39 protein-coding genes and 1 pseudogene (1 of these 40 running past the window's edge) are annotated in these 57,671 nt (G+C 71.8%); 22 read left to right on the top strand and 18 right to left on the bottom strand.

Going from position 1 to position 57,671, the window contains the following annotated elements; all coding sequences use genetic code 11:
- Nucleotides 1-781: 781 nt before the first annotated feature.
- A complete protein-coding gene (locus tag AB0H37_RS16770; RefSeq protein ID WP_360613505.1) occupies nucleotides 782-2,167 on the bottom strand; it encodes a pyridoxal-dependent decarboxylase in 1,386 nt (461 codons plus the stop codon).
- An 86-nt stretch (nucleotides 2,168-2,253) separates the two neighbouring features.
- On the opposite strand from AB0H37_RS16770, the gene AB0H37_RS16775 reads away from it, so the two are divergent.
- Nucleotides 2,254-3,648, top strand: coding sequence for a PLP-dependent aminotransferase family protein (locus AB0H37_RS16775; protein WP_360613507.1), 1,395 nt, complete (start codon nucleotides 2,254-2,256; stop codon nucleotides 3,646-3,648).
- 126 nt (nucleotides 3,649-3,774) lie between these two features.
- Here AB0H37_RS16775 and AB0H37_RS16780 read toward each other — a convergent pair whose 3' ends face one another.
- A complete protein-coding gene (locus AB0H37_RS16780) occupies nucleotides 3,775-4,404 on the bottom strand; it encodes a class I SAM-dependent methyltransferase (RefSeq protein WP_360613508.1) in 630 nt (209 codons plus the stop codon).
- A 181-nt stretch (nucleotides 4,405-4,585) separates the two neighbouring features.
- Entirely contained in the window at nucleotides 4,586-5,554 is a 969-nt protein-coding gene (locus AB0H37_RS16785; RefSeq protein ID WP_360613760.1) for an NAD(P)-dependent oxidoreductase, read from the bottom strand.
- 73 nt (nucleotides 5,555-5,627) lie between these two features.
- On the opposite strand from AB0H37_RS16785, the gene AB0H37_RS16790 reads away from it, so the two are divergent.
- Both AB0H37_RS16790 and AB0H37_RS16795 read left to right on the top strand, forming a co-directional pair.
- Nucleotides 5,628-6,074, top strand: coding sequence for a MarR family transcriptional regulator (locus tag AB0H37_RS16790; protein WP_360613509.1), 447 nt, complete (start codon nucleotides 5,628-5,630; stop codon nucleotides 6,072-6,074).
- A 59-nt stretch (nucleotides 6,075-6,133) separates the two neighbouring features.
- Nucleotides 6,134-6,271 (top strand): annotated as a pseudogene (locus AB0H37_RS16795) (alcohol dehydrogenase catalytic domain-containing protein); the annotation flags it as partial.
- A gap of 120 nt (nucleotides 6,272-6,391) precedes the next feature.
- Here the strand turns inward: AB0H37_RS16795 and AB0H37_RS16800 are convergent.
- Genes AB0H37_RS16800 through AB0H37_RS16825 form a run of 6 tightly spaced genes read right to left on the bottom strand, consistent with a single transcriptional unit; the run spans nucleotide 6,392 to nucleotide 12,377 of the window.
- On the bottom strand, nucleotides 6,392-7,330 hold the full coding sequence (locus tag AB0H37_RS16800; protein WP_360613511.1) for a fumarylacetoacetate hydrolase family protein: 939 nt from the start codon (nucleotides 7,328-7,330) through the stop codon (nucleotides 6,392-6,394).
- A 15-nt stretch (nucleotides 7,331-7,345) separates the two neighbouring features.
- Nucleotides 7,346-8,284: a VOC family protein gene (locus tag AB0H37_RS16805; RefSeq protein ID WP_360613513.1), complete on the bottom strand. Its 939-nt coding sequence runs from the start codon at nucleotides 8,282-8,284 to the stop codon at nucleotides 7,346-7,348.
- Nucleotides 8,284-9,285 carry an amidohydrolase family protein gene (locus AB0H37_RS16810; RefSeq protein ID WP_360613515.1) on the bottom strand — a complete coding sequence of 334 codons (1,002 nt, stop codon included), beginning with the start codon at nucleotides 9,283-9,285 and terminating at the stop codon, nucleotides 8,284-8,286. The genes AB0H37_RS16805 and AB0H37_RS16810 overlap by 1 nt, the downstream gene beginning before the upstream one ends.
- Nucleotides 9,282-10,409 (bottom strand): FAD-dependent oxidoreductase, encoded by a 1,128-nt coding sequence (locus AB0H37_RS16815; RefSeq protein WP_329089393.1) that lies wholly within the window; start codon nucleotides 10,407-10,409, stop codon nucleotides 9,282-9,284. The genes AB0H37_RS16810 and AB0H37_RS16815 overlap by 4 nt, the downstream gene beginning before the upstream one ends.
- A 7-nt stretch (nucleotides 10,410-10,416) precedes the next feature.
- Complete coding sequence (locus tag AB0H37_RS16820; RefSeq protein WP_360613517.1) at nucleotides 10,417-11,379, bottom strand: cyclase family protein; 963 nt, start codon at nucleotides 11,377-11,379, stop codon at nucleotides 10,417-10,419.
- Nucleotides 11,376-12,377, bottom strand: coding sequence for a fumarylacetoacetate hydrolase family protein (locus tag AB0H37_RS16825; RefSeq protein WP_360613518.1), 1,002 nt, complete (start codon nucleotides 12,375-12,377; stop codon nucleotides 11,376-11,378). The genes AB0H37_RS16820 and AB0H37_RS16825 overlap by 4 nt, the downstream gene beginning before the upstream one ends.
- A 101-nt stretch (nucleotides 12,378-12,478) precedes the next feature.
- Between AB0H37_RS16825 and AB0H37_RS16830 the strand changes: the two genes are divergently transcribed.
- The 4 genes from AB0H37_RS16830 to AB0H37_RS16845 all read left to right on the top strand — a co-directional run bounded on the left by AB0H37_RS16830 (nucleotide 12,479) and on the right by AB0H37_RS16845 (nucleotide 16,385).
- Nucleotides 12,479-13,438, top strand: a complete 960-nt coding sequence (locus tag AB0H37_RS16830) for a LysR family transcriptional regulator (protein ID WP_360613520.1) — start codon at nucleotides 12,479-12,481, stop codon at nucleotides 13,436-13,438.
- A gap of 181 nt (nucleotides 13,439-13,619) precedes the next feature.
- Nucleotides 13,620-14,267, top strand: a complete 648-nt coding sequence (locus AB0H37_RS16835) for a TetR/AcrR family transcriptional regulator (protein WP_329089401.1) — start codon at nucleotides 13,620-13,622, stop codon at nucleotides 14,265-14,267.
- Nucleotides 14,268-14,786: 519 nt separating this feature from the next.
- The gene (locus AB0H37_RS16840; protein ID WP_360613522.1) at nucleotides 14,787-15,398 is read left to right on the top strand and encodes a hypothetical protein; all 612 of its coding nucleotides are present in this window, start codon (nucleotides 14,787-14,789) and stop codon (nucleotides 15,396-15,398) included.
- Nucleotides 15,399-16,205: 807 nt separating this feature from the next.
- Complete coding sequence (locus AB0H37_RS16845) at nucleotides 16,206-16,385, top strand: hypothetical protein (protein ID WP_329089406.1); 180 nt, start codon at nucleotides 16,206-16,208, stop codon at nucleotides 16,383-16,385.
- Nucleotides 16,386-16,611: 226 nt separating this feature from the next.
- Here AB0H37_RS16845 and AB0H37_RS16850 read toward each other — a convergent pair whose 3' ends face one another.
- Nucleotides 16,612-17,736 carry a hypothetical protein gene (locus AB0H37_RS16850; RefSeq protein WP_360613524.1) on the bottom strand — a complete coding sequence of 375 codons (1,125 nt, stop codon included), beginning with the start codon at nucleotides 17,734-17,736 and terminating at the stop codon, nucleotides 16,612-16,614.
- 995 nt (nucleotides 17,737-18,731) lie between these two features.
- Here AB0H37_RS16850 and AB0H37_RS16855 point away from each other — a divergent pair.
- Nucleotides 18,732-19,700 (top strand): RNA-binding protein, encoded by a 969-nt coding sequence (locus tag AB0H37_RS16855; protein ID WP_360613526.1) that lies wholly within the window; start codon nucleotides 18,732-18,734, stop codon nucleotides 19,698-19,700.
- Nucleotides 19,701-20,014: 314 nt separating this feature from the next.
- Here the strand turns inward: AB0H37_RS16855 and AB0H37_RS16860 are convergent, their stop codons facing one another.
- The 6 genes from AB0H37_RS16860 to AB0H37_RS16885 all read right to left on the bottom strand — a co-directional run bounded on the left by AB0H37_RS16860 (nucleotide 20,015) and on the right by AB0H37_RS16885 (nucleotide 26,659).
- Entirely contained in the window at nucleotides 20,015-20,479 is a 465-nt protein-coding gene (locus tag AB0H37_RS16860) for a hypothetical protein (RefSeq protein ID WP_360613528.1), read from the bottom strand.
- Nucleotides 20,480-21,082: 603 nt separating this feature from the next.
- Nucleotides 21,083-22,015, bottom strand: coding sequence for a tryptophan synthase subunit alpha (trpA, locus tag AB0H37_RS16865; RefSeq protein ID WP_360613530.1), 933 nt, complete (start codon nucleotides 22,013-22,015; stop codon nucleotides 21,083-21,085).
- Nucleotides 22,016-22,363: 348 nt separating this feature from the next.
- On the bottom strand, nucleotides 22,364-23,761 hold the full coding sequence (locus AB0H37_RS16870) for a tetratricopeptide repeat protein (protein WP_360613531.1): 1,398 nt from the start codon (nucleotides 23,759-23,761) through the stop codon (nucleotides 22,364-22,366).
- Between the two features lie 5 nt (nucleotides 23,762-23,766).
- Nucleotides 23,767-24,219: a cupin domain-containing protein gene (locus AB0H37_RS16875; RefSeq protein ID WP_360613533.1), complete on the bottom strand. Its 453-nt coding sequence runs from the start codon at nucleotides 24,217-24,219 to the stop codon at nucleotides 23,767-23,769.
- A gap of 407 nt (nucleotides 24,220-24,626) precedes the next feature.
- Nucleotides 24,627-25,649, bottom strand: a complete 1,023-nt coding sequence (locus AB0H37_RS16880; protein WP_360613762.1) for an LLM class flavin-dependent oxidoreductase — start codon at nucleotides 25,647-25,649, stop codon at nucleotides 24,627-24,629.
- A gap of 311 nt (nucleotides 25,650-25,960) precedes the next feature.
- Nucleotides 25,961-26,659: a TetR/AcrR family transcriptional regulator gene (locus AB0H37_RS16885; RefSeq protein ID WP_360613535.1), complete on the bottom strand. Its 699-nt coding sequence runs from the start codon at nucleotides 26,657-26,659 to the stop codon at nucleotides 25,961-25,963.
- Between the two features lie 184 nt (nucleotides 26,660-26,843).
- Here AB0H37_RS16885 and AB0H37_RS16890 point away from each other — a divergent pair, with 184 nt between their 5' ends.
- The 7 genes from AB0H37_RS16890 (at nucleotide 26,844) to AB0H37_RS16920 (ending at nucleotide 36,205) form a co-directional block, all read left to right on the top strand.
- Nucleotides 26,844-27,962 carry a serine hydrolase domain-containing protein gene (locus tag AB0H37_RS16890; RefSeq protein ID WP_360613536.1) on the top strand — a complete coding sequence of 373 codons (1,119 nt, stop codon included), beginning with the start codon at nucleotides 26,844-26,846 and terminating at the stop codon, nucleotides 27,960-27,962.
- A 110-nt stretch (nucleotides 27,963-28,072) separates the two neighbouring features.
- Nucleotides 28,073-29,860 (top strand): ABC transporter ATP-binding protein, encoded by a 1,788-nt coding sequence (locus AB0H37_RS16895; RefSeq protein ID WP_360613538.1) that lies wholly within the window; start codon nucleotides 28,073-28,075, stop codon nucleotides 29,858-29,860.
- The gene (locus AB0H37_RS16900) at nucleotides 29,857-31,572 is read left to right on the top strand and encodes an ABC transporter ATP-binding protein (protein ID WP_360613540.1); all 1,716 of its coding nucleotides are present in this window, start codon (nucleotides 29,857-29,859) and stop codon (nucleotides 31,570-31,572) included. Before AB0H37_RS16895 ends, AB0H37_RS16900 begins: the two co-directional genes overlap by 4 nt.
- 654 nt (nucleotides 31,573-32,226) lie before the next feature.
- Nucleotides 32,227-32,961 carry a haloacid dehalogenase type II gene (locus AB0H37_RS16905; RefSeq protein ID WP_329089428.1) on the top strand — a complete coding sequence of 245 codons (735 nt, stop codon included), beginning with the start codon at nucleotides 32,227-32,229 and terminating at the stop codon, nucleotides 32,959-32,961.
- A 175-nt stretch (nucleotides 32,962-33,136) separates the two neighbouring features.
- Nucleotides 33,137-33,961: a hypothetical protein gene (locus tag AB0H37_RS16910; RefSeq protein WP_360613542.1), complete on the top strand. Its 825-nt coding sequence runs from the start codon at nucleotides 33,137-33,139 to the stop codon at nucleotides 33,959-33,961.
- Nucleotides 33,962-34,713: 752 nt separating this feature from the next.
- Nucleotides 34,714-35,526: a hypothetical protein gene (locus AB0H37_RS16915; protein WP_329089432.1), complete on the top strand. Its 813-nt coding sequence runs from the start codon at nucleotides 34,714-34,716 to the stop codon at nucleotides 35,524-35,526.
- Between the two features lie 151 nt (nucleotides 35,527-35,677).
- The gene (locus tag AB0H37_RS16920; protein WP_360613544.1) at nucleotides 35,678-36,205 is read left to right on the top strand and encodes a GNAT family N-acetyltransferase; all 528 of its coding nucleotides are present in this window, start codon (nucleotides 35,678-35,680) and stop codon (nucleotides 36,203-36,205) included.
- 182 nt (nucleotides 36,206-36,387) lie between these two features.
- On the opposite strand, the gene AB0H37_RS16925 is transcribed toward AB0H37_RS16920, so the two are convergent.
- Nucleotides 36,388-36,981, bottom strand: a complete 594-nt coding sequence (locus tag AB0H37_RS16925) for a TetR family transcriptional regulator (RefSeq protein ID WP_360613546.1) — start codon at nucleotides 36,979-36,981, stop codon at nucleotides 36,388-36,390.
- A gap of 103 nt (nucleotides 36,982-37,084) precedes the next feature.
- On the opposite strand from AB0H37_RS16925, the gene AB0H37_RS16930 reads away from it, so the two are divergent.
- Nucleotides 37,085-37,333, top strand: coding sequence for a hypothetical protein (locus AB0H37_RS16930; RefSeq protein ID WP_329089436.1), 249 nt, complete (start codon nucleotides 37,085-37,087; stop codon nucleotides 37,331-37,333).
- 97 nt (nucleotides 37,334-37,430) lie between these two features.
- Here the strand turns inward: AB0H37_RS16930 and AB0H37_RS16935 are convergent, their stop codons facing one another.
- Nucleotides 37,431-37,973 (bottom strand): ATP-binding protein, encoded by a 543-nt coding sequence (locus AB0H37_RS16935; protein ID WP_360613548.1) that lies wholly within the window; start codon nucleotides 37,971-37,973, stop codon nucleotides 37,431-37,433.
- A gap of 568 nt (nucleotides 37,974-38,541) precedes the next feature.
- Between AB0H37_RS16935 and AB0H37_RS16940 the strand changes: the two genes are divergently transcribed.
- The 6 genes from AB0H37_RS16940 to AB0H37_RS16965 form a co-directional block, all read left to right on the top strand.
- Nucleotides 38,542-40,086, top strand: coding sequence for a serine/threonine-protein kinase (locus AB0H37_RS16940; protein WP_360613550.1), 1,545 nt, complete (start codon nucleotides 38,542-38,544; stop codon nucleotides 40,084-40,086).
- 545 nt (nucleotides 40,087-40,631) lie between these two features.
- Complete coding sequence (locus AB0H37_RS16945; protein WP_360613552.1) at nucleotides 40,632-42,944, top strand: hypothetical protein; 2,313 nt, start codon at nucleotides 40,632-40,634, stop codon at nucleotides 42,942-42,944.
- The gene (locus AB0H37_RS16950) at nucleotides 42,941-52,348 is read left to right on the top strand and encodes a DUF6603 domain-containing protein (protein ID WP_360613554.1); all 9,408 of its coding nucleotides are present in this window, start codon (nucleotides 42,941-42,943) and stop codon (nucleotides 52,346-52,348) included. Before AB0H37_RS16945 ends, AB0H37_RS16950 begins: the two co-directional genes overlap by 4 nt.
- Complete coding sequence (locus AB0H37_RS16955) at nucleotides 52,345-53,562, top strand: hypothetical protein (RefSeq protein WP_360613556.1); 1,218 nt, start codon at nucleotides 52,345-52,347, stop codon at nucleotides 53,560-53,562. The genes AB0H37_RS16950 and AB0H37_RS16955 overlap by 4 nt, the downstream gene beginning before the upstream one ends.
- Nucleotides 53,559-54,323, top strand: coding sequence for a hypothetical protein (locus AB0H37_RS16960; protein ID WP_360613557.1), 765 nt, complete (start codon nucleotides 53,559-53,561; stop codon nucleotides 54,321-54,323). The genes AB0H37_RS16955 and AB0H37_RS16960 overlap by 4 nt, the downstream gene beginning before the upstream one ends.
- A protein-coding gene (locus AB0H37_RS16965) for an RICIN domain-containing protein (RefSeq protein WP_360613559.1) crosses the window boundary here: on the top strand, nucleotides 54,320-57,671 show its 5' portion. The gene runs 1,922 nt beyond the window's last position; only the first 3,352 of its 5,274 coding nucleotides appear in the window; it begins with the start codon at nucleotides 54,320-54,322; its stop codon lies off the right edge, out of view. The genes AB0H37_RS16960 and AB0H37_RS16965 overlap by 4 nt, the downstream gene beginning before the upstream one ends.

The following is a 57,671-nucleotide window of genomic DNA, read 5'->3' on the forward strand; positions in this document are numbered from 1 at the left end:
GGCTGGGCGGAATGCGGGTCGTGGTGCGCTGGGTGGGTGCCGGATCGAACCGGCTGAGGTGCTCTCACAAAACCTTCCGTACTGTCGCTGGGGTGCAGGTGCAGGATGCGCTCAGGGAAAACGACGGGCCCCGGCGCCAAAGGGCGGCGCCGGGGCCATGAGGTACAACACCATCTATCCGGCGCTGTGGCCGGTCCTTGTCCACGCCGACCGCCAGAGGCGGGGGCGCGGGGATCGCGGATGCGTGACCGTAGACCACCGTCCAATCTGTGGGGCTGCGGTACCCGCGCGACGTGACTGGAGCCGCTGGCGGGCGATCCCGATGGTGCCGAGACCCTCCTTCCGTGTCTTCCCTGCCTGCACTACTTGTGTTGTTGACACTTGCGTTCGTACTGCCGGCGGCCCGTTGGCCGCCTCCTGCGTGGCCGGCTGCCGGAGTCCCTTCCACTGCTGTGACCCCGGCACGCCCGGCCCGCGTCATCCATCTGTACGGGCAGTTCGTCCTCTGCCGCGTCTGCTGGACTTGTTCCTCGTCGATGACAGGAACAGTACCCCAACCCGCCGCGAAAATCTATCTCGACTGGCAGAGATTTTCGGAGGTCAGCTGATGCGATTGTCTGCCGGGCGGACGTGCGCCAGGGGACCGCGTGCAGCGGCGCTGGCGCTGAGACTGACCGAGCCCCGCGTCGGAGCCCGCCGCCCTGTGCTTCTCACCTGCACGGACGTAATTTTTCGGCAGGCACAATGATGCGGGGCCGGCTCGGCCCGTCGTGCGCGGCTCCTATGACGGACTGTCGAGGCAGCGCTTCAGGGCCTCGGTGATCCGGTCGACGTCGGTTCGGGTTGTGCGCCAATTGCTGAAGGCGGCTCGAAGTGCGGGGACCCCCGCGTAGGTGGTCGGGGTGAGGAAGGCCTCCTTCGCCAGTTCAGCGGCGAGATCGGCGAGTCGCTCGGCGGTGGGGTCCGCGGCCAGGGTGAAGCAGACGACGTTCAGGCGAACCGGTGCCAGCAGGCGCAGTCCGGGGATCGTCTTGATCGCCTGGCCCAGGGCGCGTGCGCAGGTGATGTTCTGCTGGACGATCTGGCGGTGCCCGTCCCGTCCGTAGGCGCGCAGTGTGAACCAGGCGGCGAGGGCACGCAGGCGCCGAGAATTCTCCGGCGTGAGGTGGACGTGGTCGGGCGTGTCGCCGAGCGGACCGAGATAGGCGGCGGCGTTCTGAAACACCCGCACCTGGAGATCCGGGCGGCGGGTGAACTGCACGGCGCTGTCGTAGGGGACGTTCAGCCATTTGTGAAGGTCGATGCAGATGGAGTCGGCGGCGTCGAGTCCGGCGACCAGGGCCGCGTGGTCCGGCGACAGCGCCGCGAAGCCTCCGAAGGCGGCGTCGACGTGCAGCCAGAAGTCGTGGCGCTCCCGCAACGCGGTGATGGCGCGGAGATCGTCGAAGTCCACGGTGTTGACCGTGCCCGCGTTGGCGACCACGACGCAGGGGCCGTCCACCTGCGTCAATGCCTGCTCCAAGGCTACGAGGTCGACCGCCTCTCGGCCCTGGACGACCGGCACGGGGACCAGCGCGCTGCGGCCCAGGCCGAGCATGGACAGGCCCTTGGCGATGCTCGAATGCGGGCTGCCCGACAGGACGGTGACTCGCCCCAATGCCGCGGCGCCCTCTTCTGCCACGCTGACGCCCGCGCGATCGCCGAGCCACTCGCGGGCGATGGCCAGGCCCACCGTGTTGGACATGGTCGCACCGCTGACGAACGTCCCCTGATGTGCGGCGCCGAGGCCGAACAGGTCGCGCAGCCAGTCGACCGTCCGGCGTTCGAGTTCGGGTGCCGCGCCATCGAGCGCCGAGGCGGGGTTCTGGTCGGCGGCCGCGGTCAACCAGTCGCCCGCCAACGCGGCCGGCGTGACGCCACCGGTGACGAAGCCCAGGTAGCGGGGACCCGGGCTCGCCGAGAACAGCGGGGCCCACGTGCGGGTGAACTCCGCAAGCGCCCCTGCCAGCCCGGCTCCCTCCTCGGGGAGCGGTTCCGGGGCGGGCAAGCGCAGCGGCGGGACGACCGGCTGCTCGTCAAGACGACCGAGTATCTCGGTCGCCTGCAGGCGAGTCGCCTCCAGCAGTGCCGGCAGTTCTGCGAGATCGGCGGCGAGGCGTGGATGCATGGGAGGGCTCCGATTTCCGTGGTTCCAGGTGGACGGTATCCAGAGCAGGACGCAGAAGACTGGTCCAATACCGGCAAACTGGACTAGTGCACATCACGGACAAGCAGTTGGCCGCCGCGCTGGGCGCATGGCGCAGACCGGATGCCGGCCTGGCGCGAGCGCTGGCCGACGCGATCGGCGACGCGACTCTGGACGGACGGTTGCGGGTCGGCTCCCGGCTGCCCGCCGAACGGCGTGCCGCCGCGGCACTCGGCGTCAGCCGCGGCACGGTGATCGCGGCGCTGGGCATCCTGCGTGACGAGGGATGGGTCGACACCCGCCGCGGCAGCGCGAGCACGTTGCGGCTTCCGCCGGAGGCCACGGCCCGCATCGCGCCGTCCTCGGCCCTTGGCGAGGACGGCGCCATCGACCTCCGCAGGGCGGTTCCGGCGGCACCGCACGCGCTCTATCAGCGGGCCGTGCTGAGAGCGGCCGAGCGTTCCGGACCGGTCCTGGCCGAAAGCGGGGAGACCGGTCCGGGGCTACCTGAGCTGCGATCACTGATCGCGGACCGCTACACGCGGGAGCGGCTCGCCACGCGTCCCGAACAGATACTGATCACCTCGGGTACGCGCTCGGCTCTGGCGCTGCTGTCGACGCATCTGCGTCCCCGGGCCGTGGCCGTGGAGATCCCCACCTATTTCGATCTGCTGGCCGGCTTCCGGACCATCGGCACGCGCCTGGTCGGCTGCCGGGTGACCGCGGACGGCTGGGACCTTGACCAGCTCGACGACGCATTGCGGACCGCCACAGGCGGGATGGCCTACCTCGTCCCCGATTTCCAGAACCCGACCGGCGCGCTCATGCCGAAAGCCGCCCGGCGGACCGTGGCCCGGCTGGCCGAACGGCATCGCGTGACCGTGGTGGTCGACGAGACCATGCGCGACCTCGACCTGCGCGACACCCCCGCACCGGTTCAGCGGATACCCGGCTCCATCCTCATCGGGTCGGCGGCCAAAACGATCTGGGCCGGCCTGCGGGTCGGCTGGATCCGCGGGCCCGCCGCGCTCGTCGGCGTGCTGGCTCACCATCCCCTGTGCGAACCGCTGTCGGCGGCGCCGACCCAGCAACTGGTCGCCATCGAACTCCTGCGCGACCTGGAACCGCTGCTGCGCGACCGGCGGGCCGTCCTGCGACGGCAGCGCGACCACCTGAGCGGGCTGCTGGCCGGAGACGACCGCTGGCGGTTCACGGTTCCTCCCGGAGGGCTCGCGCTCTGGTTGCGCCTGACCACCATGCGGGCCGATCTCGTCACGACGCGCGCCCGCGCCCACGGACTCGAACTCTCCCCGGGGCCGTCATTCGCGGCCGACGCGACCCACTCCCACCACCTGCGCCTGCCCTACACCCCACCGATGAGCACGCTGGACCGCATCGCCACCGTTCTGGATCTCGCATGCCCCACTACTGGACGAACGTCCGCACGGCCGGCACGGCGATGAGCGTTCATGCCGGTAGGTGTGTTCAGGGGGTGGCCGGTTTGCGGGCGGTGAGCAGGCGGGTCGGGACCCACGGACTGCCCCACCACGCGCGCCAGCCGAGGCCGCGCACGCGGATGTCCTGGGCGTTCAGCCCGGCCAGCACCGCAGCGTACTCGCGGGGGTCCGCGCCAGGTCGGCGATCAGCAGGCGGCCGCCCGGCCGCAGCACCCGGTACGCCTCGCCGACCGCTTGGGCGCGGGCGTCCGCGCCGAAGATGGTGTGCACCGTCAGGCTGGACACGACCAGGTCGAAGCTTGCCTCCGCGTACGGGAGTCTGCGCAGGTCACCCCCTTGCACGTGGACGCGGTCGGCGACGCCTTCGGCGCGGGCGTTGCGCAGGGTCGCCGCCGGGGTGTTGCCGGACTGGTCCCGTCCGCGCCACAGGTCCACGCCGACCGCCCGGCCCTGTGGGAGGTGCCGGGCGGCGGCCAACAGGACGGCGCCGCGTCCGCAGCCGAGGTCGAGCAGCCGTTCGTCGCCACGCAGGTCCAGTTCGTCCAGCACGTCCCGCCAGACCAGGAACTTGCCGCGCAGCGTGGCGTGCAGGCTCAGGGCCAGGCATCCCGCCAGCAGGGTGCCGGAGACCAGCGCGGGCAGCGCGGCAGCCAGATCGGCGGTGACCGCCATCACCAGCCCGGTCACCCAGAACCCCAGCACGACCAAGCCCACGAAGCCGAACCCGTAGGGCGCATCCATCCCATACCGCGCGCCAGACATCCCGCCACTTTGCCACGAACCGGCCACTCCGGGGGCTGACTACGACGCACTGGTCCACCGCCGACCAGCTCGCCGCCGAGTACCCGAAAACGTGGTGACACCGACCCGGTCTTCGCGGTCTTCTGCCGCGATTCGGCGGACCGCTGTGGCCATTGCGCACACCACGGCGCCCGGATGCTGCTCAGTGCTCGTTGCCCGCGCGCAGCCAGGCGATGTAGTCGGCGACCGCGCGTTCGGTGTCGTATTCGGGCTTGTAGCCGGTGTCGTCTTGGAGCCGGGTGATGTCGAGGTAGTTCTGGCGGGCGTCCCCTCCGGTGGGCAGCTCGACCCGGGCGTCCGGCACCACCTGCTTGATCGCGGCGATGATCTCGGCGTTGGTGGTCGCGCGTCCGGACGCGACGTTGTAGGTGCGGTGGTCGAGCCGGTCCGCGAGCTGGAGGAGCGCGATCGCCCGGGCGGTGTCCTTCACGTAGCACAGGTCGATCGAATCTTCCGCGTGCGCGGGCCCGGCGAGCGTGGACAGATCCGGCTCGGTTCCGCGGACGGCGGCATGGACGAGCTCGGGAGCCGCGAAGAACAACGCGCCATGGGGGTCTCGCGGACCCCAGGTGCCGGAGATGCGGTAGTTGACGACATCGATGGCGGCGGCGTCGGCCAGGTGAGCGTTGAGCAGCTCACCGATTTTCTTGAAGGTTGGGATCAGGTGGGCTGAGGTCATCGACAACGGCATGTCCTCACTGAGCGGGCCCTCGCCGGCCCCGAGCGGCCCCTCGGCGGCGACACCGCCGTAGACACCGATCGTGCTCGCGACGCCCACCCGGTCCACACCCCAGTCCTGGGCCGCCTGCAGGACGTTGAAAAGACCGTCCAGGGCCTTTCGCGCCGCCTCAACGGGCTGCTCGGAATCAGGCGGCCAGGGCATCGAGCCCGCGAGGTGCACGATGCCGGTGATGTCGTGACGCTCGCCGACGTCGAGCAATGCGCTCAGGTCGGTGATGTCGGCCTGTTCCGCAAGCGACCGCCCGCCTGCGAGATCCGCCGGAAGCTCGCCCGTCCGGCGCTGGACCAGCACGCAGCTCTCGCCGAGGTCGAGCAGCGCCCGCACGGTGTGTGAGCCGATGAATCCCATACCTCCGGTGACCAGGATCATTGTCCTCACCGCTTCCTGTCGTCTTGCTGATTATCAGTGTTACTGACGATCAGGTTATCGATAGAATCTCTCCGTGTCTAGCAGTGATGGGCCGGGCCCCGAGCTGAGCAGGAACCTCGTCTACCTGCTCAAGCATGCGCATCTTCGGATGGCCGAGCTGACCGCGAACGCGGTGAAGCCGTTCGGCATCGACGGGCGCGAACTGGGCGTCCTGCTCACCCTCGCGGGCCGTGAACCGGCGTCCCAGCAACAGGCGGCGCACCGGCTCGGCATCGACCGCACCACGATGGTCGCGATGCTGGACGCCCTGGAGGGCAAGGGCCTGGTGTCACGTCACCCGCACGCGGAAGACCGCCGCCGCAACGTAGTCGAACTGACCGACGCCGGCCGCGCCACCCTTCGCCTGGCCATCGACGCAAACGACAAAGCCGAGCGCGAGTTCCTGGAACCTCTCACCCCGAAGACCGCCGAGCACCTACGAAACTCCTTGCAGAAGCTCGTACTCCCCTCGGACGACTAGACCTCCCAAAGCCTCTCGATCACACCCAAGGGGGATGTCGCGGACCAGGCCGGTCGAACCGCGAGGGCGGGATCAACGACGAGTTCCCGTTCCTGCTCGGGCACGAGGCCGCCGGGGTCGTGGAGTCGGTGGGCGATGGTGTGACCGAGGTGGCGCCGGGCGACTTCGTGGTCCTGAACTGGCGTGCGGTGTGCGGGCGCGCGTGGGTTCAACGGCGGACCGGGTGCGACCGGCCGGTCGTTCTCCGACTTCCCGACGATCATCGCCTTGGCCCCGCGCGGCGCCGGTGACCACGACGACCTTGCCGGCGACCCGCTTCACGGACGTTCCCGCGTGCGTTTGCGGGCGCGCGGGATCGGCACCGGAGCGACTCCCGGGACGATCGTGTTGGAGACGGTGCCGATCCCTTCGACGGTCAGCGTGACGGTGTCGCCGGGCGTGAGCGGCGGCGGGGTCTGCCCAGCGGCAAGGCCCCATAGTTCGGCGAGGCAGCCGCCGTTGCCGCAGGTCCCCGAGCCGAGGACGTCGCCGGGCCGCAGCCGGGCGCCGCGTGAGGCGTAGGCGACGAGGTCCTCGAACGGCCAGCCCATGTTCGACAGCAGGTCCCGCCCGACGACCTTGCCGTTGACCTCGGCGGTCAGCACGAGCCGCAGGAAGCCGTCCGCGTCGCGGTAGGGCTCCAACTCGTCGGCGGTGACGAGCCAGGGCCCGAGCGTTGTGGCGAAGTCCTTGCCCTTGCACGGGCCGAGGCCGACCCGCATCTCCCGTGACTGCAGGTCGCGCGCCGACCAGTCGTTGAAGATCGTGTAGCCGAAGATGTGGGCGCGGGCCTGCTCGGGGGACAGGTCGGCGCCCGCACGCCCGATGACCGCGGCGACCTCCAGCTCGAAGTCGAGGTCGTGGCACCCGGGCGGCAGCGGCACCTCGTCGTGCGCGCCGACCATGGCGTGCGGGTTGGAGAAGTAGAAGGTCGGCGCGTCGTACCAGGCGTCCGGGACGCCGGACAGACCGTCCACGGCCTTCCGGACGCCTTCGACGTGCTCCTCGAACGCGACGAAGTCCCGCACGGACGGCGGTTCGAGCGGCGGCAGGAGCCGCACGTCCGCGAGCGGGATCGCCGGGCCGGTCTCCGGCACTGAACCGGAGGCGACGACGTCGAGAAGGGCGGTACCGTCCGGGAACGGCAGGATCCGGTCGTCGCCCTCGACGGTGCCGCAGCGGCGGGCGCCCCGGTGCAGGTACGTGGCGAGACGCATGGGGCTCCTTGCGGATCAGACGGGCGGGGCGACGAAGACGCCGCGGTCGGGGTCGTTGAACGACTCCTTGGCGACCAGCTCGTTCATCGGGTTCGCGGTGCCCCACTGATCGGTGACGTCGGGGTCGGAGAAGTCGTACAGGTGCGGATGCCAGGCGTCCTCGTCCAGGCTCTCCAGCTCGGTGGTGTACTCGATGGTGTTGCCGTGCGGGTCCAGGAAGTAGGAGAACGTGTTGTCGCCGGCCTTGTGACGTCCCGGTCCCCAGATCATGCGGACACCCGCGCGCAGCAGCCGGCCGGTGCCGAACATGTACTCGTCCAGACCCCGCATCTCGAACGACACGTGGTGCAGCGACGTGTGCGGTCCTTTCGCGATCGCCATGCTGTGGTGCTGCGGGTTGCAGCGCATGAAGTGCATCACCTTGCCCATGTGCGGGGAGGTCAGGGTGTCGCTGAGCGCGAAGTCCAGGTGCGTCTCGTACCAGGCGCGGGTGGCGTCCAGGTCGGGGGCGTTGAGCACGACGTGCGACAGCCGGACGGGGACCGCCTCCCGCTCCTCCAGCCTGCGGTGCTCGCGGACGGCGACGGCCGCCGATACCTCGACGGTTCGGCCGTCGAGGTCGAAGAACCGGACCCCGTAGCCGCCGCCGGGTGTGGCCAGCCTGCCGGGCTCCGCGACGATCGTGACGCCGGCCGTGCCGAGCCGTTCGGTGAGCGCGTCGACGTCGGCTGGGGACGCGGCGCCGAACGACACCAGGTCGAGACGCTTCTCGTCCGCCCTGCGCAGCCGGACGACGTACTGCTCGGGCGAACCCTCCGCCGCCAGGAAGGAGATGCCGGTGTCGCCGGCGACCTCGGTGAGGCCCCAGACACCGGCGTAGAACTCGCGCTGCCGGTCGTAGTCGGGGACGGCGAGGTCCACATGGCGCAGATGGGTGATGAGACGGTCGGGCATCACTGCTCCTTGAGGTCGAAGAGGGTGGCGGCGTTGCCGCCGCGCACGGCGTCCAGTTCGTCGCCGGGCGGCAGGGCGGCGCGCAGCCGGTCGAGCGGGTCGTCCACGCCCATGTCGAAGGGGTGGTCCGAGCCCAGGACGATCTGGGACGCGCCCGCCGCGCTGATCAGCCCGCGTAGCGCGCCCGGGTCGTAGACGAGGGAGTCGAACCAGATCCGCCGCATGTAGCGGCTCGGCGGTTCTGCGCAGGTGCGGGACTCGGAGCGCACCTGCCAGCCGTGGTCGGCGCGGCCGAGGCAGGTCGGCAGGTAGCCACCGCCGTGCGCCGCGACGATCTTCAGGCCGGGGTGCCGGTCCAGGACGCCGGAGAAGATCAGGTGGGAGAGCGCGACGGCGTTCTCGGCCGGCTGCCCGACGATGTTGGACAGGTAGTACCGGTCGAGCCGCTCGTCCAGCGTGCAGCCGAACGGGTGCAGGAACACCACCGCGCCGGACGCGGCGGCCCGCGCCCACAGCGGCTCCAGTTCCGGGTCCGAGAGCTCGCGGCCGGGTGCGTGGGAGGAGATCTCGACGCCCTTCAGCCCGAGCGACAGCGCGTGGTCGAGAGCCTCGACGGCGAGGTCCGGATGCTGGAGTGGGACGAGCCCGAGCCCGTGCAGCCGGCCCGGGGCCTTGGCGCAGTGCTCGGCGGTGGCCTCGCCGGCCATCCGGTAGACGGTCCGTGCCAGGTCGGGTGCAGCCCAGTAGTGGTAGTGCGAGGGCGACGGGCTGACGATCTGTACGTCCACCCCGGCGGCGTCCATGTCCGCAAGGCGTGCCTCGACCCGCGTCAGCCGCTCGATCCGCTCACCGATCATCTTGCCGCTGGCCTGCACCGACGCCGGGCCGTTGCGGCGGGCGTCCAGCTCTCGGTGCTCGGCGTTGCCGGGTGCGCCGACGACGGTCTCCTCGATCTGTGGCAGCAGCACGTGCGCGTGCACGTCGACGGTGGGGGTGCTCACGGCCGCTCCGTCACGATCGCGCTGATACGGCCCATCAGGCCGCGGACATCGGCGTCGGGGGACGGGTTCAGCTGCCATGCGCCGAGCTGCACCGACGCCTCGACGACCGCCTTCGCGCGCTCGTACCGCCGGTCCATGAACGCGTCGAACAGCGATTGGTCCAGCCGGTCGGCGCCCAGGAGCAGTTCGGCGAGGACGGCGGCGTCCTCAAGGCACTGCGCCGCGCCTTGCGCGAGCGTCGGCGGGCATGCGTGCGCGGCATCCCCTATCAGGACGGTCCGGCCTCGGTTCCACGGCCGGTCGACCAGCAGCGACTCGAACCAGGTGTAGTTGATCCGGTCCGGGTCGGTGATGTCGGCGCGGACCTCGTCCCAGGCGCCGCCGTACCCCTCGGCGAGCGCGCGCATGTGCGACGGCTTGTCGGCGTCCGCGACCGACTCGCGGGGCCGCGCCTTCTCCACCAGGTAGGCGTACATCGTGTCGGGGCCGGTCGGGCAGTACCCGGCGATGAAGCACGGCCCACCGTAGATCAGGTCGGTGCGCTCGACGTCCCTGGGACGGCGCGTATGGATCCGCCAGATGCCCATCCCCGTCGGCACCGGCGACGCGTCGATCCCGATCAGCCTCCGCACCGCGGATCGGATGCCGTCCGCGCCCACGACCAGGTCGTACGTGCTGGTCGATCCGTCGGACAGGTGCGCGGTGACCCGGTCGCCGGAGTCGTCGAGCTCGGTGACGGTCAGTCCGAACCGAGCGGTCGCGCCCGCGTCCCGCACCGCCTCCGCGAGCACCGCGGCCAGCTCGGGCCGGTTCATGCCGAGTGTCGCCGGCAGGTCCGGGCCACCGGTTCGCGTATCGGGGATCTCCGCGATCAGCGTCCCGTCTGACGCTCGCAGCCCCAGCACGTCGAATGCGTACCCGGACGCGCTGACCCGCTCCCACACGCCGAGGTCGCGCAGGACCCGCAGCGCGTTGCCCTGCAGCGTGATCCCCGAGCCGAGCGCGGTGGCGTCCGGCATGATCTCCGCGATGTCCACCGCGACGCCGCCCCGCGCCAGGAGGATCGCCAGCGCCGACCCGGCCGTGCCGCCCCCGACGATCAGGACGTTGCCTACAGCTGCCATGCCGACCTCACTTCACCGCGATGGGATTGACGGGGGCGCCGACCGCGCCGGTGACCGGGATCGGCCCGGCCGTCAGCCAGAACTCATGAACGCCGTCGGCCTCGCAGTGAACGGCGAGGGCGTCCAGGTCCCACAGCTCGCCGATGAGCAGGCCCATGTTGGGGATCGCGACCTGGTGCAGCGGCTGGAACGCGTCGTCGAACTCGTTCGGCCGCACCTCGAACCCCCACGTGTCGGTGGCGATGGCGGCGATCTCGGTGCGGTGCAGCCAGCCGGCCGTGGTGAACGACAGGCCCGGCGCGGGACCGCCCGCGTAGTCTCCCCACCCGTTCCGGCGAGCCCGTGTCAACTGCCCGGTGCGGACGCACACGATGTCGCCGCGTCCGACCGTCACGCCGTGCGCGTCGATGGCCGCTTGGAGATGTTCCTCGGTGATGGCGAAGCCATCGCGCAGCTCGCCGTCCTCACCCGCGACGCGCCCCACATCCAGAAGGACGCCGCGCCCGGCGACCGGCGCCGCCATGTGCTCGATTCCGGTGACCAGGTCGCCCTCGGACGTGACGACCTTCTCCGCCGAACGCCCGTTCCACGCCATACCGTGGTCGAAGATGTGGCCGAGGCCGTCCCACTGCGTGGAGCACTGCAGGGGCATCGCGACGACGTCGTCCGCGCCGCCGATGCCATGCGGGAAGCCCTGGTTGCCGAGCGCCGCGTCCACCCCGGTGTCGAGCATGGTGTGCACCGGGTTGGTACGGCGGCGCCAGCCCTTCTGCGGGCCGTCCATGTCGAAGCGCTGCGATAGCGAGAACGACACGCCGCGCCGAACGAGCGCAGCGCCTTCGCGCCGCTTCGCCTCGTCGATGAAGTTCACCGTGCCAAGGACGTCGTCGTCGCCCCAGCGCCCCCAGTTGGAGTACCTGGCTGCGGCCTCGGCGATGGCACCCTCCGGGTCCGTGCGATCGAGCATCATGCGCCCTCCGCCACGCACTGGTTGCGCTGGACGCCCAGCCCCGTGATCGCGCCCTCCATGACGTCGCCGGGCCGCAGCAGCCGCCCCCAGTGCATGCCGTTGCCGGCCGGGCTGCCGGTCAGTACCAGGTCGCCGGGCAGCAACCGCACGGTCTGCGACGCGTACGCCACCAGCCGCGCCACATCGAAGATCATGTCCTTGGTGGACTCGTCCTGCATGACCTCGCCGTTGAGCTGCAGCGTGATCCGCAGGTCGCCGGGGTCACCCACGAACGCCGAGGGAACGAGGTATGGGCCGAGCGGGGTGAACGTCGGCGGGTTCTTCGCCCGCAGCCAGTCGGTGCCGATCTCCGGCATGTCCCGGCGGAACACCGCTTCGCGAGCCGTCAGATCGTTGGCGATCGTGTAGGCCGCCACGTGCTCCAGCGCCCGGTCCGCAGGCACCCTGTGGGCGGGGCGCCCGATCACCGCGGCCAGCTCCAGCTCCCAGTCCGGCTTGGCGCACCAGTTGGGGATCACCACATCGTCATAGGGACCGGTGATCGAGGACGGCAGGCCGATGAACATGTACGGCAGATCCTCGGCGGCGCGGCGGTCCATCATCGCGGCCGTCTCCGCCCGTACCCGCTCGGCGGGCCGTCCATCCGCCGGCTCGTGCGCCAGCGCCAAGTCGATGACGTGGGTGCGGTAGTTGGCGCCGGACTGGAGGATCTGCCGAGGTTCGACGGGGGCGTGGACGCGTAGCGCGGGCAGGGAGAGCCGCTCGCCGTGTTCATCGTTCAGGGAATCGGCGGCAGCGTGGAGCAGCGGCAGCGCGGTGTCCCAGCGCCCCAGCAGCGCACGGGTCGTCGGCTCCTCGCCCGGCCGGGCCCACAGCTCTGGGACGGTGCGCAGATCCAGGACCCGATCGTCCCTGACGAGACCGGGGAACGCCGGACCGTCTCCGGCGGAGAACATGCCGACCGCGAACGGCCCGGCATGGGGCGGTTGTGTTTCCACGGGGGTTTCCTCTCGGAGTCTGCCCTAACCTTGTGGCAGAGCGCCGAATTTGGGAAATAGATTCGTTAGATGGTTACCATCGATGCAGTGGATGGGGAGTCATGGATCTCGCCAGCCTCGACCTGAATCTCCTGGTCGCGCTGCGGGCGTTGCTGGAGGAACGCAACGTCACACGGGCCGGGCAGCGGATCGGCCTCAGCCAGCCGGCCGCCAGCGCCGCGCTCGCCAGGCTGCGTCGGCACTTCGGCGACGACCTGCTCGTCAGGACGGGAAACGCCTACGACCTGACCCCCCTCGGGACCGCGCTGGTAGTGCCCTGCACGACCGCGTGCGCCCTGCTGGAGCGGCTGTTCACCAGCCGCGCGGAGTTCGACCCCCGCACCGAACGGCGTGAGTTCCGGATCATCGCCTCGGACTACGCGATCGCGGTGTTCGGCGCCGAGCTCGCTCGCGTGCTGCACGCCGAGGCGCCCGCGTCCCGGTTGGTGTTCGAGCAGGTCGGGCAAGAGATCACCGGGGAGACCGACGCCGTACTCAGTGGCGTGGACGGGCTGCTCATGCCGCACGGCATCGTCAGCGGCTTCCCCACCGTCGAGCTGTACCAGGACGAATGGGTCTGCCTGGTCGCCGCCGACCATCCGGACATCGGCGACGCTCTCACCATGGACGACCTGGCTCGACAGCCCTGGGTCGTTTACCAGCGCCCCTACGACGCGCCCGCCGCCCGTCAGCTCAGCATGCTGGGCCTGGAACCCCGCATGGAGGTGTCGGTCCAGAACTTCCAACTCCTGCCGAGCCTCGTCGCAGGAACCCGACGGGTCGCGCTGATTCAGCGCCGCCTGGCCCGGCTCATGAGCCCGGTCGCACAGGTGCGGACTCTGCCGTGCCCGTTCGAGGCCGTGCCCGTCAAGGAGGCGCTGTGGTGGCACCCCGTCCACACCCAGGATGCGGCGCACATCTGGCTTCGTGAGACCGCCGCTCGTGTGGCAGCGACCCTGCCTCCCATCGATCTTCTGGACGACCGTTCTCCGGAAGACACCGATGCGGCCCACCTGACATAGGGGCGTGTTGATCGCTGGATCACACATCTTCCGGGCCCGTCTGGCGCAACCCTGGCCATGCGATGGCCAACGTCCTCACACGTTTGCGTTACGGAAGCCTCCACGTCGACTTTGCCCTCTCGTGCCGGGCTCTTGCCCTGGCACAGGCTCTGCCTCACCGAGCAATGCGTAGCGTGAAACTGTGTCGGATGAGATCGCGCGCTCACACGTCCTTGAGGTCGCCAGCCGCCTGTTCGGGCAACTCGGCTATGACGGGACCTCATTGCAGCTGATCAGTGACGCCCTCGGCGTCGGTTCCGCAGTTGTCGCCGAGGTTGCCGGAGACAAGCGCGCTCTCTACCAGGAGGTCATGCGGCAGGCATTCGAAGCGGAACGGGAAATGCTGGAAGCGGCCGTGTCCCGGTCGGATTCCGCGCGGTCAGCGGTGCACGAGATTGTCGACGCCTATCTCGATTTTCACGTGGCGAACCCGCAGAACCGCGCACTGTGGGCACATCGTTGGGTGGCCGACGCCGCCGACTTCTCCACCATGGAGGATCAGTACGCCCGGCCGCTGATCCAACTCGCCGCCCGCAGGATAAGGGACGCGGTCCCGCCGGACGTCAACACCTACTACCTTCTCGGCACCATGGTCTGGTGCGTGCACGGCTTCCTGGGCTCGGGAATTCTCAACCACGATCAGGGGATGAAGGACGCGGCTCAGCCGGGGGTCGTCGAGTCATTCCGCGCGCACCTTCACGTCCTTATGGACCGGCTGCTCGCCCCGTGGTACCCGGCCCCCGACGACACGGGTCCACCGACCAGGCTGTCCGCCCCTCTTTCGGAGTAGCCGACCGGGTTGGCGCACTCACCGGCTCACCGGGCCGGCGCGGTTCGCAGCGCATCCCTGACTACGGGGCACAGCCATGGACGGCGCACAGGCCGATCAGGTCTGACCGCCCCGGGAAGGCCCGCTGGTACGGCGCAGCTGCTCTGAACCGCGCCGCGAGGGTCTGGCTCTGAACAACCTCGGGAGCGTCCTCAACAGGACCGGGCGGCTGGACGAATCCGGTCGTTCACGAGGACGCCGGGGCGCGATCGATGATCAGCACCGCGTCCGGGGCACGAAGCTCGTCGACCACATAGCCGCGCAGGTCATCACGCACCGCATCGGCGGAGGCCAGCGGCCGCCGCATGGTTTCCGCTTGTCCTCACGAACAGTGCATGATCACGCGGCGGCAGTCCTGGCACCTGCAGGCACGCCGACCAGCCCCTCGTCCCGCGATCGCCACGGATCAACCGACATAGTGATCCCAATCTGCCGGAATAGCGTGATCATCGTGAACCTCACGTTCTCACAGGAGGTTCGATGAGTCTGAAGGCGATCGCGGCGGACGTAGCGTTGATCCAGGGTCTGCTCGAGCTCGGCGCGGCGCTCCCCTACGCCGATGAACTGGAGGAGGCGCTGCGCAACCTGGGCTGGCCCGGTTGGCAGGACCACGAGAATTGTTGGCCGCACGGTGACCACAAGAGATCCCACAGGGTTCCCCTCGATCTGGGCGGCGGTCGCATTCTGCATACGAGCATCCAGGACGACCAGGTCACCGACCTCTGCCTGATATTCGCGGTGTTCTGGCCACCGTTCGGCCGAGAACACCACGAACCCGCCCCGGCCGATGGGACCGCAGACCCCCACGACGACTACTTTGGTCCCGCCTTTGTGCGCCACCCTCGGGCCCGGCGGGCAGCGTTCAACATGACCTTCGAGCGATTCTCACAGCTGATCGGCATGGAGATCGGCACACCCCTGGCCGAGAGGCCCTCGCTCTACGACTGGCGGAGGCTGGCATGGACGCACCACTCCTGCCTCATCAGCCTGATCCAGTGTGACGACAACCTGACCCTGGGCGAATACGACAGCGCCCAGATATCCATCGTCCCCTGGGCACCCGGAGATCCGATCGAACCGATCGAACCGTGATCACCCACGGGGACGCCAGCCCGCGCCCGACAGAGCCACTACCAGCGACGAGGCCACCCCGACCAACAACTGGCGTCTACATGACGATCCCGGGCTGCCGTACTAGACCCGTGGGCAAGCCAGGAGTGTTAATCGTGGGAGATCGCAACAGACTCGATCTTCCTTCAAGTGCACTGTGCTGGCGATTGGGATTGGGATTGGGCTTCGGCGATACGAGAAGACCGCATATCTTTGGCGTGATCGATCGTGTTCCTCAGGTAGGCGTTCACCAGGTCCGCGACAGGTTCGCGTCCGCCATATCCATGTGGATGAGATCTAGGGCGCCCAGGCGGGCGTGGCGGAGATAGAGGCCACTGAGGTCCACTTGGCGGCGTTCTGGGTGGTGAGGGCGGCTTGGACGTCGGAGCCGGGCGCGTAGGGGAGCGGGGGCGCCGGCTCAGGGTTGGCTCACTGACCAGCCGAAATCCGCTGGCCCCAGGCAACTCCCTCCTGGAAGATCAACTCATGGAAGCAGTCGTTCAATGGGTCCGGACCTCGTGGACAAAGCAGTCTCGCGGCGAGCCCCGCGCCACAAGCCGCAACGCCGCACCGACCGCGTTTCCGCTACCGCCCATGCAACCGCCGTTCGTCCACCAGGTCCTCATGAACGAACACGATGACTTCCAGCCTCACGCCTCGGCCCACAAAGGCCTGCCCGACACCAGCTCAGACTCCGGCGTGCTCCTTCGCGAGGACAACGGCCTGCTCCGCGTCCAACTCGCCGTGACGCCCTTTGGCATGCCACGCAGGTGGCGTCGGCCTCCGGCAGTGCGCCTTACACCTGGAGACTGGCTCCGCTGGCAGATCAACTACCGGTTCGCCGGAACACACGGCGGCGAGTGGACCTACCGGCTCGACACCCTGAACATCGCGAATGGCCCAGGACCCACCAACCTCTTCCTGGGCGCCCCCGACCACTACGTCACCGAACTCGCCGCACTGCGCTGACCCCGAGGACCACGACAGCACGATGCAGCGATCTCATCCACGATCTGACCTGCATGAACTCAGACATCACCAGGTCAAACCGTGGATAACGGACTGCGGCCGCCACCTCTGCCACGCCGCGCCCGAGGACGCGGTGATCGGGTCGACGTCCGGCGGCAGGACTACCGTCGGCGAGGGCGTTCACACCCGCGGGCCCGGCGCCGGCGGCATCCTCGGCGGCGCGGCGTCACTGCGGGACAGGACCGTTGACCTCGACCAGTGGTGGTGCGACGAAGCAGATGCAGGGCGAGGTCGTCCCGACAGCCCAGATCGAGGTGCCCACGCGGGTGAGTCCCTCGACGGTCCCCTCGGTCTCCTCGCTGGTCCCGGTGGTCCAGGCGGTGCCGTTCCAGTGCAGGAACAGCGGTCTGCTCGTCACCCCGCCGTCCGTCATGCGGTAACCGCCGACCCAGACCCCGCCTCTGCCGTCCGGAGCGGCGGCGCTCAACCACGACTCGGTCAGCGCGGGCTCCGGGAGGACGCGCCAGCGAGTGCCGTTCCAGTGCATCACCAGCGGCCTGCCCTCATGGCTGCCGACCGCCCACACATTCTTGGCGGACACGGCGGTGACGCTCTGCAGTTCAGTGTTGCCCGACGGGAGGGTCACCGGGCTCCTGGTCCAGGCGCGGCCGTCCCAGTGCAGGACGAGTGCGACATTGTTGCCCGCGTCGCTGAGGTACCACCCGACCGCCCACGCGTTCGTCGCCGAGAGGGAGGCGACGCCTTGAAGGGTGTTGCTGAGACGACCCGGGTTCGGGGAGGTCACCCGCGACCACTTCGTCCCGTCCCAGCGTTCGACCAGGGTGACCGGACCGGGGGTGTTCCGGTCGGAGAAGGAGCCGACCGCCCATGCCAGCGTCTTGGAGACCGCCGCTATGTCGTTGAGCCGGTCGGCCCCGACATGCGCGCCGTCGGGCGGCGCGGCGGGCTGGACCGCCGTCCACACGGCACCGTCCCAGTGCCGGATCACCGGTCCGAGGCCGGTGCTGTCGCCGACGGCCCAGACATCGTTGGACGCCACGGCGCTGACACCGTCGAGGCTGCCCGCGCCCGTCGGCGTGTCGGGAACCGGCACCTCCTTCCAGGACATGCCGTCCCAGTGCTCGGCGACCGTATCGGCGGACTCGTACGGCGGTTGCTTCTCCCCGACCGCCCACGCGTCGCTTCCGCCGAGCACGGCGACGTCCTTGAGGGTGCCCTCCGCGCTGGAGTGCGGCACCTTCCGCCAGTCCGCCTCCGCTCCTAGGACGGGCGGCGCTCCGGCGAGCACCACCCCTGCCACCGCCGCCATGGGAATCGCGAAACGCCTCACGAACCGCACATGAACTCCTCCGCGTTTCCGGCTTTGCAGTGAGGACGCCCCGGCGATCACCTCGGTTGCCGTGATCGACCAACCATCCCGACCGAAACCGGCCTCCGCACCGCGCATGCCGTTTGGTGTCCCGGGGGGGCGAAGCGGGAGAGAGAAGGACGCGGGCTCGGTTGGGGGCAAGAGAGGGTGGGGGTGGAGGGTCCTGCATCCTCCGACCGGAAGCGGTGAGCTATCGCGGGTGCACGGCCACTGTCCAGCCCAGCGCGCGCGGCGGGCTCCTGCGCGCCAGGATCCCTCCTCGAACCAGGTCAGTCCGACCCGACCCCGTCAGCCGCCCCACCGCTCGCGCGAGGCGCCGGGATCGTCGCATCGCCTGCGCGATCAGTGGCCGGGCGCCTTGAATGGCGGGAGCGGCAAGACCACGACGACGGCGGGCCTGACTCCGGCGGTGGTCGGCGACCACGCGGCTCAGAGGTCGACTCCAGCATCCACTCGGGCTGGTAACCAAGCACGGAAGACTTCCTGCGGTTGGTGACCGACCTACCGCGGCCTGCCAGGCGCTGTCGGAAGGAGAACTGGAGCGGCTCGGCCTGAGACGGCTTCTTGGCGAGGTCCCGGGCTCGCAGCGGCTGCCGGCCGCGCTCGCCACGGTCATGCGGGTACACATCGACTTCGACCTCCTGCACACCGCCGTGCGCGCCGGCTTCCGCCGCGAGGCTGAACTCGCCGCTGACCAGTGACGGCCGCGGTGGCCTACCGGGCCCGGCGAACCATCAGTCAACACGTAGCCGACCGGGTTGTTCGGAGCCTACGGATTCTCCAGTATCGTCCGCATGCGCAGAAGAGCAACGTGGTCACCGTCCCCGAGAGCTCGCTACTCGGTGCTTACATGATCCGTCGAGCGAGCAAGTCACAGGGGTGGTTGGTGACCATGCGAACGGCTGAGCTCACCGTCCTGTCGCCGTCCTTTCGTCCCGCGATGGGGTGGTGGTGAGGTGCTGCCGCATGTCTACCGGGTTACGAAGTACGACCCTGCCGCCCGCGATGAGCGTGGTCACTATGTCGGCGGCGAGGACTCGATGAGCGATCATGGGCCGGTCGAGGCCGCCTATCTGGCGGCCGTGGCCGCCTTCGCGCACGACACCGGAGTCGAGCGTCTTGACATCCGCGAACCGGAGGTGGCCGGCCTGGCGAATTTTGGGCTTGAGGCTCCGGTCGACGGATACGGATTGGCTGGGCTGTTCCCGCCTGACCTATCGGGATATCACGACGGCGCGCAGGTGCCGGTGACCGTCGGGCTGGAACTGGTCCGGGCCATGCTGCGCGACAACGGCGCCTGGTCTCGGCTGGAGGTCGAAGACCGGTTCTTCGTCCACGTCGGGTACGACCAGTACGTGTATGTGGGGAGTGTCGTGCCGTGTGAACGGGCGCAGGCTCTCGCCCGTGAACTGGGACTGTTCCCTGAACGGATCGACGCATCTCCCTACGAACTGGAAACAGAGTCCGGCGAACAGCGCCTCGCTGACGATGACTTCTGGGCCGCCGTGTCTCTGAAGATTTTCCGGGAAGGGGCGCTGCTCCTGCAGGAGTGCTACGTCGGCAACGCCTCCCGGTGGCATCGCCTCACCTGCGCCGACATCGACCGAGTACGTGCCCGGCTTACCCCGCGCGCCCGGCTGACCGTGTGGCCGGACCTGTCCACCGACCTAGAGGCGGTTGTGGCCGCGTTCCCCGAGGACGGTTTGGTCGAACTCCTCTGGCAGGACCCCGCAGGACACATCACCAGCCGAATCGGTGACGAGGAACAGTTCGCCGAGCTGGTCGCGCTACTGGTCCATGCGCGCGCCGCGGCGGTGATTCCCCTGACCGTGGATGACCGTCACCCGCTGTTTGCCGCGGTGCTGCCCGACAGCGACGGGGTGCTGCGTGCCCGCTGGCGAACCGAGCCGACATCGAGCGAGTGAGTCGGCAACCCGCAAACCGAGAGCCCCGCTCACGCCCGGTCGGCCGCTGCGCCCCCTTCGAGGTGCTCGGGCCGGGGCCATCGGGCGGTCCGGGCGGCCGATCCAGCGTCTTCGAGGTCGGCCGCAGCGTCGGGTTCCCTGACGGGCCTCGTTCTCTAGCGCGCTACGCCTGGTGAGGTGGGCGGCCACCGCCCGGCAAAAAGCGGCCGGATGCCGGGCGGTGGCCACCGGGCGCGGCAGGCGGGAGGCTCGGCATCCCGGTGACCGGGCCCTCGCAGGAGAAGCCTGGGGAAGTCGCCTGCGTTCTGCGGAACTCAGCAGGTGGCGAGCATGTTCTGCAGTGCGGCCTGGTCGACGCTGAGCTGGAACCGGTACTTCACGTCGGTCCAGGAGCAGGCGTAGGTGCAGTGGAAGGAGACCAGCGGCGGCTTCCGCAGGCCGGGGTCCTTGTCGCCCTTGGCCTGGTTGACGTTGTCGGTGACCGTCCACAGCTGCGGGCTCTCCAGGTCGTTGGCGAACTGGCGGCGGCGGGCGGTGGTCCAGGCGTTGGTACCTGAGCGCCAGGCTTGGGCGAGCGGGACCATGCGGTCGATGTCCAGATCGTCGCGCTGGGTCCAGGTCGCCCCGTCATAGGGACTGGTCCAGGTGCCGGAGACAGCCTGGCACTGCCTGTTGGTCTGGACGTTGTCGCCGTCGCGCTTCAGTACGGTCTCGCGGGTGTTGCACGCTCCGGAGATAGTGATCCAGTGCGGGAACCGGGCCCGGCTGTAGCCGTCCATGGATCCCTCGGGGCCACGGTCAGCTCGGCCAGATGGGCGCGGGCGGCGTCGGCGCCGGGAGGCGGCGGGACGGCGGGAGCCGTCGGCGCGGCCGGTGCCGCCGAGGCGGGCACGGCGAGGGCGATCGGCGTCGCGGCGGCGACGGCCAGGCCGCGGAAGCGGGGACGACAATGACGGCGGGAGCAGAGCGCATCGGGGCCTCTTCCGGGGGGAGCCAGCGGGGGGGGGACATCCACACAACGAGGCGGGCACCCCCACGGCCCAGGAGAAAAGTGACAGCAGCGCACCGCGGCGGCCACCGCCCTGTGACTCGCGCGGTCTGGGCCCGGCTCAGGCGGCTGCGCGCTGTGCGGCGATCCGGCTCAGGGCACCTGGACGCGTTCGGTCTCAGAACTTCGCCGATCAGTGGTGGGGAAATCTGGACCGGACCCACCACGGGGTAATCGTTGAACCGGGATTCAGTTGCCGCCAAGAAGCCGAGTTGATCTCGGTCCCGACTACGCAAACAGCAGATCATCCGGCAGATGAAGCGAGATAAAGCGTTCTGGCGGGATTTCCTCGTGGCACGCCTCAGCTCCGAACCGACGATCGTCGTGCGGGACATTAGACACTCCCGGTGAGTCCGCCAGTGCTGGTGATGGTGTCGGGGGCTCCACCGTGGCTGAAGGCGCGGATGCTGCCATCGCGGGCGGCCGGGACGCAGGCGGTGGTCCGAAGGGGGCGGGCCGGGGTGTGGAGGGAGGCGGCGAGGGAGCCGATCAGGGTGGTCAGGCGGGTGAGCCCGGCCTCGAACGACGAGGCGGCCAGGCACTCGACGAGGGCGGTGCCGACGATGACGCCGTCGGCGGAGGTCGCGACTCCGGCGGCGTGGGCCGGGGTGGAGATGCCGAAGCCCACGCAGACAGAGGTGGTCGTGACCCGGCGCACCCGGTCGACGAGGTTCTTCGCCTGGGCGACGTCCACCTCGCCGGAGCCGGTGAGACCGAGACGGCCCGCCGCGTAGACGAAGCCGGTGCAGGCCGAGGCGATGCGGGAGATCTGCTCGTCGGAAGCGTCCGGGGGGACGACGAGGATCCGGGCGAGCCCGTGCGCGTCGGTGCTCGCCGTCCATTCCGGCGCCCTGCCGCCGGGCAGGTCCGGGACGATCACCCCGCAGCCTCCCGCGATGGCGAGGTCGCGCGCGAACCGCTCGGCCCCGTACCGCTCCACGGGGTCCCAGTACGTCATGCAGACCACGGGGACCGCCGCGGAGGCGAGGGCCGCCACGGCGGTGAACAGGTCGGCGATCCGGGTCCCGCCCCGCAGCGCGTTTTCGGTGGCCTGCCTGATCACCGGTCCGTCCATGACCGGATCATGGTGGGGGAGGCCGATCTCGACGATGTCGACACCGGCCTCGACCATGGCGAACATGGCCTCGATCGAGCCCGGCACGCTGGGATGGCCGATCGGCAGATAGCCGATCAACGCCGGCCGGCCCCGCTGTCGCTTGGCGGCGAGAACGTCCTCCAGCCATGCGCGACCGTCCCGCTCGCTCATCCGCTACCCCTTCCGGCGCCCGGCTCACCCGTAGTCGATCTTGGACATACTGTGGGATCCGAACCACTTTCGGGAAGGGGTTTAGCGTTAACAATTGTTGCGTTCGGTGAACCTTCCCCTCCGACTCGTGGTCGCCGGGGTTGGTCCGACGGGTTCCTGGCGGAACATCCAGGCGGGCTCCTTGCTGCTCGGCAGCCGCCGGATGGTCGAGGTAGGGCGGGCTTTATCGTCGTGCCGGCGGTACTGCTGCTGGCGACGGGCCCGGGTCCGGCCTGGAGGATGGTGGGGTCGCCGACCTTGGCCGCCGTTACCTGGCCACCACGCCAACACATCCATGCTTTCGGATGCTCAGGGCCGGCGCAGCTTGGCCGCGTGCGATCGGGCGGTGGTCGCGGTGGCCGTGTCGCCGAGGGCTTCGGCCACGTCGGCGTGCTTGAGCCAGTTGAACGGGCTGGAGGGTCGTACGCTGATCCGCTCGCTGACCAGGACGCGGGCCAGGTCGAGGCGGCCGGAGCGGAGGGCGGCCTCCAGCAGGGTCTTCTGCATCGCGTCGCGCTGCGCGTGGCTGCCGCCGAATTCGTTGACGTGGTGCCTGATGGGGGCGAGGAGGTCGACGGCGGTGGTGTGGTCGCCGCGGCCGAAGGCCACCAGAGCGCGGCAGACCGGAAGGCCGACGCGTGCGGTCATCGCCTGGTTGGTGACGTCGGGCAGGGGAGCGGCCAGGTAAGCCTCGCGGTCGGCGATCAGCCGGTCGGCGTCGCTGAAGCGGCCGGCGCCCACGAAGGACATCACCGCGTGCATGTCATTGAACGCGTAGAAAGGCTCCCGGGCTTTGGACGCCCAGGCGTCGGCCAAGGCGTTCCACCTCGCGGTCTGGTCATCGCCTTCGAGAAACAGGCGCCAGAGCAGGGCGGCGGCGTCCAGCAGTTCCATCGCGGTGCCAGTCGAGTCCGGGCCGTGGAGTACGGCGTCGTAGATCTCCAGTGCCCGGGCCGTGTCTCCGGCCTCCAGTGCGTAGAGCGCGTAGTGCCACCATGCGTGCACGTTGAAGAACGTGCCGGTCGACCAGTCGGTCAGACGTTCGTCCATGTAGGCGATTCCTCGCCGGAATCGGCCTTGCATCTCGTAGGTGTGGACGACCGCGTGGATGGCCCACACGTCCTTGGGGTCGAGCTCGACCGCGCGCTGGCCGACCTCTTCCGATCGGTCGTAGTGCCCCGCCTCCTCCAACCCGAAGGCGTACATGCCGAGCAGGGGACCGAAATGCCGGTCGGTCTCGCTCCATGCCGTCAGCGCACCGCCGACCCGGTCGCGCAACGCGCGGGCGTCCCCGGTGAAGTAGTCGATCTGATGGCCGACGAACAGCGCGAGGACGTCGCGCGGGTACTCTTCGCTGATCTTGCCGAGCAAGCGGCCGCAGCCGGGGAAGTCGCCCTCCAGCAGGCGTTCGAGCGCCGCGACGTGTGCCCGCTCCCGGGGGAGGAGCCCGGAGCCGTCCACGCGCGACCGGAAGCGCCGGAACCGCTCCGCCGCGGCCCGCGCGTTGTCGGGCTCGGTGCTCAGCAGTTCGAGGTACGCCGACAGGACGTTGCCCAGCAGGAAGTCGGGATCCGCTTCGAGTGCCCGCTTCGCTTCGGCGTCGACCTCCGGGCGGAAGTGCAGCAGTTCATGGATGGCGTTGTCGTAGTGTTCGAGTGCGGTGCGGCTGCACGCCCGAATGGCCAGCCCGTGCTCGTCGGTCTTCATGGCTGTCAGGGGTCCGTGGGACGCTCGACGTCCGCCCAAAGGCTGGGAAGGTTGACCACGATTCCCTCCTGCGTACTGCGGGCGATGACCACGACTGCCTCCTCGTCGGGGGAGGGGTTCTCCTCACGATGCGGGACATAGGGCGGGACGAAGATGTAGTCGCCAGGCTCGGTTTCGACGCGGACCTCCTCGGCGTCTTCGGCGAAGACGAAGACCGGGCGGCCGGAGACGATGTAGATCGCCGTTTCCGCCTCGCCGTGGTGGTGGTCGCCTGAGCTGGTCGCGGGCCCGACGTGGGTACGGCCCATCCAGAGCCGTTCCGAGCCCACGCTCCTGCCCGAGATCGCCTCGTACCTTCGCATTCCCGAGGTCTGTGCGGTGTCGGGATCCAGGCCGGCGCCGCGGACATGCTCGATGCGGCCGTGCCAGGCGGCCGTCCCCCGTGCGCGATCAGTCACTTGTGTCCCTTTTGTTGGCCGTTTCAGTACGGAGGCACCCCGGCGCGCCCCGGTTCCTCGAGGCGTGCTCGTGGTCGTCGCCGTCCAGTCCGAAAGGGCGCGGGGTGGAGGCGGAAGAGATTCTTGTGAGGACGATTCAGCCTTGCATGCGGTACTCCGTCCGGGCAACGGGCCCCGCTGGGTGGCCTGCCTGAATGGACGCACGGCCTGGTCCAGGGCCAGGTCTGCGGATCCGTCTTGGGAGTAACGGCTCAGTTCGGTGGCCCTAACCGGCTCGCGGTGTGAAGTGACGGGGTGAAGCAGCAGCGCAAGCGGCGGTCCGCGGAGCGTGGGGTGCTGGTATCCGCAGAATCCGAGCCGTTCTTCCGCATGCCCGGCGGCCGCGATGGACGGGGCCGGCTGTGCCCTCAGCGCCAGCCGAGTTCGGGTGCCACGTGAGTCAGGATGTTCTCCAGGACGTGTGCGTTGTAGTCCACACCGAGCTGGTTGGGGACTGTGAGCAGCAGCGTGTCCGCGGCCTGGACGGCCTCGTCGTTGGCGAGTTGCTTGACCAGCACGTCCGGTTCGGCCGCGTACGAGCGCCCGAAGATGGCCCTGGTGTTCTCGTCGATCATTCCGATGTGGTCGCCCGAGTCGGCGTTCCGGCCGAAGTAGGCGCGGTCCAGATCGCTGGTCAGCGCGAAGATGCTGCGACTGACCGACACGCGCGGCCGGCGTTGGTGTCCGGCGTCCTTCCACGCCTGCCGGTAGGCCTCGATCTGCTTGCGCTGCTGGACGTGCAGCGGCTCGCCGGTCTCATCGTCCTTGAGCGTCGAGCTTTGCAGGTTCATTCCAAGCTCGGCCGCCCACACACTGGTGGCGTTGGAGCCCGAGCCCCACCAGATGCGGTCGCGCAGCCCCTCGGAATGCGGCTCGATACGCAACAGCCCGGGTGGGTTGGGGAACATCGGCCGCGGATTCGGCTGGGCGAAGCCTCTGCCCTGCAGCACGGTGAGCAGTACCTCGGTGTGCTTGCGTGCCATGTCGGCATCGGTGTCGCCATCGGACGGTTCGTACCCGAAGTACCGCCACCCGTCGATGACCTGTTCCGGTGATCCCCTGCTGATGCCGAGTTGCAGCCGCCCACCGGAGATCAGGTCGGCGGCCCCGGCGTTCTCGGCGAAGTACATCGGGTTCTCGTAACGCATGTCGATCACCCCGGTACCGATCTCGATACGCGAGGTCTTCGCGCCGATCGCGGACAGCAGCGGAAGGGGAGAGGCCAGCTGCTGAGCGAAGTGGTGCACTCGGAAGTAGGCGCCGTCGGCACCCAGTTCCTCCGCCGCCACGGCGAGGTCGATCGACTGCAGCAGTGCGTCCGCCGCCGACCGGGTCCGCGAGCCCGCGCCGTCACTCCAGTGGCCGAACGAGAGAAAGCCGATCTTCTTCACACTCACTCCAACCATCTCAGCGCCTACGAGATTCCAGCACGGCTGACCACACGCGCCACCCACGGTCCTCGACCGTCACACACCAGACCAGCGGGAGCTTTCTGTGATCACCGGATCGTGCTGTGCAGGGCGTCGGCCGCTTGTGCGGGCACCTTGAGAGTGCGTCGTCGACGAGGATTTATCTTGACGTGAGCCCGCATACAAGTGTGGCGCGCGGGAGTGATCTCCGTGCGGCCCACGGTCGCCTGGCGGACTCAAGGGGTGACTTCACCGCCCGGGATCTGGCCGCCTGATGCCGCCGGGACATGTTGTCAATCGCGATCGTTTGCCGACGCTTCCGAGCCGGTCGGCTGGTTCGGGCAGATCGCGGCCTCTATGTGGGCGAGTTGGACGGCGAGGATCTCTTCGAATGCCGCGTGGCGGTCCACCCCGAGAGGGCGGATGTCGCGGGCGAAGTGAGCCAGAGCCGGGAAGCGTTCGGGGTCGGCGCCGAGCACCGTGACGCGGAACAGCTCCATGCCCTGTTCGTACTCTTCGGGGGTGAGGGCGCTGACCCCGGCCTCGGAGGTGATCAACGCGGCGACGAGGACCGCGATCCGGTGGCAGCTCGCCGGGATCTCCTCGTCGGGCAGTCCCGACGCGCGCAGAGCCTGCAGCATCTCTTCCGTGATCATCCGGGAACCGGTGCCGCCTGAGGCGTAGCGTCCCCAGACCGCGGCGAGCTGGGGGTGCCGGCCGAAGGCCTCTCTCACGCGCAGGGCCAGGGTCAGGATGCGTTGCTTCCAGTCGCCTTCGGGCCGGTAGCCGTCCATGGCGGTCAGGAGGAACCGGTCGGCGACCGCGCGCAGCAGTTCGGTCTTGCTGCGGAAGTGCCGGTAGAGGCTGGAGGAATCGGTGCCGAGCACCGCGGCGAGCTTGCGCACGCTGAACGACTCGGCGTCGCTCGTGCGCAGCAGTTCCGCCGCCGCGTCCAGGATCTCCTCGGTCGACCAGCGCCTTCGACCTGCCATCTTGCTCCTCTCGCCAGGCCCCAGCCTAGCCTATGCACTTGCTGTTGCACTTGCCGTTGCACGCACCGCGTGCATAATGAGTGCATGAGCGTCCCGGACGGCCGGGCAGCGGTCGGCTGACGTGTTCCGCGAGCGGTCAGACCGATGCGGAGCTCATTCAGAAGAAGGCGAAAGGGCGTATGTCGTGAGGAACCCGCTGGATCCCGCAAGGCTGAGCACCGCCATCGAGAACGTCCACCGCGCCGGGATGCCGGGCCTGTTCGCCGAGGTGCGCGACGGCGAGCAGGTCTGGCGCGGCGCCGCCGGGGCCGCCGACCTCGCGACCGGCCGCCCCGTCACCGCCGACATGCGGCACCGGATCGGCAGCATCACCAAGACCTTCACCGCCGCCGCGGTCCTGCAACAGGTCGACAGCGGCCAGATCGGGCTCGACGCGCCGATCGGCCGCTACCTGCCGAAACTGGTTCCCGGAGAACGCGGTGACGCGATCACAGTCCGGATGCTGATCAACCACACCAGCGGCCTGGCGGAGTACCTCCCCTACGCCTACCCCTCCCTCAAGGCGTTCCCCGATCTCGCAGAGTGCAGGCCGCGGAGCCTGGACGACCACCGGCTCACCCGGTTCGACTCCACCGAACTGATCGAGATGGGGGTCACCGCACCCGCGGCCGGCGCCCCTGGCGGCACTCCGGGGCTGTATTCCAACACCAACTACCTGCTCCTCGGTCAACTTCTGGAACAGGTGACCGGTGTTGCGGCCGAGAAGTACATCACCCAGAACGTCATCGAGCGCGCCGGGCTCCAAGGCACCGAATTCCCCGACGGGCCGCAGATCAACGGACCGCACTCGCAGGCCTACGAGGCGTTCTTCGGCATGATCGACCCGCCGCGCGACTACAGCGTCTTCGACATGTCCTACGCGGGGCCGTCGGCCTCGCTGATCTCGACCGTGGCCGATCTCAACCGCTTCTTCGGCCTGCTGCTCGCCGGCGAGATCGTCAACCCGTCGTCGCTGGCGCAGATGCAACGCACCGTCCCGGTCATCTCCCAGGAGGGCAAGGAGATCGAGTACGGCCTCGGCCTGTACCCGATGGAGGTGACCGGCGGCGGCACCTTCTGGGGGCACGGCGGCACGACCTGGGGGTCTGGAGCGCTGTCCATGATCAGTGGGGACGGCGGGCGGCAGATGTCGGTCGCGGTGAACCTGCAGAGGTGGAACGGGCTCGACTCCTCGGGCAGGCCGCAGCCCCACCCCATCGACGACGCGCTCACGGCCTTCTACCGCGTGGCGATGTTCGGCTGATCGGGCCGGGGAGAGTCCCTTTCGCCGAGCCGACGAGCATGCCGGGACGGGAGGGGCGGGCCGGCGATGTCGTCGTCCGGCTGACGAGGGTTCACCAAGACAGGAGAGCGATGACCACGACCGACTTGGCGCCGACGAGGGAGCAGCCCCCACCCCCACCGGACGCCGATGACACGGTGGGACGGTCCGTGGCGGGGCTGCTGCGCCCCTACCGATGGAGCTTCGCCGCCGTTGTCGTCCTGCAGGTGATCGGCGCCGTCGCGGGCCTGGCACCGCTGCTGGCGGTCGCCGAACTGGGGCGCAGCCTGCTGGCGCCCGGCCCGATCGATCACGACCATGCCTGGTTCGTCGCGATCGCCGGTGCGGCCGGTCTGTTCGTCCGGCTGCTGTTCACGGCCGCATCATCTGGGATCGGACACCTCCTTGACGGCCGGGTCCAACTGGCCCTTCGCCGGCGACTGGCCGCGCGGCTGGGACGCGTGCCGATCGGCTGGTTCTCCCGGCGCCGGACCGGCGAGCTGACCAAGGTGGTGGGCGAGGACGTCAGCGCCGTGCACCCGTTCATCGCCCACGCCCCCGGCGAGCTCATCGCCGCGTTCGTGGTGCCACTGATCTCGCTGGTCTACCTGTTCACCATCGACTGGCGGCTCACGTTGATCACGCTGATCCCGGTGACGCTGGCAGTGGCGCACGTCCCGCTGATGATGACCCCGGCCCGGCTGCGCGAGGAGAAGCAGTTCGATGCGGCCATGGCGCAGATCGCCAGTTCCGCCGTCGAGTTCGTCCAGGGCATCTCGGTGGTCAAGGCGTTCGGCGCCGCCGGGCGCGCCCACCGCAGGTTCCGCACGGCCACCGACGATTTCGTCGGCGTCTTCTACCGCTTCGTGCGCGGCCTCTCCGTGATCGCCGCCGGAATGCAAACGGTGCTGTCTCCGCCGTTCGTGCTGCTGGTCGTCCTGATCGGCGGCACCGCCCTGATCACGACCGGTGGCCTGCCCCCGGCCGACCTGCTGCCCTTCCTGCTGCTGGGACTGGGCCTGACCGCTCCGGTGGAAGCCCTCATCGCCCACAGCTTCGACGACCTGCAGACCGCCAGGCGCGCGATCGGCAGGATCCGGGACGTGCTCGAGGTGGCGCCGCTGCCGGAGCCCGCGCACCCGATCCCGCCGCAGGGCCACCGGCTGGAACTGCGTGGCGTCCGCTTCGGCTACCAAGACGATCACGAGGTACTGCGCGGGATCGACCTGGTCCTCGAACCGGGCACGGTCACCGCGATCGTAGGGCCCTCGGGCAGCGGCAAGTCCACGCTGGTCCAGTTGCTGCCGCGCTTCTTCGACCCGACTCACGGTTCGGTCACCCTGGGCGGCGTCGATCTGCGCGAGCTCAGCAGTCATGACCTCTACCGGATGGTCTCCTTCGTCTTCCAGGACGTGCGCCTACTGCGCGCTTCGGTTGCGGACAACATCGCGCTGGCCGTACCGCATGCCGACCTCGACGAGGTGATGCGCGCAGCCCGAATGGCGAACATCCACGATCGGATTCTCGAACTACCGCACGGCTACGACACGGTGCTCGGGCAGGAGGCCGGGCTGTCGGGCGGCGAGACGCAGCGGATCGCACTCGCCCGCGCCCTGCTCGCCGACACGCCCGTCCTGGTACTGGACGAGGCGACCGCCTTCGCCGACCCGCAGACCGAGCAGGCGGTACGGCAGGCATTGGCGGCGCTGGAGGGCGATCGCACGATCCTGGTCATCGCCCACCGCCTGGAGACGGTCGCCGGCGCCGACACCGCCGTGCTGCTGGACCACGGGTCGATCGTCGAACAGGGCAGGCCCGCCGACCTTCTGGCGGAGAGCGGAAAGTTCGCCGCCTTCTGGCAATCCAAGGAGTACCGATGATCCGCATGCTGCTGCGCGTCCTGGGCCACGATCACGCCCGGCCAGTGCGTCGCACCGTGGCCTTGATGACGATCACCGCGATCGTCGAGGGTTTGTCCTACGCCTTGCTGGTTCCCGTGCTGCGGGCCCTGTTCGGCAGCGACCCCGAAGACGCGCTGCCCTGGCTGATCGCGTTCGGAGGCGCGGTCACGGTCTACGCGGTGCTGCGCTATGTCAGTGACCTGTTCGGCTTCCGCGCCGGAACCACGCTGTTGCGCGGCATGTACCACCGTCTCGGCGACCACCTGGCCCGGCTGCCCCTCGGCTGGTACAGCACCGGCCGAGTCGGAGAGGTGTCCGTCCTGGCCGGCCAGGGCGTGCTGCAGACGATGGGCGTGATCGCTCATCTGCTGGGACCCTACATCTCCGCCCTCGCCACCCCCGCGACGATCGTCGTCGTGATGCTCGCCTTCAATTGGCAGCTGGGGCTGGCCGCGCTGGTCGCCGTACCGCTCGTGGCGGCGATCCAGATCTGGACCGGCCGTTCGATGGCCGCGGGCGACGCCGACCGCCACGAACGTGACACCGAGGCCACCGGGCGGGTCATCGAATACCTCCAGGCTCAACCGGTGCTGCGCGCGGGCGGCCGGAGCGCCCAACGCTTCGCGTTGCTCGACAACTCGCTTCGGGAACTTCAGCGCGCGTCCCGCCGTACCGTGCTGTCGGTGTTGCCCGGCATGATCGGCTTGACGCTCGTGGTGCAGGCGATGTTCACCGTGCTGCTGGTGCTGGGCACTTACCTCGCGCTCGGCGGGGCCATCGGCGCGGCAGAGGTGCTGGCGATCCTGGTGCTGGCCGCCCGCTGCGCCGATCCCCTGCTGTCGCTGGCCGACATCGGCGGCAAACTCCGAAGCGCGCGCTCCGAACTGGCCAGACTCGACGCGGTCCTGCACACCGAACCGCTGCCGGAAGCACCGGAACCGATCCAGCCGGTGGGCCATGGCATGGAACTGGAGGCCGTCGCCTTCCAGCATGGCGACCGCACGGTGTTCGACGATCTGTCGTTGTCCGTGCCCGAGGGACACCGGCTCGCCGTGGTCGGCCCCTCAGGCGCGGGCAAAAGCACCCTGCTGCAGCTGCTCGCGCGGTTCTACGACGTGGACGCGGGCGCGGTGCGCGTGGGCGGCGTGGACGTGCGCGCCATCGGCACCGAGGCGTTGATGGCGCAGATCTCCATCGTCTTCCAGGACGTCTTCCTCTTCGACGGCACGATCGAGGAGAACGTGCGGCTCGGCCGCCCCGACGCCTCCGAAGCCGAGGTACGGGCGGCGGCGAGCGCCGCGCGGCTGGACGAGGTGATCGAGCGGCTGCCCGGCGGCTGGGCGGCACATGTCGGCGAGGGCGGCACGCTGCTGTCCGGCGGTGAACGCCAGCGCGTCTCGATCGCGCGGGCCCTGCTGAAGAACGCGCCCATCGTGCTCCTGGACGAGGTCACCTCCGCACTGGACCCGGTGAACGAGGCTGCTGTCCACGACGGCATCGAACGCCTGATGGCCGACCGGACGGTCGTGATGGTCGCGCACCGGATGCGAACCGTCCAACGCGCCGACCGCATCGCCTTTCTCGACGGCGGCCGGATCGTGGAAGAAGGACGCCACGACGAGCTCCTCCGCCGCGCCGGCCGCTACGCCGATTTCTGGAACGCTTCACTAACACCGGCAGCACATGACTGAACCGGTAATCGCCGCCCTGCCGGTAGTGGTGGGTGGCTGTCGTCAGCCATGCGGACCTCGGTAGGCCACCCGGCGCGGCTACTGCAACGACCTGTTGGCGGACTGGGTGCGGGGACCGCGAGCTCGGCAACAACCTTTTTCGTCGGCTGCCTTGAGTCGGACTACATCTGGGGCCGCTCGCGGATGAGCGGGGCCGCCGACGACCGAGGGTCCGCCCGTCCCGCGCCAAAGCTCGCGCGTCCGCGTCCTGGCGGTGCTCGTGCTTGCTCGCCGGCCGGGACGGTGCCGTCGTGGAGCCTGGTGTTCAGCCCGCAGGAGGCGAAGCCCATCCGCAGGTAGGCGCTGATCGCGGGGGCGTTGATGTTGCTGACCTCAAGCCCACTCCGGCGGCTCGACCTCGCCGGCGTCGTCCGCGAGCGCGCCGCCTGACGAGCATGGTTCTTCGGATCGTGCTCGCCGGGTGCGTTTGGCTCAGGTGTTCGGGTCGCTGTCGTGGATCGACGCCATGGCCGGGAAGTCTCTGTGAATCTGGGCTGAGTTGCCTTTTCGCGCAGGGGCTCAGTTCTACTTCTGGTAGAAGCCTGCCGTCCAGGACAGGCGTGTTAGGACTGAGGTGGGGCACCGACCGGGCGCTCCTGGGCGAAGGAGGTACCAGTGGGCTTCGACGTTGGAGCGATCCGGGTAGTGGCCTGCGACATCTTCGGGACGACCGTTGACTGGCGGACGGGGGTCGCCAGGCAGGTGGCGGCGATCGCTGCGGAGCGCGGTGTCGCGTTGGAGGGCGGGGCCTTCGCCGACGATTGGCGCGAGCGGTACCTGCCGTCGATGCAGCGGGTCAGCGGAGGTGAGCGGGAGTGGGTGTACCTCGACACGCTGCACCGGGAGTCGCTCGACGAGCTGCTGGAGCTGCGCGGTGTCGCGGACGCTTTCGACGAGGACGCGCGGCGGCGGCTCGTCCGGGCCTGGCATCGCCTGCCCGCGTGGGACGACTCGGTGGACGGCCTGGCCGGGCTGCGGGAGAGGTACGTGGTGGCGGCGCTGTCCAACGGCGGGTTCGCCCTGCTGACGAACCTGGTCAAGGGGGCGGGGCTGCCGTTCGACTGCATCTTGTCGGCAGAGCTCGCCCGCACGTACAAGCCCGAGCCGGAGGCGTACCTGACCGCTGTGCGGCTGCTGGACGTCGACCCGGCGGAGGTGCTGATGGTCGCCGCGCACAAGTGGGACATCGACGGCGCCAGGGAGGCCGGGCTCGCCACCGCGTTCCTGGAGCGTCCGCTCGAGAAGGGGCCCTCTGTCACCGCCGACCGAGCGGACGACGTGGAAAGTGACCTGGTCGTGCGCGGGTTCGGTGAGCTCGCCGTTCTGCTGGAGGCCGGTCCGCGGACCTGAGGTACGGGGCGGCCGCGCGGGCAGTACGACATCGACATCGACACCGCCGGCTGCCGTCCTCGGTGCTGGGTGGCGGGTGAGGGGATGGCGATGTCGGATCAGGGCGGCGTTGTTCGTAGCAAGAGTGAAGGGCCGCCCACACGGGCGCCGTCACGATCACGGGAGATGCTGACCGATGTCGCACCCACTGGCCAAGGTCCACCGGATGTCCGAGCTCGTCGAGCCGATCGGCGCCATCACCTTCTCCGAGGTGCCGAACGAGGAGTTCCTGGCCCTCGGCATGCGCAGCTACTGGGATGGATACTTCGCAGGCCGGGCCGCGCCGCTGGGCCTGGCACCGGCCGAGGTGGTGCACGCGGTCTTCTACAACTTCGCCGACGGCGAGGTGGCGCGGCACATCCCGTGGGTCTGGGGGAAGATCACCCCGCAGGAGGCGCTCGCCGTGCGCGAGCGGGGCAGCGCCGCCGCGCTGCGGCTGAGGATCGGGGAGCTCGCCGACTCCACCAGTCTGGTGCGGGTCGCCGATCTGGCCACCCGAGCCGCGGTCAGCGCGCCGACCGAGGGCCGGGCGCTGTACGCCGGGCTCCGAGCGCTTGAGGTGCCCGAGGAGCCGGTGGCCAGGCTCTGGCATGCGGCGACGCTGCTGCGCGAGCACCGCGGGGACGGCCACAACGTCGCCCTCGTCGCCCACGGCATCGGCGGCACCGAAGCCCACGTCCTCATGGCTCTCTCCCTCGGCATGAGGGCGGAGGAGTTCGGCCGGATCCACCATCTGCCCAAGGCGCAGTTGGCTGCCGTCGTCGACGGGCTGCGCGGCCGTGGACTCGTGGACGCAGCCGGCGGGTTCACCGACGCCGGCCGAGAGATCAAGGAGCGGATCGAGGCCCTCACCGACGAGCTGGCGGTGCAGGCGTACGACGTGCTCAGCGTCGACGAACTCGACGAGCTGATCGCGGGGCTCGAGCCGATCGCCGTCGCCGTACAGGCAACGGCTTCGTAGCGGGAACCACCGTCCTCATGGCCGACGGATCGGCCGAGCCGATCGACAAGATCAAGGCCGGAGACCCAGTACCGGCCACCGACCCGACCACCGGCAGGGGCTCAGCGCCATCCGGCCCGCGGCGGTGTCGAGATAAGGCTTGCTCTGAGCACCACGTAGGCGTGCAGTGGGGACGACTCGGCCTTCCAGGACGGCGGTGGCCTGGGCGAGCTGAGTGCCTTGCTCGGCCGCCCGGCCCTCCCTTGAGGGCGTCGTGACGAGCTTTTGGGCGTCACGTCCCTTGAGCCCTTGGACAACCATTCCTCGCCCGCGTCCCCAAGTCACTGAACTCGGTACCGGAGTGGGTGTGCAGCCGAGCTCGTGCGGAGCGGGCGATCGAGACGGCGTGCTGGCCGTCCTACAGCCAGTGGTTCACCGGAGGCGTCAGCATGCTCTGGTCCGTCGTCGGCCATTTCGGCGGGTGTCAGGGGTGGGGGCGCCAGAATCGCGACCCGTGCGCCGACCAGGGCTTTCATCTCCAATCTCCTAACCGTAATTGATTAATGGACCAGGGCTTCCGGGGACTCGATCAAGATCATTGTCTGGCGCCCTCCCGGCGGCGCTTGCGCCTCGTCCTGAACGGCGGACGGTTTCAGTCGTGGCGAAGCAGAGAAGGGTTGCCGCGAAGCAAACAAGAATGGGGAAAAACCATGGATTCGGCATGCGAGAACTCGCGCATCCGACAATATGTTCCTCTCTACACGGGAGGAGACGTGCGTTCCGTCATCCGGACGGATGAGGGACGGGAAGGCTGGGACGCTCTCATGGAGTGCCCCGAGCGTGCCGTCCTGCTGTGGGACCTCAACGGGGCGGCCCAGGAGCTCTCCCCGCTCAATGGAATGCCGCAGCTCGACTCCGACGTTCGTCGGGAGCTCCCCCGAATGGGGGAACGGTACGCCGTCAATGGGGTTCTGACGGGATGGCCGTGCTACCAGGTCAGTGAGATCGGCCTGGCCGTCCCCGGCTGCCATGTCTGGGGGCAGCTCGCCTGCGAGCACTGGGACTGGCAGAAGCAGACCCACCGCGAGCTGGTGCCGCCCTCGTCCGGGCTGAGCATGGTCTACGCCAAGGTGCACGAGCTGGTGACGGAACTCCGTCTGAACCCCGAGTGCATCTACGCCAGGTCTCATTCGCTCGTCCTCCGCTATCCGGTGGGCACCGATCGGGAGGTGGTCGAGCGGCTGGTCGGCGAGCTCACCGATGTCACCGCGGCCGCCGGGGATCTGAAGCTGATGCAGGACCGCGGCGTGGTCAAGGTCGCGCCCGCGGAACTCGACAAGAGGGTCGCGCTCCGGCGGATCCTCAAGGAGTGCGTTCCGTTCGAGCCCTCCGTGATCATGGATGCGGGCGACGCGCCCGACAGGGTGATCATGGGCGAGCTCGACCGGATGCGCCGCGAGGAGGGCATCCCGACCTTCAAGGTGGGTGTTCGCAACCTGCGGGAGGGGGTCGACCTGTTCGTCCCCAGCCCGCCGCGGGGCGTTCTTCCGCTCATCCGGGCGTTGGGGGACGCACCCGTCCGATAGCGCCGGCTCCGTAGTCGATCCGACTGCCAGGCCGTCGCCGTTCCACCTGTGGCCCCCGGGACTTCCCGGGGGCCACTTCCCTGTGCCTCGCGGCGCTGCGGACGCCGTCACCCGATGGTGCGGCGCGGCTCTGGCGGTCGAGAATCACCGGATGCATGAGGTGAAACTGTCCGACGGGATCGTCACTCTGTCCCCCCTGTGCCTGGACGATGCGGAGGCGCACCTCGCGGGGGAGGACGAGTTGCTCGTTCGTTGGCTCAACGGCGGTCCTGGCACGCGGGAGGGCATCAGAGCGTACTTCCGGCACTGCCGGGAGCAGTGGGACACCTCCGGGCCACTGCGCGCGTTCGGCATCCGGATGGGGGCTGACGAGGCGCTCGCGGGCACGATCGACTTGCGGTTCTCAGGAGAAGGTCTGGCGCCCGGCCAGGTGAATGTCGCCTACGGCCTCTATCCGCTCTGGCGAGGGCGTGGTCTGGCTACCCGCGCGGTCCTGTTGGCGTCCCAGTACGCGGCGAGTGAGGGCGGGACGGAAGCGGTAATCCAAGTGGAGCCGGAGAATCCCGCATCCGCCGCGGTCGCGCGGCGGGCAGGGTTCACCCCCAGCAAGCCGACGCACGGCAAGGACGGCACACGCTTCGACTGGTACATCCGGGACCTGCAGACCGCCGCCCGGTGACGACCAACAGTTACGGGACAGCCCTCAGGCTGGCCACGAGGTCTCCGGTTTCAGGTTCTTGATTACTGCGACGCGTGGGCTGGAGAGCGTCGGGATCCTCGGAGCGCGCGCAACTGCGTGTCATCGCCTGCCGGGCCGGCAGCCTGGTCGTTCCCGGCGCCTGACCACCGCCCCGGTGGGCGTCAGTTCGCGTCGCCGCTGAGATGGCGGACGAGGCGGACGAGCGCGGCGCGCTGGCCGTCGGGGTCGTTGTCGAGGTCGGGCATCAGCATCCGTCGGAGCTGCGGGGTGGCGAACCACCAGCCGGCCAGGACGATGACGGAGTACAGCAGTTCCCGCGGTGCGAGCCGGGTGTCCAGGCGCCCCGATTCCTGAGTCCTGGCCAGTGCTGCGATCTTCTCGGCGTAGTGCGCGGTCCGCTCCTCCTCGGCCACCACCGGCTCGCCTTCGGTGGTGTGCAGGCCCTCCCAGTGCAGCAGCCGGACGAAGTGCGGATGCGCGCGGTGGTAGTCGAAGACCTGCCCGGCGTACTCGCCCAGGTCGCCGGCCGCCTTCTCGTCCAGCGGCACGGCCTTGGCCAGGCGTTGCAGTTCCGTGGTCAGCACGATCGCGAACATCTGTCGTTTGTTGCCGAAGTAGGAGTAGATCCGTTCCTTGTTCACCCCGGCCGTGGCGGCGATCCGGTCCATGCGGGCCGCCTCGGGCCCGTAGGCGGCGAACTCGCTGACCGCGGCGTCGAGTATGAGCCGCTTGGTCTTCGCGGTGTCCCAGGCCATGACCTGAGCGTACATCAGATCCCAACTAGCGAGTTGGAACTTCTGCTCTCCTGTGGCAAACTCCAACTCGCGAGTTGGCTTTACCGAGCAACCAGGAGACGCCATGCCATCTGTCCGCCCCCCGTGCCCCTCCGTCGCGGCACCATCGATCCACCTGCGCGCCGTCTTCACCTGGCTGGCCGTCTACCTCATGATCATGACCACGCAGCTGCTGTTGGGTCCCCTGCTGGGCTCACTTTCACTGCCGATTCGAACGCTCGTGGTGACCGGCGTGGTCGTACCCACGGTCGTGTACGCGCTCGTCCCCGCGATCCTGCGGACCTACTGCGCCCTGCGTCGCCATGCCCGATGACGTCGAGGGCGCGAACCCCCGGCCGCGCGGCCGGATCTGCCCGAAGGAAGCGCAGGGGGCTGTGAGATCCGAGAGCCCACACGTCCTGCGGCCGGTGTCAGGCGAAGGAGAAGAGCGCGGCGGCCTGAACGGGCGTGCTCCCTTGGCGACGTCCGGGAACATCGTGGACGGTGGTTGCGCCTTCGGAGCGGAGCTGGTCGGCCCCGGCGTCTTGGGCCATGACGGCGGCGTAGGCGCGCACCTGCGCGGTGGTGAGGTCCGTGCGGCCTCGCTCGGTGTACTGCTGGAGGAGTTCGGTGACGTCCGGGTCGAATCGCAGTACGGTCACCGGGGCGTTGAAACGCGTGGCCAAGGCGATGAGCCGCAAGCGTGCCTGCGATGTGACGTTCGTCGACTCGGCGACTGCGGTGCGGCCCGTGGCGAGTCTGGCGGCGATCCTGCGGTCACGTTCCGCGAAGATCGCTGCGTCCGCCGCGTCGGATTCCGTTTTCGCAGGCGAGCTACCGAAAAGTTCCGCGCGGATCTCGTCGCTGGACACCACGGCTTCCGCATCGATCTGCCGGCGCTCGATCAGCGCCCGGACGAAGCTGGTCTTGCCCGAGGCTGGTGCGCCGACGAGGACGACAAGTCCTGCCGGCACCTGGATGACCGGACTGAGAGGGGTGTGAGGTGAAGGCTCCTGCGCGGTCGAGGGCTTCGTGTCGGGAGTCGACGGGCAGTCCGCGGGGCAGGTGCTCCTCGCCGGGCAACCCGGCTGCCATGCAGGCGGATCCTGTGCGGAAATGAACCGTGAACAGCCAGCGCTCGGCTTCGTCGCCGCCTCCTCTGCGATGCTCTCCTGGCGGACGTGCGGCTTCTTACGCCGGTCCCGCAGCGGCCACACCGGCCGGCCACCGAGGGCCAACCCTACTAATGATCAATGTGAGATCGGCGCGGCGCGAGCTGGCCGGCCTGCTCGCGCCGGTCTTGATGGTGAGCCTGGCGGCGATGTCGGGGCGGAGACGCCTTTGTCGCGGAGGGCCAGGGGGAGGGTGAGCAGGTCGTCAAGCGCACAGCTTCCTCCGCGTCAGACGCCTCGTGCCGTGGCCACCAGGTGTTCCAGTTCTCGACGCGCCTTTCGATCGCCGGTTCGAGGAAACGGGGATGACATGGGAACGACGGGACTGCGATCATGCGCGCCATGATCTTGTTGTTCTCGGGGGTGCGCCGTGCAGCCGCTGCGTCCGGCTGATCCGGCCTCGATCGGCGGCTATCCGCTGCTGGGCCGGTTGGGCGAGGGCGGGATGGGGCTGGTCTACCTGGCGCTGGCCGGAGGGGGCCGGCACATCGCGTTGAAGGTCGTGCGCGAGGGGTTGGACGATCCGCAGGTGCTGGCGCGGTTCCGGCGGGAGGCGCAGACCGTGGCGCGGGTGCGCAGCAGGTATGCGGCGGGGATGGTCGCCTCCGGCCTCAACGAGGAGCCGTACTGGCTGGCCACCGAGTATGTGCCCGGCCCGACGCTGCGCCAGGCCGTGCAGCGGTTCGGTCCGCCTCCCGCCGGCACCTGTGTGCGGCTGCTGGCCGCGCTGGCCACGGGCCTGGCCGAGGTGCACGCCCAGGGCGTGGAGCACCGCGACGTCAAACCCTCCAATGTGGTGCTGGCCCCCGATGCCCCCAGACTGATCGACTTCGGGATCGCGCGGGGCGAGGACCAGACGCAGATCACCCGCACCGGGGGCTGGAACGGCACCCCCGGCTATGTCGCGCCCGAGGTGCTGCGCCAGCAGGTGTTCGGGCCGCCCGCCGATGTGTTCTCCCTCGGGGTGACGATCGCCTACGCCGCCACCGGCCGTCCGCCGTTCGGGGCAGGTCCGGTCGAGGCGGTGCTGCTGCGCACCATCAACGAGGAACCCGACCTGGCCGGGCTGCCCGCCGAGCTGGCGGCACCGCTGGCGGCGGCGATGGCCAAGGACCCCGCTGATCGGCCCACCTCACAAGAACTGGCCGCGGCATGCGGGGCGCCTGCGCGAACATCCAAAGCCGATACCAGCGACCGTCCCGCCGCCCCACGCGGCCTGCAGGACGGGTTCGCCAGTGACTCCGCCTACCAGCACATCACCGCGCTGGCGGCGCAGCCGGTTCCGTCGGACGTGGCAACAGCGGTGCGGCAGGGACTGGTACCGGACGGCCACGGGAGGACGGGACCGCTGCGCCGCGCAGGCGTCATCGCCGGTGCCTCGGCCACCGTCCTGGTCATCCTGGGATCAGCGGTCGCCTTCCGCTACCTCGGCGGCGGGGACGGCGACAACGGCGACCGGCCGCCCACCGGCCGCCCCGCCGCCGGCGCGACGGTGACCGCCGCCTCCCGGCCGTCGTTCGAGGGGTCGGTCTCCGATCTGAGCGAGGGCAGCTCCGGCTTCGGCTCGTTCCTGAAGAACAACATCGGCCGCAAGGTGCGGCTCAAGGTCGGCCTCAACATGAACCTCAAGATCACCGACGGGAAGGGCGCCGCCATCGACACGAGCGGCGCCGAACACGACAACGTCATCTTCGAGGTCTGGTCCGCCTGCGAGGGCGGCCTTCCCAAGAACGAGAAGCCAGAAATCGGACGTTGCACGGCCTACCACGTGAACATCGGCAATGACGAGCGCCCCTGGAACGGGCTCAATTTCGTGCACGGCGAGTTCACCTTCCAAGGCAACTTCGAGGTGTCCGGCGGAGCGGACTACCAGGGCCTGGCCCTCTACGCCCTGCTCCCCGTGGCCGCCGACTGACCCCGCCGCCCAGGCCGCCACTGGTGCGAATTCCAGGACGTTCCCGCGATCGCCGAGGGTCTGACCCGAGAGCCCTTTCTCTCCTAATAGCCTGCCGCCGAAGAACGATTGTTCACCGGGCATCCCCGAGGCGGGAATGTCCGGGGAGCGACGGAAATCAAAACCCGTCCCGCCGCCCTGCGGCGCACCGCAGGCGGGCCTGGAGGGGTGTCCCGGGCCAGGTGTCCCGGGCGTTCTGGGGCCGGTGTCCCGCGTGTCCTGGGCCTATTGCCGGGTACGGGACGATATTGGCCGTACCTGGTCGGAGAATGACGTGTCAGTGCGTGTCCCGGCCGCTCTTGATGCTGGTCCCGGGATGTCCCTGAATCGGGACATCTAAGGACTGGTTGTACAAAGCGGAGAGCTATGTTTTGATCAACCCGCTCGGCCCGCCGATGGGATCACGGGGTCCTTCGGTCAGCCATGTGGGGGAAACACATGATCGGACTTGCTCTGCGTAAGCCTGCCCGGAATCGCTTCGTGCGCACCTTCGCGCGGGAGGCGGCGTGACCGCCGCGGCCGCCGCGAAACCGGCCCTGAGCAGCGTGAAGAAGGCCGTGGCGGCCAAGCCGCCGGCCCCGCCCGCGCCGCCGCCTCCGCCCAGCAAGGTGGAGTCCAACGTGACGCTGTGGAATTTCACCCAGCCCAACGGCGGGAAGCTCGCCGAGGCCGCGTGGCCCGCGGTGGTCAACGGCACGCTGGCGGTGACCACCGGCGACCCGGCGGCGGAGGCCACCGGGCCCCGTCGGCTGTCGGCCTTCCTCGGCCTGGGCGCCGACCTGCGCGGGCTCGCGGCGGCGATCGAGCCGATCGTCAACAAGGGCGCGCTGGACCCAAAGGACGCGCCCAAGGACGCCACCGACCTCAAGCTCACCCAGAACGAGCTGGAGAAGGCCCTGGCGGTCTATCTCGGCCTGAACATCCCCCCGCTCCGCCCGACCGAGTGGAAGGTCGGCCGACGGGTGATCCTGCCGATCGAGGTGGAGATCGTCCCGCCCGCGGTCCCGCGCTGGAAGGTCGGGCGCGCGCAGATGCGCGAATGGGCCCGGCTGATCAAGCCCGAGGAGGAGGCGAGGCTCCAGCTGACGGTGCGGCTGCCCGTCGAGCCGCTGCCGGCGACGACCGAGGCCGACCACCGCCCGCTGGAGCTCAAGGCCCAGGTGGCGACGCGGCTGGGCACGCTGACCAAGCCGGTCGCCAAGCCCGAGGAGGTCGCCGCGCTCGGTGCCGAGGTCCGTGCCGGGGTGCTGGTCAACCCGTTCGAGGGAATCTTCTACCAGATCGAGCTGATGCGGCAGCTCCGCCGCGACCGGCCCGAGCTCGAACTGCCCGTCACGCTGGCCATCCTGTCCGGCTTCTCCGAGCACCAGGCCGCGGTCACCGGCTGGACGATGGGCGGCAACGCGCTGTTCCGCCGGCTCTGGGACGCGCTGCGCCGCAAGGGCGACGGCGTTCCGGCCGCCGACAAGCCCGCGGTGGCCGGCGCGCGCGCCCTGCTCGCCGGAGCGCTCGGCCTGGCCGCCAATGGGACGGCCGCCTGGTACTCGCCGACCGAGCGCGGTCCGTCGGTGCCCCCGGTGGACCTGTTCCTGGCGCCCGCCCAGCTCCTGCGCAAGAGCCCGAACGGCAAGGACGTCTACCTCACCGTGGTCTACGGCCGGCTCATGGCGGCAGGCGTCCGCGACAACACCGGGAAGTACTACGGCCCGGCGGCGCTGGGCGGCATGGATCTGGTGGACTTCGTCGGGGACGATCCCGCGTTCCTCGGCCCGGCCCCCGGCTCCACGCTGCTCCAGTGCTGGGACCTGGTCAAGAAGATCGCCCCCAACGAGGGGAAGCTGGACGGCCTGCGGCTGGCCGACGGGGGCATCGTGTCGATCGGCATCCAGCAGTGGACGATCGCCGCCGACGACGAGCTGACCGTCGTGCTCTACCAGTTCATGCGGATGGCACCGGACCACTTCGACCTGTTCTTCGGCATCCGCGGGATGCAGCTGCGGGTGTGGGGCCTCGCCGACACCACCGAGCCGACACCCGACAAGATCGACGAGGCCAACCCCTACCTGCGCCCGCGGTCCCGGCCCGACACCCCCGAGACCTGGCGCAGCGCGTACGCATCGAGGCCGGCCGGCGACTGGGGCGACGCCGGCACCGGGCCCGCCGACGACGGCGTCCCGAGCCGGGTCAAGCTGGTGTGGCTCAAGTACAGCGCACCCGGCGGCCCGGTCGAGACGCCCCAGCCGATCAGGTCGGGCACCGCGCACCGCTGGGCGCTGTTCGGCGGCGCGGAGAACGCGGCCAAGCAGGTGATCTTCGACCCGCTCTGGGGCGGCATCTCCCGCCTGGCCTCCCAGACCTCGCGGGAGCTGTGCACCGCGCAGCTCCAGACCGCCGTGTTCCGGTTCCAGCGCCTGTGGAACCAGGTGAACGGGATGTATCCGACCACCGACGCCCCTGGCGGCAAGCAGTACCCGTTCCGCCGGCTCGTCTCCTCGCAGTTCTTCGCGGCCGCCGTGATCGACGCGCACATCAACGTCCCCGGGCTGGTGGCCGCCGACCTCGACACGGCGTTCCGCAACACCTACGCCCGCAAGCCGTACACGCTGGTCGGCACCGAGGCCGACGACCACTTCCTGATGCGGATGGCGATCAACTTCGTGCTCGCCCGGCGCGTGTACAAGAGGAACAAGGACTCCCGGGACCACAACATCGTCGCCCTTCACGACAAACCCGTGATCCCGGCGACCAGGGACAAACCGGCCAGGGATCCCGGTCTGAACGCCACTCCCGGCAGCTTCACGGGGTGGCCCGCGCCATGATCCCCGACACCATGACGGCCGAGGTCAGCGCCCTCGGCCGGGCCATCGGCCTGTTCGACGGCCCCTCCGATGACCTGTCCCTCAACACCGCGTTCTTCGCCTCGCCCACCGAGCACGTCGCGCGGGTGCTGGCCGACCCCGACCAGCGCGACGCCGCGCTGGAGGCCCTCGATCTCCTGCTGCCGCACGCGGCGCTGGAGGAGGAGAGCCGGCTGCACCCGCTGGTGGAGCCCACCGACATCGGCGGCCTCTACCTCGGCGTGACCCGCACCGGCACCGGCGCCGCCACGCAGATCCTGCTGGACCTGCGGGCCGTCGCCCAGCCCGGCCCCACCGCGCCCCGCGTCACCGCGACCGTGCCGCTGGTGGCCGTCCGCAACGGCGCGCTCGCGGTCGTGACCGGCGAGGCCGCCCACCCGGTCGAGCTGACCGCCACCGTGCGGCTGCCCGGCGATGGCGCCCGGCTGACCGCGTCGCTGTCGATGGCCGGGACCGGTCCCGGCGGCGCCGCGGCCCGGTTCCGGGTCCGGTACCGCCCCGGGCCCGCCTCGACCCTGCCGCCGCTGGACCTGGATCCGATCGCCGTGCCGGAGGGCCTGGCGCAGCTCGCCGCCGCCCTGGTCGACGCGCTGCTGTCGGCGGCCGAACAGCCGGCGCAGGTGCGCGCCCTGGCCGGCCACCTGACCGGGCTGCTCGGCCTGTCCGACGGGCTGCCGGCGCTGCCGCTGGCCGGCCTGGTCCACGACCCGACCGCGATGCGCGGCTGGCTGGCCGGGCTGGCCGGCTCGACCCTGGCCGACGGCCGGTCGGCGCTGGTGGCCTGGCTGCGGCACATCGCCGGGCTGCTGGGCGACCTGCCGATGTCCGCGCCCGCCGCGGGCACTCCCACCGAGGAGCAGCCCGTGGTGCTGCGGCTGACCGCGCCGGGCCCCGGCCCGGCGGTGTCGGCCCGGGTGTGGCTGCGGCCCGCGCCCGACAGCGGCACCCCGGTGCTGGTCGTCGCGCTGGCCGCCGAGTTCGCCGTCGCGGCGGCCGGCGCGGTCGTCTGCGGCGAGGGCATCCTGCTGGCGCTGCCGCTGCACGGCACCGGCCCCGCCGTGCTCGCCGAGCGCGCCGAGGTGACCGTGCGCCGGGCGGCGGCGTCCGGCCCGCTCGTCCCCGCCGGCCCCGCGACCCACGGGTTCGGGGTGGGCTCGCTGCGGGCCGGGCTGCGCTACGACGCCTCCGGGCTCGGCCCCGTGCTGGAGTTGCGCGACGTCGTCACCCCCGACCACGTGTTCCCCCGCCTGGACCTGACCGACGCGTCCTCGCTCGGCAGCGCCGCGGCCGGCGCGCTGGAGGACGCGCTGGAGGAGGGCCTCGGCGCCGCCGGGCCGTTCGCCGGCGCGGTCCGGACGCTGCTGGGCCTGGCCACGACCCCCGGCACCGACATCGGCGGCCTGGCCACCGCGCCGACCCGCGAGCTGGCCGCCTACTACCGGGAGTTGCGGCAGACCGCCGACGGCTGGCGCCGCCTGCTCGCCGCGATCGGCGGGCTGCTCGGCTCGGGCCGTCCCGGCGACCTGGCACCGGTGAGCGGTGCCGGCACCGCCGCCGACCCCTGGGTCCTGCCGCTCGGCTGGTGGCCCGGCATCACCGCCGCGACCGGCGGCTTCGCCCTCGCCCTGTGGGACGAGGGGACCGCCGGCGCGCCCCGCCTGCACCTGGGGCTGCGGCTGCGCGTCGCGTCCGCCGGGCAGGCCGCCACCGCCTGGGCGGTGTCGGCGCAGGCCGCGCTGCTGGCCGCCGACCTGGCGCCCGAGGGCGGTGGCGTCCGCTGGCTGGGCGGCGTCCGCGCAGACCTGGCCGTCACCCCGCCGGGAGAGGAGCTGGACGGCGACCTCGGCTTGGCCACCGGCGACCTGCGCGCCTTCGCCGCCTGGGCGCCCGGCAGGCCGCTCACCGCGCAGGTGACCCTGGAGGACGTGCGGCTGACCGTCGCCGGCGAGCAGCTCGACCTGGGCACGCTGCGGCTGCCTGCCGACGCCGACGCCTCCAGCGGCACGTTCGGCCTGGCCATCGGCCCCGCCCAGGCGGTGGACGTGCTGCGCGCCGTCGTCGCCCGCGCGGCCGCCTCCTGGGGCGGTCCGGGCGCCGGGCTGCTGCCGTCGATCCTGGGCATGGGCCGCTCGGCGCGGCTGCCTGAGGGCGCCCCCGCGATCGAGCCGCCCGACCCCGCCGACGCCGGCTCCCTGCTGGAGCGGCCGCTAGAAGCGCTGCGCTCCTGGGCCGCCGCCCTGGTCTCAGCGCAGGCGGGCGTCACCGCCGCGGGCCTGCCCTACCTGTCCGAGGCTCGGTGGCCGTTGCAGGCTTTCCTCACCGACCGGGTGGGCCTGTTCGAGGACATCGGCGCGGCGGGCCCCGCCCCGGCGGGCCACGGCACCGCCGCCGACCCCTGGACCGTGCCACTCCAGCCGCACGACCGGCCCCCCGCCGAACTGCTCACCTGGACGCTGCCCGGCGGACCGCCCCCGGAATGGGCCGGGGCGGTGACCGCGCGCCTGGAGAGCGAGACGCTCGACACCACCGACCTGGACTACGTCGCCGACCTCGCCGCCGACCTCGGGCCGTTCGTCGGCGAGGCCACCGCGGCGCTCGGCTCGGGCACCGGGGCCCTCGGGTCGCTGCGGCTGCTGCGGGACCTGTTCGCCGAGGGCGACGGCGTCGTCCCGGCGGGCGCGGCCGGGCGCGGCCCCGGCTCCGCCGAGGTGGCGACGCCCGTCACCGCGGCGCACCACATGCTGCCCCGGTCCCGCGACGCCATCCGGGCCGCGCTCGGCACGGTGCGCTCGCTGACCGCCGGCCTGGGCACCGTGCCCTGGTCGGTCGTGCTGGTCGCCCCCTCGTTCGCCGGGGACGACTGCTGGTCCGGCCTGGTCGCCGCGGCCACCGGGCCCGGCGGGCCGCTGCCCGCGTCCGCCGCGGTCGCGACCGTCGACCTGCGCGGCGTCCCCGACCCGCTGCACGCCGACCTGAGCACCATCGGCGCGGCGCCGGTCTACGTCGTGCGGCTGGGGGAGAAGGCGGAGCACACCGCCGTCCACCAGGCCGCGCAGCTGCGGCGCGTCCTGGACCGGATCGCCGTCGCGCGGCCCGGCGGGCGCACGGTGCTGGTCGCCCATTCGGTCGCGGGCGTGGCCGCCCGCAGGCTGGTCGCAGACCTGGCCGCCGAGCCGGCCACCTCGGTGCTCGGGCTGGTCACGCTCGGCACGCCGCTGAAGCCGGTGGACGTCAGCGCGCTGACCGGCCCTGGCGTGCGCAACGCCGCCCGGCTCGTCCGCGGGGTCGCGCCGTACGGCCTGGGCGCCGAGGGCGCGGACGACATGCTCGTGTTCCTGGCACCCACGCAGGACGACCTGGACCCGTACGGGCGGGAACTGCCCGCCCCGACCGTCGCGGTGGAGGGGCCAGGGCTGCTGCCCGCCGCCCGGTTCGCCGCGGTTCCGGCGACACCGCCGGACGTCCGCGGCATCCCCGTCCTGGCCGTCACCGGTGAGTTGCCCGGCGGCACGCTGGCGACGCGGCTGGCCGACCTGGTCGCCGGCGCCGCGGCCGCCGGAGCCCCCGGTGAGCAGGTCACCCACCTGGCCCACGGGGTGCGGATCGGGCTGCCCAAGCCCGCCGGGCCGGCCGGCGCGGTCTCGGTCGAGGCCGACGTGCGGCTGGACCTGGGCCGAGTCCCGGTCGTGGTCGGCGCGCCCGAGCCGCCGGCGCCGCGGGCCGGGTTGGTCGCCCGGGTACGGCTGGCCCGCGCCGGCGGGCCGCTGCTGGACACCGAGACCGGCGCCGTCCCCGAAACGGGGGCGCGGATCGGGACCCTGGAGGCCACCGTCACGGTGCCCGGTGACTCCGGCGCGCCGGTGCTGGACGTCGTGCTCCGCGACGCCGCCCTCGGCGGCCGCTGGTCGCACGCCGCGGGCCTGGACGACCCGCGCACCGCGCCGCTGCTGGCCCGCCTCATCGACGCGCTCGGCCGGGAGGACCCGGCCGGCGGCGAGCCGGCCGCGTTCCTGAACCTGCTCACCGACCTGGGCCTGACCGGCACCGACGGGACGGGCAAGGTCTGGATCGCCGACGCGTTCGCCGCGCTGGCCGCCGACCCCGGCGCCTACCTGGGGCCCCGGCTGGTCCCGCTGCTGGACCGCGGCACCGGCCTGTACGGCCTGGTCCGCGACGCCGGCGCGGCGGCGGGGGCCGGGCCGTGGCGCTGGCGCTCCCCGGACCTGCCGGTCGAGCTGGTCGTCACCCCGGACCCGTGGCGGGTCGCGGTCCGCACCACCGGCGCCGGGCTGACCACCGCGGCCGGTGGCCGGTTCCGCGGCGACGGCGAGGTCGAGCTCGGCGGCGCGGCGACCGCGGACTGCGCCCTGTCCCGGGCCGGCCTCGGGCTGGACCGGGGGCCGACCGGCGCGCCCCGGCTGCACGCGCCGTGGCTGGACGCGCCGCTGCCGCTGGACGCCGGGCCCGCCGAGCTGCGCGCCGCGCTGGCCCCGCTGGTGCCGCGCCTGATCGTCGACGTCTGCCTGACCGGCCTGCTCGAACGGGTCATCGGCGGGTTCGGTCCGGCCGCCGCGCTGTCGCGGCTGCTGCACGACCCGGCGGGCTGGCTGCTGGACAACCTGCTGGGCGGCGCCGGATCGGGAACGCCCGACCCGGCGGCGCTGAACGGGGTCCTGACCGACCTCGCCGACGCCGCCGGCCTGGCCCGCGACGCGGCCCGGCCGCTGGTGCTGCCCGGCAACCTGATCGTGCGGGCCGACGCGGCCCCGGCGGGCGGGACCAGGCTCTCCCTGGCCACCAACTCGCCCGTCGCGATCAGTGGGATCACCCTGGCGCTGTCGGCGGCGGTCACGCTCGCCCGCCGGCATGCCGCCGTCGGCGGCACCCTGGAGGTGGACCTGCCGCTGCCGGGCAGCTGGGGGAGCGTTCGCGTCATCGCCGGGCACGGCCCCGACGGCCCGGTGCTGGCCTTCACCCTCTCCGGGGCGGAGACCACCGTCCACCTGCTGCCCGCGGTCAAGGGGGTCGCCGAGCTCGTCGCGGCGCAGGCCGCGCGCCTGCTGCCCGAGGTGCTGGACGGCCTGACCGCCGCGGCGGCGTCGCCCGCGCCCTCCCCGCTGCTGTCGGACGCCCTCGCCGTCGCCGCGGCGCTGGGCGTCTACGACCCCGCCGCGGGGCCCGGGCACGGCTTCGCCGCCCGGGGCGACCGGCTCGCCCGGCTGGTCCGGGCGGCGCCGGGTTCCCCGGACGGCATCACCGCCGCCGGGGTGAGCGCCACCGCCACACTGCTGGGCCGGCTGCTCGGAGGCATCGTCTCCTCGCCCGCGCCCGGCGCGCTGCGGGTGTCCACCCCGGTCCTGGGCGGGAACCTCGTCCTCGACGCCGTCGCCGTCCCCGGCTCGGCCCAGCCCGCCCTGCTGGTCGGGCTGACCGGCCTGAACCTTCGGACACCGGCCGGCGGGCAGGTCAGCGCCGGGGTCACCGCCGACGTGACGGTCGGCCGCTCCGGGACGGCCCTCACCGCCGCCGCCCGTCTCGCGACCCGCCTGGACACCGGCGCCGGGATCGTGCTGACGCCCCGGCTGGACCTGTCGGCGGGCTCGGACGGACGGCTGCGCGTCACCCTGCGCCCGCTCGGCGACGACCAGGTCGTCGTCGCGCTCGCCCCCGTCCCGGCGGCGATCACCGCCGCCGACGCGGCCCGGCTCGCCCGGTCGTGGGTCGTCCCGCTGGCGACCCGGCTGATGATGCGGGCGGCCGACACCTGGCTGTCACGCCCCCTGTGGGACGGCCCCACCGGCAGGAACACCCGGGACCTGCTGCGCGCGGCCAAGGTCGTGGACGACCAGGACCGGCTGCTGCCTCTGCCCGGCCCGGCGGCCGCGCTGCGGGACCTGCTCGGCGTGCTGGACGGGGTCGCCGTCCCGCTGCCGGGCGGCCTGGGGCTGGGCCTGGCCCGCTCCGGCACCCTGCTGGGCCTGCGCCTCACCGGCCAGGCCGAGATCACCGCCGGGGAGTACCGGGTCGTGCTCCACGCGGGCCTGCCCGCCGCAACGGGCATCGCCTGGCCGGCGGCGGAGAACGGCGTGACGATGATGCTGCTGGACACCGCCGGGACGGCGCCGGGCCTGGTCCCCGCGCTGCGGTTCGGCGGAGTCGGCGCGACCGTGCTGCGCCGCGACGGCGCCGCCGTCATCGACGCCGGCGGGGTCCGCCTCGGCCACGCGTCCGGCTTCGTCCGCGCCGAGGTCGCGCTGCCGGTCGGCGGGACCCCGCGCCGCTCCGCCACCGCGGGCTCGCTGGGGGCGGCGGCCGTGCTCGGCGGGCTGGGCCTGCCGCTGCTGACCGCCCCGGGCCCCGCCGACGACCCGGTCACGGGCGGGATTCTGGCGCCCGGGACCGGCGACGGCACCCCGGCCAACCCGCCGATCGACGTGGTGGTCGCCTCCGGCCCGACCGGGCCGCAGGTCGTGCTGAACGGCACCGACAACGCCGAGCCTCGCTGGCTCCCGGTGCAGAAGTCGTTCGGCCCGCTGCACCTGGACCAGCTCGGCCTGGCCCACCGCAAGCTCACCGGCTCCGAGCACGCCGGCCACCCCGACGCCGTCGCGCTGTTCTTCGACGGCAGCCTCGCCCTGGCCGGCATGTCGATCAAACCGGACGGGCTGCGGCTGCTGGTCCCGCTGGACGACCTGGCCGAGCCCGGCGAGTGGGAGGTCGGCCTGGACGGGCTGGCGGTCTCGCTGGACCTGCCCTCGGTGCGGGTCGCCGGCGGGCTCACCCGGACGGTGGCCGACGGCGTCGCCGAGTACACCGGCGAACTGTCGGTCGACGTGGCAGGCCGCGGCTTCACCGCGATCGGCGGCTACTCCAAGGGCGCCGACGGCGTCACCTCGCTGTTCGTGTTCGTCGCGCTGCCGTTCGCACTGGGCGGCCCGCCCTACCTGTTCGTGGAGGGCCTGGCGGGCGGCGTCGGCTACAACCGGGCGCTGGTGGTCCCCACCGACCCGATCGCCGCCGCGTCCTTCCCGCTGGTGCAGGCGGTCCAGGAAGGCGGCGTCGGGCAGCCCCGCGACCCCGAGTCGCAGCTCGCCGCGCTGCGCAAGGTCGCCCCGGCCCGCCGGGGCAGCCACTGGGTCGCGGCGGGCGTGCGGTTCTCCAGCTTCGAGCTGGTGCACACCAGCGCGGTCGCCTACGCCGCCCTCGACCGCGGCTTCCAGGTCGGCCTGCTCGGCGTCTCGCGCATGGTGCTGCCGATGGCCGGGCCGGCCATCGCCAACGTCGAGCTCGCGGTCAACGCCCGGTTCGACTCCGCCGAGAGCCTGCTGTCCATCCGCGCACAGCTCACCGACAACTCCTGGCTGCTGTCGCGCGACTGCCAGCTCACCGGCGGCTTCGCGTTCGTCATCTGGTTCCGCGAACGCCGGTTCGTGCTGACCATCGGCGGCTACTCGCCGTGGTTCGACCCCGAGGGCTTCCCGGTGGTGCCGCGCGTCGGCATCCGCTGGGCGGTCTCCAAGCAGATCTCGGTCAAGGGCGAGGCGTACTTCGCCGTCGTGCCCGGGTTCATGATGTTCGGCGGCCGGATCGAGGCCGCCTACGACACCGACATCGTCCGGCTGTGGTTCACCGCGTGGCTGGACGTCCTGCTCGGCTGGGATCCGTTCTACTACCGCGTCGACATGGGCGTGGAGGTCGGCGCGACGTTCCGGCTGCGGGTCTGCTTCATCGCTTGTGTGACGATCCGGGTCAGTGTCAGCCTGGGCGTGTCGCTCCAGATCGAGGGGCCGCCGCTGCACGGCCGCGCCCGGGTCGACCTGGCGGTCGCCTCGGTGACGGTGCACATCGGCGACCCGGTACCGCCTCCGCCGGCGTACCTGACCTGGCTGGCCTTCAGCCGCCGCTACCTGGCCGGGCCCACCGGCCCGGCGGTGGTGGCGGTCTCGGCGGGCGCCGCGGCCGACACCGGCCCGGCCGCGACCGGCGCGAACCCGCCCGACGGGTCGCAGGCCAACCCGTGGCCGATCCAGGCGGCGGCGCGGCTGCGCACCGAGAGCCGCATCCCGGCGACGCGCGCCAAGGTCGGCGAGACCGCGGTCCCGCTCACCGGCATCACCGTCGGCGGGCCCGCCCCGCTGCACCCGACGCCGTGCGGGAACAAGGTCCTGCCGTACTTCCGCGTCACCCACCAGGTCGCGGTCACCGGATCGAACGGCGCCGCGCCGAACTCGATGGTGGTGACGCCGCGGCAGGGCGGCTTCCAGGCGGCGCTGTGGCAGCCCGCCCCCGCCCCCGGCGACCAGCCGCAGAACGTGGACGGCCTGTCCGCGCTCGGCGGCGTCGACCTGGACTTCATCACCACCGCCACCGGTGCACCGGTGACGGTCCGGCCCGAGATCACCGCCGTCAGCACCCCGCTGCCGTTCGGGGCGCCCGCCGGGCGCGCCCGGGCGGCCACGGCCCTGGCCGCCGAACCGGCGCCGCCCGCCCGGACCCGCCGCACGCCGGCCGCCGCGGGGCCGAGGCTGATCGGGGTGGTGCACCCCGGCGGCCGCCGGGTGACCAGGCCCGCACCGGCGCCCCTGGCCGCGCTCGCCGCGACCGACGACGCCGTCGCGCTCGCCCCCGAGACGGGGTACGTGTGGCGCGTCTCCGGCGGGGAGCGCGCGCGGCTGGCCGTCGAGCACGGCCGGGCGCGGGTGGTGTGCGTGTCCGGGTCCGGGCACGTGCTGGCCGACCGCGTCGTGGACGCCGCGGCCAAGGCGTTCACCCCGCCGGAGGGCACCTCGCACGTCATGGTCGGCGACGTGGCGGGCCTGCCCGCCGGGGCCCCGGGCTGGCACGTCGGGACGCCCGTCGTTCAGGTGCTGCCGGGTGTGGCGCTGGCCGGGCGGGCGACGCTGCTGCCGGACGGCCCGGTGCCGATGCCCGCCGCGCCCGACCAGGTCGTCCTGCTCAGCGCCGGGGACCTGCTGCGGAACCGGGGCGGCTGCCGGACGCTGCTGCCACCGGCCACCACGGTCGTGCAGGTCTTGGTGGAGCGCGCCGACGGCACCGCCGGGGCCGCCGCCGACCTGGACGGCGCCGTCACCATCGACGGCCGCACCGTCCGCGGCGAGGCCCTGCGCACCGCCTCGGGGATGGGCCTGCTGGTCCAGGTGCCGCCCCGCGACAACGGCGCGGACCTGCCGGTGCAGGTGGATCTGGAACTGCCCGGTGGCTGGTCCGCGGTCGCGGTGCACGCGGTCGCGCGGCGCGAGGACGAAGCAGCCGACGAAGGGGCCGGCCAAGCGCTCGCCGCGGCCGGGACGCGGCCCGCCGTGGTGCGCTGGGCCGCCGCCGACAACGACGGGGGACGGAAATGACCGAACTGGAACCGGGACGGATCGACTTCTACGACGGGGTCGCCCCCGGACTGCGCGACGACACCTACCGGGTCCGGGTGACCACCACCGTCGAGCACAGCGCCACCGCCGACCACGCGGGCGTGCAGCCGCTGGAGGTGTTCACCGAGGAGCGGTGGGTCAAGGTGGCCGGGGCGAAGTACCGGCTGGACCCCAGCGAGATCCTGTCGGTGTACCCGCCGCCCGACTCGGCGGGGGCCTACACCACCACGCTGGGGCACGTGGTGCTCCGCCGCCGCACCCTGCCCTGGGAGAAGGTGGTGGCCCCCTCCACCAGCACTCCGTGGCTGGCGCTGCTGCTACTGGACGTGAACGAGGCCACCATCAACCGCAACGTGGCCGCGCCGGACGGCACCCGCTACACGACGGTGTCGATGAGCGCGGACGTGGCTCGGGCCGCGCTGCCCCTGCGGGCCGAGGTGCCGCTGCTGTGCCACGCCCGCCAGGTCGCCCCCGGCGGCCCGGACACCGCCCGCGACGACGACGGATGGGTCGCGGTGGTGATGACCGGCCGCCTCCCGGTCGCCGGGCGCGCCTACAACATGTGCCTGGTCTCGCTGGCCGACCACGGCGCCGTCCTGGACCGCGGCAGTGTCCCGGCGACCGTCACCCTGCCGGTGCTGCACGACTGGACGTTCAAGTCCGGGAGTTCGGGCACCTTCCAGAAGGTCGCGGCGGGCGTCGCGCAGAACGCGGCCGCGTTCGGCCTGTCCGCCGGGCACCCCGCCCGCCTGGACCACACCCGCCGGGACGGGACGCCGGGCCTCGCCCTGTACCGGGGCCCGATCGTGGGCGTCGCCGACGAGCCGGCCGTGGCCGCCGAGGGTGAGACGGACGTGAGCCTGGCCACCGCCCGCACGCTCGGCCGGCTGCTGGCCGCCGCCGACCGGTCCCTGGTCCGCGAGCTGAGCGAGTGGCGCCGCCGCGACCTGATGTCGGGGCTGGGCCCGCCCGCGTTCGCGGCCGGATCCACCCCGGGCGACGTCGCGGCCGAGACGGTGGCGCGCCTGTCGGGCGCGACCGCCGACCCGTGGGGCGTCCCCGACCGCGTCCGCCGCCTGCACGCCCGGCGCGACGGCGCGCTCACCCCGGCGGAGGCGCCCGGCGCCGACGGCGGCACACCCAACGGAGCGCTCCCGCAGGACGCCGGAACCGCAGCGGAGGGACGGTCATGAGCGAGGCAGGGCGCGCGGCGCTCAAGCGGGGCATGGCGGCGGCCGAGGGGCTGAGCGCCGGCGAGCCGCCGCAGGCCGTCACCGAGGCCGTCGACCGCTACCACCGGCTGATGGGCATCCCGTTCGACCACATCGTCCCCGACCCGGCCCTGCTGCCCGAGGAGTCGGTCCGCTTCTTCATCGTGGACGGCGAGTGGCTGGAGGCGCTGACCGAGGGCGTGCTGAGCGTCGGCGGGACGGGCAGCCGGGCGAGCGCGCTCGCCGCCCGGCACACCGAGCTGTACCGGAGCAGGATGCGCACCGCCGCCGCCTCGGGGCCGGTGGCGGGAATGCTGCTGCGCTCCACCCTGGTGGCGCAGTGGCCGACGTCGCAGATCCTGGCGTTCGCCGATCCGGTGCCGCCGCGCGACGCCAAGCCCGCGGGGCTCGACCCGATCGAGCCGCTGCGGTTCGAGGCACTGGCGCCGACGCTGCTGCTGGTGCTGTGGCCGCAGGTGCCGTCCGCGGTCTGGATCGAGGAACCGCACCGCGAACTGGGCCACGGCTTCCACGTCGATCCCCAGACCGGGGGGCTGATCGTCCCGCCGGCGCCGAACACGTCCGGGGCGAACGTCCCGGTCCAGATGCGCGCGCCCCAGACCGTCGACATCGTCAGGCTGGCCGCCGATGTGGCCAAGCAGCCGGGCCGGGGCGGCAGAGCCGGCCCGGGACCGCTCGCCGCCGCGCTGCTGAGCCGCCCGTACCGGCAGGTCTTCGAATGAGCGGCGACGCGGGACGCCGCACCCCGGGGGAGAACGTGCACGAATCACAGCCGGTACTCACCACGGCCGCCGCGCCCGACGCCGCCTCATGGCTGCTGGTCCCGGTCGCGCTGGACGTGCTGGCCCTGCGCGTCGGCGACGGCCCGGCGCAGTGGGCCGACACCGCCATGCGCGAGCCCGTCCCCGGCGGCGACGCGGTCCAGATGCTCCAGGCCGACCCGTTCACCGACCGCGCGGCGCCCCGCGCCACCGGCGCCTACCTGCACTGGGCGGTCCCCGACGCGCTCACCCACGCCGAGCAGGCGCCGCCCACCGGAGGCGAACCGGGGCCGGTGGTCTTCCCCGCCCTGCCCGAGCGGTGGCTGGTGGCCAGGCTGTCGGCCAAGGCGGGCCCCAAGCCCCGCGCCGTCCGCGCCTGGATCCTGGACGCCGCCGGGGCCGCGCCCGGCACCCCGCCCACGGTGACTCCGCTGGAGCAGTGGTCCGCGCCCGCGCCCGGCGCGGTGCCCGCCAAGCCGCTCACCGCGCTCGGCCACGGGGACTTCGGCTGGGCGGCGTACTACGACAACGTCGAGGGCAGGCTCGGTTTCCACGACCCCCTCACCGACGCCGAGGGGCCCGTCGCCTACCTGGTCTGCGGCTGGTACGCCCACCCCGAGCTCGACCCCCTGCGCCGCGCCGACACCGCGGGCTGGAAGGCGTTCACCGACCACCTCGCCGACCAGCGCTGGCGGCTGCCGGGGGACCAGTACAACGGGCTGGCGCCCACGCCCACCGGCCTCATCCTGCACGGCAGCGCCGTGTCGATCGGCTGGCCCGGCACCGGCTGGAACGGCGACCTGGGCGGCGTCCTGTCCGCAGAGACCGACTACCGGCCCGACCCGGGGGCGATCCGGCTGGCCCTGGCCGAGTCGCTGGTGGACGCCCTGGCCGCGCTGTCGGCCGAGGACGGCGGCGACCCCGCCCGGCTGACCGCCGTCCGCGCGTTCCTCGCCCAGGCCGACGGCGAGGCCGCCGGCGCCACCGGCGGTGGCACCGGCCCCGACGGGGAGTCCCGGCTGACCGCCGCGCTGCACGCGATGCGGTTCGGCGCCGCCCCGGACGTCCCGCACCAGGAGACCATCTGGCAGGCCGCCGACCCTCGCCCGGCCGCCGAACCCGCCGCCTCCGCGGCCGCGGGCACCACCGTGGCCGGGCAGTTCGTCGGCGTCGAGCGGGCCCGGCCCCGGCTGTTCGAGGCCGCCGACCCGGTGCTGGTCGTGCAGGGCGGCGGCCGCAGCTTCAAGCACGGCGGCGACGGCCGGTTCGAGGGCGACGCCCGCCTCACCGTCCGGCTCGGCGGCCAGACGGTCGCCAGCCTCGGCGCCGCCGCCGACGGCAGCGGCGGCGCGCCCGCCGGGCGGCTGGACGGGAGCGTCCTGCGTACCGGCGTCCCGGCGCTGTGCCAGGACCTGATGGTCGAGCTGGCCGCGCTGGACCCCGGCTCGGCCTCGCCGCCCGTCGGCGGCGAGCGGTCCCCGGCCCTGGCCCGCACCGACTGGTGGGCGACCTGGGACCCCTCCCTGCCCCCGGCGGCCAATGGCGGCGCGCTGCCCTCACCGGTCGCGGTCGCCCCGCCCGCGCGCCCGTGGAACCCGCTGCACGCCGACTGGGAGCTGCGCTACGAGCCACTCGCCGCGACCGGCTGGCGGCTCGGCGACACCGACCTGGAAGGGGCGCCCCCGCCCGCGGTGGCCGAGCCCGCCAGGACGTTCCAGGGCCGCGCACCGCTGGCCGCCGGCCCCGCGTCGGTGCTGGCCGGCGCGACCCTGCGCGCCCAGCGCAAGGCCGTCGCCACCGGCCTGGCCGGCCCCGCCGCCGCGGCCGCCGACGTCGAGCTGCTCGACCTGCTCGGCGGCCGCCTGGACGGCCTGATGAGCATGCTGCGCGGCGAGCAGCAGGGCGATCTGGTCGGCGGCGACACCCGTCCGCCGCTGCTCACCCCTCCCGCGCCGCTGCGCGCGGGCCGCACGAAGCTGACCCGGCTGCGGCTGGTGGACACCTACGGCCAGGTCGTCGAGATGGCCTCGGGCGCCCGCTCCGCCGGGCCGCCGACGCTCGTGCCGCCGTCCGCGGCCGCCGACGACGACCCGGGCACCCTCATCCTGGCGCCCCGCTTCACCGCACCGGCGCGGGTGACCCTGCGCTACGTCGCCGCCGACGGCCGCACCAACGCCGCCGGCGCCACCGTCGAGGCCGATGACGCCATCAGCCCCGTCGCCGGGTTCCTCATGCCCGACTTCGTGGACGGCTCGGCGGAGTTCTTCGACCCCGCCGGAGGCGGCCTGGGCCGGCTGCGCGCCGACGGCACCGGCGCGACCGTCTGGGAGGACGACCCCGCCCGGCCCGGCCGCCCCGGCCGGCTGGGCGCCGACCCGGCCGACGCGATCGGGCACCCGGCCTTGGCCGGGCTGGCCTCCGGCGTCGTCGGGGCCGATCGTCGCGGCGGCCCCTACGACCCGACGGCGCTGTCGTCGCTGCTCAAGGTCATCGACACGACCTGGTGGACGATCGACTTCACCGGCGAGGCCGGCGAGGAGCACCTCGCCATGCTGCTGGGCCACCCCGTCGCGGTGCTGCGCGCCGAGCTGCTGGTCGAGGTCGACGACCCGGCCGCCGACCCCGCCCTGGGCGGCGTCCCGATCGAGGTGGCGCTGGGCGCCCTGGACCGGTTCGAGGACGGCCTGGTCGGCTACCTGGCCGGCGACGACCCCGGCATCCTGAGGGTCATCGACCCGGCCGTGCTGGAGGCCGCCCGCGAGTCCGGCGAGCCGCTGGCCGAACGGTACGTCACCGGCGACCCGCTGATCGTGCGGCCCGGCGTCCCGGTGCCGCTGACGCTGCTGGTGGCGCCCAACTGCCAGGTCCACGTGCGGACCGGGCTGCTGCCCGCCAAGGCCGTCGGCATGCGGCGCTCCTGGGTGGCCGAGCCGCTGGCGAAGATGACGCCGACGTTCCGGCACGGCCCGGTCCTGGCCGACGCCGAGCACCGCCGGCTGCCGCTGCCCGCCGACGTGCACGGCACCTGGACATGGCTGCACCGCGCCGACCCCTACACCTGGGCCGCCGACGAGGTGACGGTGCTGCCGCCCGGCGGCGCCGGCGCCGCCGAGGGAAGCCCGCCGGTCCGGGCGCCGCGCGTCGAGGAGGGCTGGCTGCGGCTGGGCCTGGTCGACGCGAGCTGGGAGCAGTACGCCGTCCGCGTGGACGTCGAGGCGGTCAGCCAGGTGCCCCGGATCGTGCCCGGCAGCCCGATCAAGCGCGTCGGCGGCTCCAACGGCGGCCGGTCCTGGTCGCTGAGCGCCCAGA

The organism is Actinomadura sp. NPDC023710 (assembly GCF_040639875.1).
Taxonomy (GTDB): Bacteria; Actinomycetota; Actinomycetes; order Streptosporangiales; family Streptosporangiaceae; genus Spirillospora; species Spirillospora citrea.

What these genes read in the sequence shown, in the direction of transcription:
- AB0H37_RS16770 (WP_360613505.1), bottom strand. Translation starts at nt 2,167, where the DNA reads ATGCATCCACGCCTCGCCGCCGATCTCGCAGAACTGCCGGCACTGCTG.
- AB0H37_RS16815 (WP_329089393.1), bottom strand. Translation starts at nt 10,409, where the DNA reads ATGGCAGCTGTAGGCAACGTCCTGATCGTCGGGGGCGGCACGGCCGGG.
- AB0H37_RS16895 (WP_360613538.1), top strand. Translation starts at nt 28,073, where the DNA reads ATGACCACGACCGACTTGGCGCCGACGAGGGAGCAGCCCCCACCCCCA.
- trpA (WP_360613530.1), bottom strand. Translation starts at nt 22,015, where the DNA reads ATGAGCGAGCGGGACGGTCGCGCATGGCTGGAGGACGTTCTCGCCGCC.
- AB0H37_RS16800 (WP_360613511.1), bottom strand. Translation starts at nt 7,330, where the DNA reads ATGCGTCTCGCCACGTACCTGCACCGGGGCGCCCGCCGCTGCGGCACC.
- AB0H37_RS16840 (WP_360613522.1), top strand. Translation starts at nt 14,787, where the DNA reads ATGAGTCTGAAGGCGATCGCGGCGGACGTAGCGTTGATCCAGGGTCTG.
- AB0H37_RS16785 (WP_360613760.1), bottom strand. Translation starts at nt 5,554, where the DNA reads ATGATCCTGGTCACCGGAGGTATGGGATTCATCGGCTCACACACCGTG.
- AB0H37_RS16910 (WP_360613542.1), top strand. Translation starts at nt 33,137, where the DNA reads ATGTCGCACCCACTGGCCAAGGTCCACCGGATGTCCGAGCTCGTCGAG.
- AB0H37_RS16925 (WP_360613546.1), bottom strand. Translation starts at nt 36,981, where the DNA reads ATGGCCTGGGACACCGCGAAGACCAAGCGGCTCATACTCGACGCCGCG.
- AB0H37_RS16820 (WP_360613517.1), bottom strand. Translation starts at nt 11,379, where the DNA reads ATGATGCTCGATCGCACGGACCCGGAGGGTGCCATCGCCGAGGCCGCA.
- AB0H37_RS16900 (WP_360613540.1), top strand. Translation starts at nt 29,857, where the DNA reads ATGATCCGCATGCTGCTGCGCGTCCTGGGCCACGATCACGCCCGGCCA.
- AB0H37_RS16930 (WP_329089436.1), top strand. Translation starts at nt 37,085, where the DNA reads ATGCCATCTGTCCGCCCCCCGTGCCCCTCCGTCGCGGCACCATCGATC.
- AB0H37_RS16960 (WP_360613557.1), top strand. Translation starts at nt 53,559, where the DNA reads ATGAGCGAGGCAGGGCGCGCGGCGCTCAAGCGGGGCATGGCGGCGGCC.
- AB0H37_RS16950 (WP_360613554.1), top strand. Translation starts at nt 42,941, where the DNA reads ATGATCCCCGACACCATGACGGCCGAGGTCAGCGCCCTCGGCCGGGCC.
- AB0H37_RS16885 (WP_360613535.1), bottom strand. Translation starts at nt 26,659, where the DNA reads ATGGCAGGTCGAAGGCGCTGGTCGACCGAGGAGATCCTGGACGCGGCG.
- AB0H37_RS16805 (WP_360613513.1), bottom strand. Translation starts at nt 8,284, where the DNA reads ATGCCCGACCGTCTCATCACCCATCTGCGCCATGTGGACCTCGCCGTC.
- AB0H37_RS16870 (WP_360613531.1), bottom strand. Translation starts at nt 23,761, where the DNA reads ATGAAGACCGACGAGCACGGGCTGGCCATTCGGGCGTGCAGCCGCACC.
- AB0H37_RS16955 (WP_360613556.1), top strand. Translation starts at nt 52,345, where the DNA reads ATGACCGAACTGGAACCGGGACGGATCGACTTCTACGACGGGGTCGCC.
- AB0H37_RS16830 (WP_360613520.1), top strand. Translation starts at nt 12,479, where the DNA reads ATGGATCTCGCCAGCCTCGACCTGAATCTCCTGGTCGCGCTGCGGGCG.
- AB0H37_RS16780 (WP_360613508.1), bottom strand. Translation starts at nt 4,404, where the DNA reads ATGTCTGGCGCGCGGTATGGGATGGATGCGCCCTACGGGTTCGGCTTC.
- AB0H37_RS16920 (WP_360613544.1), top strand. Translation starts at nt 35,678, where the DNA reads ATGCATGAGGTGAAACTGTCCGACGGGATCGTCACTCTGTCCCCCCTG.
- AB0H37_RS16860 (WP_360613528.1), bottom strand. Translation starts at nt 20,479, where the DNA reads ATGGACGGCTACAGCCGGGCCCGGTTCCCGCACTGGATCACTATCTCC.